Source organism: Vibrio sp. YT-19(2023) (genome assembly GCF_033337395.1).
In genome coordinates, this window is sequence record NZ_JAWOQN010000040.1 from 1 (window position 1) to 41,107 (window position 41,107).

Genomic DNA, 41,107 nt, shown 5'->3' on the forward strand with positions numbered 1-41,107 from the left:
GGCGCTGGACTAAACAAAGGCCCCCTTTTAGGGGGCTCACACAAAGCCACCTTCTTTAGAAGGTGGTAATTTACTTTTTCACTCTATTACTCTCTTATTCAAAACCTCCATTTATCTGTCTTGCGCCTCAAAAGCACGAGTTTCACACTCACGTCCCGTCCCGAAGAAGTTTGACAATCTGACCTTGTGTTACTAGATATATCAGTAGCGATATGCTTTTTGTTGATTATCGCAACCACAAAGCAAGGAGCGCAAGTATGGTTGATCAAATCCTTTTTTATGAGCCCGATGAGCCCCACGGTTTTCTCTCAAATTTTTGCCATGCCCCAGTCAATATCTCCTCCCAAACTTGGCCCACCAGCGAACATTATTACCAAGCCCAAAAGTTTCTCGATGCTCAGTTGCAAAGTAAAATTCAGCACGCAAGCACCCCTGATGAAGCGTTTGCTTTAAGCCGTAAATACGAACACTTTGTCAGAAGCGATTGGGACGATATAAAGTTGGCTGTTATGGCTTTCATCGTTAGGGAAAAGTTTCTACAAAATCCACCATTAGCGCAGCAATTAATGAGAACGGGTAACGCTTGCCTAACAGAGCATTCTCATAAAGATGCCTTTTGGGGAGACGGGGGAGATGGTAAAGGAGAAAATCATCTAGGAGAGATTCTGATGAATGTGCGGGCAGAGCTGAGACATGTTGAGCCTTACAATCTCGTGAAGTTTATCGATAAAGCCAAATTGCCCACCCAGTGGGGCACATTTATGATGTACGGCTTTATTGAAGCCGCGACAAATAAAGAGCATCTTGCTCTGGTCTATGGTGAGCCAACAAAAAGTGCAGCTCCACTTATTCGGTTGCATTCGGAGTGTCTTACCGGAGATGCTCTATTTAGCACGCGTTGTGACTGTGGTTTTCAGCTTAATAGAGCGCTACAAAACATCGTCAAAGAGGGATGTGGCGTGCTGCTTTATTTACGTCAAGAAGGGCGTGGAATCGGCTTGATTAATAAAATTCGTGCCTATCACTTACAAGATGATGGCGCAGATACCGTGGAAGCAAATGAGCGTTTAGGTTTTGCCGCTGATATGCGTGATTACGCGTTCTGTAAAGGAATGCTAGAGCATTTGGGGATTGACGCTGTGCGTCTAATGACGAATAACCCACGCAAGCTCGCCGCCTTAAAAGCGGTTGATATTAACGTCATTGAACGAGTGCCATTACAAGAAGGGAATAACCCAAGTAATCAACATTACCTGCAAACTAAGGCGAGTAAATTGGGGCACATGTTTGATCCTAAGTTTGTTAACCACATTAAGTAAGTGCTACAGATTTCCCAGAAACAAAAACGCCAACGTATCATCGTTGGCGTTTTTGTTAATGAGTTGATTCATTGATACTTTTGAATGATTTCATCAATTTCCCCTGAGGTTTTTAATTCAACGAGTCGTGTATTGATGTAATTTTGAGTTTCTGGTTGCATTTGAGGTGAAAAAGCCAGGTAGATTGAGTAGTCAGGAATAACCGAGCTGAAAGGCTGTATCTGAAAATTCTCTAACGGCAAATTGAGTCGCTTTAAGTTGTAAAGGACTCGGGATTCCATCTCGACAAAAGCTGTATCTCCAGGGGTTCGGCTTATCACTCGGTATGCGGCGTTGTAGTCTTTCACACGCATTTCATTGACACTGCCATTTTCAAAGAACGGTGTTAAATTTGGATAATCAAACCCCAGCAGTAATACAATAGAACGACCATGCATGGTATCCATATTTTTGAATTCTAAAGGCTTCTCGCTACTCGACACCAGTACATGTTTTACAGTGTAAATGGGCTCCTCAGATAAATTTTCCGACTGCACCTTGCCCCAGTTCGGGCTGCCATAAGTTAACCAGTTTGGCTCAGCGCCTTCTTCCAATATGGAAATCATACGTTTAAATGGATAAGTATGATAATTCACTTGGTAATCCGACTCCGCGAAGATAGCGCTGACGATATCGGTCACAATTCCGGAGTGCATTTGTCCCTGTTGTTCAATTTGAAATGGTCGAGCTTGTTCAGCAATGACGTAATAGTTCACTTGATTTGCGGTCACATGAGAACTTACAACAATTAAGCTAAAAGCCAATCTAAGTAGAAGTCTTTTCATCGTATCCTCGATTATTATTTGTGCGTAGCTATATTTAGAGTAGCGCAAGTTTATCGGAGCGGTTTCATATGGATGAAAAAGAGCGATCTCAACGTCGTTTTAGTATCGGCAACCAACTTATGTTGGCGGTATTAACGTTGAGTTTAATCTTTACGGTCATCATTTCTACAGTGAGCTTATATCGAGTTTTTCACGAAGATTTAGCCCATTTAGATGTTGAATTAAAGCAGGTTGAGTCTAGCTATTTATCGAGCTTTTCTGCGAGTTTGTGGGTAGAGGATAGGGAGCTGTTGCTGACACAAGCTCAAGGTGCAATGCGTATGCCCTCGGTGGACTACTTACGTATTGCTAGTGAAGACGAAGTTATCATTGAATTAGGTTCGGCGCTTTCTGAGGATGTTGTCGAGAGAAGCTGGCCGATGCAGTATCGGGTCGGCGATAAAACGTATGATCTCGCGATATTAACGGTTCAATCGGATCTTAGCGCGATATATGAAGATCTTTGGCAGCAGTTCTTTTTTCTACTTACGACAGAAGCGATCAAAATTCTTGTCCTCATCATTGGTGTTCTTTGGGTGGCGTTTCGCTTGTTGGTCAATCCGTTACAATTGCTGTCTGGTGCGGTGAGCGATTTTCGTGGCGGTACAGTGCCGAGTAAAGTGACTCTCCCTAAACGATGGTGCTTTGATGAAGTGAGTGTTTTGGCAGAGAAATACAACCGAAGTGTTGAGAAAGTGAAAGAGCACCAGACTGAGTTAGAGGCTGAACGCGATAGGGCAGAAGTCGCTAATCGTAAGAAAAGTGAGTTTCTTGCCACTATGAGTCATGAGATCCGCACACCGATGAATGGCATTATTGGTGTGTCGTCGTTGCTCAATGACACCGACCTCGATCCCCAGCAAAAAGAGTTTGTAGAGATCATTGACAGTTCTTCTCACTCACTAATGACGATCATCGACGACATTTTGGACTTCTCTAAAGTTGAAGCTGGCAAAGTAGAGCTAGAATACACGAGCTATGATCTTCGCGAGCTACTTGACGATGTCATCAGTTTACATAGTGTCAAAGCCAAGCAGAAAAACTTACAGCTGCTCAGCGATATTGATCCTCACTTGCCAACGGAAGTGCAAGGTGATGCCACACGATTGAAACAAGTTCTGAACAATTTGTTGAGCAACGCGATTAAATTTACCGAGCGCGGCCATGTGAAGCTTCTTGTAGCGTTATCTCGACTTGATGGAGAGACCGCTCATATCCGGTTTCGAGTTGTGGATTCTGGTATTGGTATTGCGAAAGAGCACCAACAAGCAATCTTCGAACGCTTCCAACAAGCTGATGGTAGTACCACCAGAAAGTATGGTGGGACAGGGCTTGGTTTGGCGATAGCTGCACAGTTGGTTAACTTGATGGGAGGGGAAATACAACTAACAAGTGAGCTTGGGCTGGGAAGCTGTTTTGAATTTTCGATTCCTGTTGCTGTAATAAATGCGCAATCGACCTATACCGACCAACTTAATGTATTAGATTTCCGGAAAGCGGAAGACAACGAAATCAGCCCTCAAGATAATGATAAACCTTGGGTATTGGTTGTTGAAGATACCATCGTCAATCAGAAGGTAGTTCGCATCATGTTAGAAAAACTGGGTGTGCGAGTGAGTGTCGCCAACCATGGCGAAGAAGCATTGCAGCTGTGTGATCAGCAGCCTTTCGATTTGATTTTTATGGACTGCCAAATGCCTGTGATGGATGGGTTTATTGCTACGGAGCGAATTCGAAAAATGGGAGAGTGGGGGAAACACGTTCCAATTATTGCGCTAAGTGCCAATGTCATTAAAGAGGATCAGCAACATTGCTTCGATGTCGGGATGAACGAGTTCGTGGCTAAACCCGTTACCAAGACTCGATTACAACAAATATTCGAACAGCATTTACCAAAAGCACTGAAAATCAGCGCTGTGCCTAAATAGTTAAATTGAAATCGATCAAGTTAAGTGCGTTTCTATTCTGTAATTGTAACTCTGTGTGATATAGTGCCCGGCTAGTATTTAAAGTACCTTGAGGCTGTGAATGTCGTTTAATCTATCCCTATTGCCGCCTGACGAAAAAAACAAAATCGAACTGGATAAGCAGGCGTCGTTTTTGGTTTGGAAGCTCAGAGAGGCCAAATCTGGTCCTGAAGCAATAGAAGAACAGTTGTCCAAGATTAACGATGCTGATGAAAAGGCGTTTTTCCAGCAATCGGTCGAAAAGTACAAACGAGTAATGGGTGTCGCTTAACGCGAACCGTGGCAATGGTTCAATCCAATGCGACGAATGAGGTAACCTCCCTATTCCTTTGCTAAGCGAAATTGAAAAGGTTTCGCTTTTTGCTAAAATCCTTCGCATTAAATTTGAATTTAGAGAGACATCCCGATGGGAAGAAGTTTTGAAGTGCGCAAAGCCTCTATGGCGAAAACTGCAGGCGCGAAAATTAAAGTTTATTCCAAATACGGTAAAGAAATTTACATGTGCGCGAAAAACGGTGGTGGTGATCCAGACATGAACTTGTCTTTGAAACACCTGATCGCAAAAGCGAAAAAAGACCAAGTTCCTGCGCACGTTATCGATAAAGCGATCGACAAAGCGAACGGTGGCGGTGGTGAAGACTACACTCCAGCACGTTACGAAGGCTTCGGCCCTGGCGGTACTAGCGTTATCGTTGACTGTCTAACAGACAACGGCAACCGTACTTTCCAAGATGTACGCCAATGCTTTGTGAAAGTCGGTGCGAAAATTGGTGTTGAGGGCTCGGTTTCTCACATGTTCGATCACCAAGCGGTATTCCAGTTCAAAGGCGACGATGATGAAATCATCCTAGAAACGCTAATGATGGAAGACGTAGACGTTACTGACGTTGAGCTAGAAGAAGGTGTTATCACTGTATTCGCACCTCACACAGAATTCTTCAAAACAAAAACTGCGCTTAACGGTGCATTCCCAGATCTAACGATCGATGTTGAAGAAATCACATTCGTTCCGCAAACTCATACGCCTGTATCGGGTGAAGATGCTGAGAAATTCCAGAAATTCCTAGATCTTCTAGATGACTGTGATGATGTTCAGCAGGTTTACCACAACGCAGAGCTGTAATTAATTCGCTCATATCGTTGTAAAAAGGCTTCCTTAGGGAAGCCTTTTTTGATCGCTTTTTCTCAAGCAACGCTATGCGTTACGATATTTGGAATAACACAGCGACATGATTACACCAAAACAGATACCTTGAGTTAGCATCGCCGTGCCGCCATAGCTAAAGAAGGGAAGTGGGCTACCCATTACTGGCAACAAGCCACTCACCATGCCCGTATTGATAAAAGCATACAGAAAAAAGCTCATCGCTAATGCGCCACTTACCAGCCGACTAAAAAAGTGGTCAGACTGACATGCAAGCAACATAACGCGTGCAGTAATAAACAAGTACAATGCGAGTAAGACTAAACTGCCAACAAAGCCCCATTCTTCCGCATAGGTCGAAAAAATAAAGTCCGTATGACTTTCTGGAATAAAGCCAAGTGTTCCCTGCGTTGCATTCATCCAACCTTTGCCTTTCATACCGCCTGAGCCAATCGCAATCAAAGATTGGATGATTTGGTAGCCCGAACCCAGTGGATCGGACTCAGGGTGCAAGAACTGTGTTACACGGCTCTTTTGATAGGTTTCCATAACGAAGAACCATAAAATAGGTGCTAACGTTAAAATGCTCGCAATAAACCCGCATATTATTTTCCAGCTCATGCCAGCCAAAAACAAAACGAACAATGCATAAATGACGGTAAAAACTGCACCGTCTAAATCCGGTTGTAGCGCGATTAACCCGGCAGGAATCATTGTAATAAGTAAGCAAAACGCAATTTTCCGACTGTCTGGTCGACCTCCTTCAATATGCAGCATCCAGGCGATCATGATTGGAATGGAAAGTTTGATTAGCTCAGACGGTTGAAAGCGGAAGAAGCCGATATCGAGCCAACGTTGAGAGCCATTGGTGCTATCACCAAATAAAGCGACAGCAAGTAGCAGAGCAACCGCAATAATGTAGAGATATGGAGCTGAGCGCTGATAGCTGGACGCTGGAATCGAGGACATGACCAAGATACAAACTAATGTCAGTCCGCAGCGCGCCAAATGTTTGAAGAGCATCGCCTCATTAAAGCTACTGGCACTCCAGAGAGTGAGCGAACTTAACAGCATGATCGGAATGATCGCCATTAGCAGTGGCAAATCAACTCTTGGGAAATAACGCTTATTCATTTTCAACGACCTAATAACGCACCTATTTTGAGTGCGAAAACAACTAAAACTCGAAGAGTTCAAACTATTCCGATGCTAAGAATCTCGATTTCGAAACAACAGACACCATGCAAAGGTGTGTAAGAAAGGAGAGTGCGACACTGTCTGTTATGGGTAGCTGTGGGATGGATAAATACACTAGCCTCAGATTTTAAGCCAGTGTTTTTATTGTGACTGCCGTAAAAATGTAGAGTTACGAATGAGCGGAATTGTATTTTCTGTTTAAGTGAATGTCATTCATCCTCTCTCAATACCATTCACTCTGCATAACTGCCATTGGTCGCATGCAAAAGCAGCGTGCGATCTTCTCCCTTAATCTGAAACCATCAAATCACGTTCAACTAAGGACAGTACATGATGGTTTCTCAATCTCGCTCAATCAAAGCTCTTAAACTGGCAAGTACGTTTATCGCCGCATTTGCACTTAGCAGCAATCTGGCTCTGGCTAACCCAAGCGAGCGCACACTCAGTCAATTCAACCAAGCAGCACAGGGTGACTCTGGCTTAGTTGATACTGTTTATGGCGAACTATCCAAACAACTGGAAGAGCAGGGCGCAACGCCGGTGACCTTGGTTTACTTGGGCAGTGCGGAGACGTTGCAAGGTCGTGAGGCGTTTATGCCTTGGAACAAGATGAAGTTCACCGAGCGCGGTCTTGCCACAATCCAAAAAGGCTTGGATTTAATGGCGAATCAGCCAGTACCACTGCAAGAGCAACAACGCTTACAAGGCTTGCCGGAATACCAGCTAGCTACCGCCATGGCAGCTACTACGTTTACCTCTCTGCCTGACATGTTCAATCACTTTGAGCGTGGCTACGAGCTGTACCTTTCTCTGCTCGATGAACCGAGTTTTAGCCAACAACCTTTCGCGGCAACGTCTTGGATTTATCGCTACGCCATTGAAGCTGCATTGCGTGCTGAAGATGTTCAACAAGCCAAAATATGGTTAGCGCAAATGGAGCAGTTAGGTGATAGCAATCTAGAAACGCAAACCGCGAAAGCGTTGCTAGCCAAGTATTAGGGAGGCGTCATGATCGTTTTTAATCAACTTAGCCGCGATTACGCCCTTGGTAGCCAAACCGTGCGTGCATTGCGAGACGTGTCTGGTGAAGTGTTTGCCGGCGAAATGGTGGCATTATGCGGGCCGTCTGGCTCAGGCAAAAGCACCTTACTTAATGTGCTTGGCATGCTGGATACTCAATACCAAGGTCAGGTGACATTTGCAGGCAGCCCATACCCAACCGGACAAATGCAGGCGGCGAAAATGCGCCGTGAAAAGCTTGGCTTTGTGTTCCAAAAATTCAATCTTGTGCCTGTGATGACAGCGTTGGAGAACGTGGCGTATCCGCTGCATCTCAACGGTTTTTCAAAAGCGGAACAAACCGAGCTCGCCACACAAATGCTAGAGCACGTTGGCTTGGGCGAGTTTATTCATCATATGCCCGATAACTTGTCGGGCGGTCAGCAGCAGCGTGTGGCAATTGCACGCGCCTTAGTGCACAAACCAGCACTGGTGATTGCTGATGAGCCAACCGCAAGTCTTGATAGCCAAACTGCCAACAAGGTCATCGACATTGTGAAAGGGCTCGGACACGAGCTAGGCACCACTTTTATTGTCGCCACACACGACCCTCGTATGGCATCCCGTTGTGACCGCACCATTGAGTTGGTGGATGGCAAAATCACCCAAACGCACGCAAGTGTGGAGGAGGTTTCATGGGCAAGCTAATTCCAGTTTCCGTTCGCCTTGCTTGGTTGAACCTGCAACGCAATCGCCGTCGCAGTTTGTTGTCGATGCTGATCATTGCCATTGCCGTGTTTGCGTTAACCAGTGCGGGCGGTTTTGGTCTATACACCTACGACAGTTTGAAAGAGTCGACAGCGCGTGACACGGGGCATCTGACGTTAACCACGCCGGGTTATTTCGCTAAAGAAGAAGAGATGCCGCTGAGTAACGGGTTAACTCATGCCGACGACATCACCAAGCAATTGATTGGGTTGAATGAAGTGCGAGGCGTGCAGCCACGAGTTGAGTTCAGCGGTTTGATTTCCAACGGCAACAAGTCATCGATCTTTATCGGCATTGGTGTTAACGAGCGCGAATTCGATATGAAAGGACCGTTTTTGGATGTGCGCGAAGGGCAGACGTTGTCCAACATTCATGCATCGCGTTATGACTCAACAGAGCCAGAAGTGATGCTTGGCGTTGATTTGGCGAACAACCTAAGCGTGCACGTTGGCGATTGGATTACCTTGCTGGCGACCACAACCGACGGTGCATTGAATGCGTATGACTTCAAAGTTCGTGGCATCTATTCAACCGGCGTGCCTGAGCTTGATAAACGCCAGTTGTACGTGCACATCAACAGCGCGCAATCGCTGCTCGGTTCAGACAAAGTCAGTGCGTTATCTGTCTTCCTATTCGATACCAGTTTAACTAACCAAGTCGAGCAACAAGTGGCTTCGGTTTTGAGTAAGCAAAAGCAGAACTTTGGTGACCAAGATATTGAGATTACGCCTTGGCAAGAACGTGCGTTCTTCTACCTCAAAGTGAAAGATTTGTACGACCGTATCTTCGGCATCATGGGCGCAGTAATGGCGTTGGTGGTCTTTGTTGCGCTGTTCAACACCATGACCATGTCGGTCACCGAGCGTACACGTGAAATCGGCACCTTGTCAGCACTTGGTAGCTACCCTCGCGAAATCATTGCTGGGTTCTTGCGCGAAGCAGGGTTGCTTGCGGTTATTGGCAGCTTAATTGGCGCTTTGTTTACTGGGTTAGTTACCGTCTTACTGATGGTCGTGGATGTGCAAATGCCGCCACCGCCAGGACGCACAGAAGGTTACCCATTAACGATTTACTTCTCTTGGGAGCTAGTAGCTATAGCAGGATTTGCAGTATTGATGATTTGTTTGGTTGCGGCGTTTTTCTCGGCACGCAAAGGGGTGAACAAGCCAATTACGGAGGCACTGATTTATGTTTAATTTCAAATCACTATTACCAATTGCATTGCTGACGGTAACTGGCGTTGCAAGCATGAATGTCAGTGCGAATGAAACAGCACTAGATGCACAGCAAGTTGCGCAATTGATTGAAAAAGCCGACAGCTACCGCTTGCAAGATGTTTCCTCCAAAGTGGTGTCACTGGTGCGCTTATATCAAGACCAAGAGTTAGATAAAACCCGTCTTTACCACGTGTACACGCGTCCAAATCGTGAATCGCTGGTGGTGTTCAAATCGGCGGTTGAAGCAGGGCAAAAGATGCTGATGATGGGCGACAACTACTGGCTGCAAATGCCAAAGAGCCGCCGTCCGATTCGCATTACGCCAATGCAGAAGCTGCTTGGTGAAGCGTCTATCGGCGACATCTCAACCCTGACGTGGAGTCAAGATTATCAAGGTGAATGGAAAGCGACAGAAACCGTTTCGGTGAACGGAGAGAGTGTTGCGGCTTATCACCTTGCCTTAACCGCGAAAACCAAAGGGGCAAGCTATCAGAAGATCGATTTGTGGTTGTCTGAGCAAGATGCGTTTCCAATTAAAGCTGATCTTTACTTGCGCTCTGGCAAACTCGCCAAGCAAGCGCAATACGGACGTGCAAGCGATAACGGTGAAGACTACGTCAGTGAGATGACCTTGCTTGATAGCATTCAGCCGAGCAAAAAGACCGTTATCGAGTATCAAGAAATCGTGCCTTGGCAGCTGGATAACAAGTTCTACAACCCAAGTTATTTGCCAAAAGCTAACACGACTCAGCTTTAGTCTGAGCTTCGTAAATAGAACCATAAAAACGAGCAAGGAAGTCACATGAAACCGCACCAGCCTAACCTTAACAAAAGCACCAGTTTGTTGATTGCTGCGTCGTTGTGTGTGGGCGCAGCAGCCCCAGTTTTTGCCAATGATGAGCTGAGTTTTGAGTGGGATTGGGCTGTCAGCTACGAAACTGCCAAGCAGCGTGATAGCGCATTTATGCAAGCGCAGGGCAGTTCTCGTGATTCACTTAATGCACTGTTGGATGTACAGGTGAATTATCACAACTTCAGTGGCTTGTTTGCTCTGTACAGCCAAGGTTTGTACCTCAATCAACAAGGAAAGAGTGATTGGTGGAGTGAAGCTGATAACCAATTGCTGATTCGAGAGCTGGCTTGGCTAGGGGAGTGGCAAGTCGGTGATACCACTCTTGATGTGAGCTTAGGTAAGTTGCGCGTGGATTGGGGCGTGGGTTATGGCTACCGACCTTTGGATCTGTTTAAGCCTTATCGACAAAATCCTGTTGGCATAGTCGCAGAAGAGGGTGCGGGTGTGTTTTCACTCTCTCGCTACGATATGGCAGGCGAGTGGACGGTGATTGCAACGGATTCAAGCTGGGGGCAACAAGACCAGAGTGCTCTTGATCAAGCCGCAGAGCAGCAAGGTGTTGGTATTCGTCGTTATGCACTGGTGGGTGACACCGAGTATCAACTTATTGGTTATTACGATGATGTGCGCCGAGGTTTACTCGGAGCCAGTGCCATTGCCGTGTGGGATGAATCCATCGCTATGCACGGTTCCATGCTGTGGCAAAACCAAAGTGTCGGCTATCAGTTTCAGCAGGATGATCTTTACCAACCCGTTTCGGTTGAGGAGCTGGGCAGCGCATTCCAAGCCTTAATTGGGTTGAATTGGGCAAACCAAGCCGGGCACAACGTGATTGCTGAATATTGGTACGACAGCCGTGCATGGTCGAAAAGCGAATGGCAACAAGCAATAGAGCGTGGCGAATTACTCTCTCAGATCCCTGATCCTAACAACTCTCTGTTGGCTAGCAGCGCTCTACTTGCGACAAGCTACGCCCAAGGGTTTCAGCATGCCAATATCGTTCAGCATAACGTAATGTTGCACTGGAGTTGGGATTTGGAAGCATGGGCTGCATGGAACGGCAAAGCGGATATGGGCTGGCTAAGTGATGTAACCCCCACGTTGGATGTGATGCTGTCGCCACAAGATGGTGGTGTGATTGTCACGCAGTGGCTTAACTACCAATGGATTGATACTGGCGATCAAAGTGTAGAAGTGGAAGTTGCCGCACGCTTTTTAACCGGAGACGACCAATCTGCTTACGCACAAATCAATGATAAGCATATGATTGTATTTAACATCAAAGGGAAATTCTAAATGTGTTCAGCAAAATCAGTGGTGAAAAGTGGATGGCCGCGTAGCTTATTAGTGACCACGGCATTTTGTCTCTTTATCGCAGCAATGACGCTCTCGGTTTGGGGCGGTCCATTTTACATTCATGTAGCGGTTAGCTTTGGATTTGGCTATTCGGCTATCTTCTTCTCATGGTTGATTGACCGTTTGTTTCCAACCATCCCGCGTATGATAGAAGTGGTGTGTTCGCTTGTTGCCTGTTTATTGTTTGGGGTGATTAATGCGCAATTTTGGCTCGGAGAGTATTTTGGTATCTCCGATATGATCCCTGTTGGCTTAATGGGATTACTGTTTAGCGGTATGTGTTATTTCTATTTTTACTCGCGTGAGAAAGAGGCGGTTGCTCAACGAGAGTTGGAAGCCATCAAGCGCGAGAAAGCAGAGCAAGATCGTGCGCTGTTGCTGAGTCAGCTTAAGCAGATGCAAAGCCAGATTGAACCGCATTTCTTATTCAATACCTTGGCAAATATCAGTGCGCTCATGTCGCAAGATGTCGATAAAGCCAAGCTAATGCTAGAACAGTTAACCGCGCTGCTGCGTGCGACGCTCAAAAGCTCACGCGAAGAACACACCACCATAGACAATGAAACGGCGTTACTTGAGGCTTACTTAGGCATCCAACAAACTCGTTTGGGTGATCGACTCAGTTACAAGATTGAGGTGGAAGAAGGGCTAGGCAGAACCGAATTACCGCCGATGATGCTCCAACCTTTAATCGAAAACGCCATCATCCATGGTATTGAGCCGAAGCGAGAAGGCGGCGAAATCAGTTTGCTCATCAAGCGTGAACGACAGAACTTGAAGATTGAAGTCAGAGACACGGGTGTTGGCTTGAATCATGTTAGTGGGCACATGGGCTCTGGCGTCGGTTTAAGTAACCTCAAGCAGCGAGTTGAAGCTTTGTTCGCAGGGCAAGGAGAGGTTTCTATCAGTGAGTCTGCTCAGGGTGGTGTTTGTGTTCGCCTGAGTTGGCCAATGGAATCGTAATCAAGGAAGAAAGGAATGAATACAGGGTTTACTGCCATTATTGCTGATGATGAACCGCTATTGAGGCATCATCTTGATAAAAGCCTAGCTGAAGTGTGGCCAGAGCTAGAGGTGATAGCCAAAGTCGCCGATGGTGAACAAGCGTTGCAAGCGTTGCAAGCCATTGAGCAAAGCCAACCTGATATTGCGTTTCTCGATATTCGTATGCCAGTTTTGGATGGCATGACATTGGCGCAAAAACTCAATCAACTCGCCAATCCACCTTTGATTGTGTTTGTTACTGCGTACGATGATTACGCCATCAAAGCCTTTGAACAAAATGCCGCCGATTATTTGCTTAAGCCTATCTCGGATGAGCGCCTCCTGACGACGTGTGAAAGAGTGAAAGCACGCCTTGCTAAGCGAGAGCAACAAAGCAGTAATGTGCAGATGAGCAGCCTGTTAGAACAGTTGCAGCAATTATCCGCGCCACAAACGCCGCAATATCTTCAGTGGATCAAAGCGACGCAAGGGGAAGATATTCATCTGATTGCTACGTCTGATGTATTGTATTTCAAAGCGGAAGAAAAATACGTTTCTGTGTATGCCCAACAAGGACAAGGCAAAGTGCAGGAGTATTTGATTCGCACCTCGTTGAAAGAGTTGATAGGGCAGCTTAACCCAGAACAGTTCTGGCAAGTACACCGTTCAAGCGTTGTGCAAGTGTGCAAAATTAGCAAAGTAAACAAAGACTTTGCTGGAAGAATGTTTGTTCACGTTGGAGAAACTAAGCTCGCTGTGAGCCGTGCATCTCAAAGTTTGTTCAAAGGGATGTAATCGCTAGAACTGCTCACTCTTTACACTGTAAACTCGCTGCTCATTTGTTTCAGCAACAAAAACAAAAAGCGCCTAAGTCATATAACGTTAGGCGCTTTTATTGTTTTATAGCGACGATTTCTCCGAAGAGATGAATGGGCTTATTCGCTGACCGTCACTTTCTCGATAATGATTGGATCGCATGGAACATCATCATGACCAAGTTTAGAGGTCGTTTTCACTTTCGCGATGCGGTTTACGACATCCATACCCGCGGTCACTTTACCAAACACGGCGTAGCCCCAGCCTAGGTTGGTAGTAGCGGTGTGGTCTAGGAAATCATTGTCTTCCAAGTTAATGAAGAACTGTGCCGTTGCAGAGTGCGGTGCATCGGTACGCGCCATTGCGATAGTGCCAACAAGGTTCTTTAGACCACGGTTTGCTTCGTTCGCGATAGGGGCGCGTGTTGGCTTTTCTGCCATGTCTTCGGTGTGACCGCCACCTTGGATCATAAAGCCGTCGATAACGCGGTGGAAAATGGTGCCGTTGTAGAAGCCATCTTCACAGTATTTTTTGAAGTTCTTTGAGCTAACTGGTGCTCGTTCTAGGTTCAGTTCAATCTCGATGTCACCGAAATTGGTGGTCATAATAATCATCTGGTTTTGCCCTTGTAGGTGCTAAGTTGGCGGCATTATAGCTAAGTCGTATGAGGATAGCAGAAATAAAAACAGCGACGTTTTGGCGTCGCTGTTTGCAAGATGTAAGGGGGAGGAAAGCGTTAAACCGTAAAGCGACCGACCAAGTCGTACAGTTCGTTGGCTTTGTGGTTAAGGTTGCCACTGCCTGCTCGGTTTTGGTTGGCAAGGTGTGCCGATTGGCTGCTTTGTTGAGAGATGACTTCGATACGTTGTGAAATCTCTTGGCCAACTTGGCTTTGCTCTTCAGTTGCCGTTGCGATAAGCGTGTTCATGTCCATGATGTTAGCAATTGCGGCTTGGATTTCTTGCAGTGCGGCAGAGGCTGCTCGTGCTTCCTCAACCGTTGCTTCACCACGCGCTTGGCTTGAGCCCATGGCTTTCACTGCCGCATCCGAGCCAGACTTCAATTGCTCAATCATTTGGTGAATTTCGCCTGTGCTGTCTTGAGTGCGACTCGCCAGTTTACGAACCTCATCGGCAACGACTGCGAAGCCGCGACCTTGTTCGCCTGCACGGGCTGCTTCAATGGCTGCGTTCAGTGCCAATAGGTTAGTTTGCTCGGCTATATCCTGAATCACTTCCAGAGAAGAAGAAATGTTTTTTACGTCGCTCTCTAAACGAGAAATCACCGTGCTGGCTTCCGACACCTCTAGCGCGAGTGCTTCGACAGAGTTCGCTGCTGAATCAACAATGTGTTTTGCTTGTTGTGAGTTTTCATCGGCGTCTCTGGCTGATTGCGCTGCTTGGTTAGCGTTGTTTGAAATCTCGTGCGCCGTTGCTGTCATCTCGGTCATTGCCGCTGCGACTTGTTCGGTCTCTTCACGTTGACCAGAAGCTAATTCATCCACTTGCGATGCACGCTGTGACATCTCGTTGGTCTCTGAAACCACTTCTTGTCCTACGTGGCTAACGCTCTTAATGATGCCTTGCAGGCTTTCAACGAAGATATTGAAGTTACGGCTAAGTTGGGTGAACTCCGGCACGCTCGATTCTTCCATGCGCGCGGTTAAATCTGCATCGCCTTGCGCGAAAGAGTGAATTGAAGCATCAAACTGCTCAATAGGCTTCATGATGCTGCGGTTAACAAACACGGCAAAGACTGCAACTATCGCTGTAATCGAGGCACAAAACAGGGCTATCGCAGTTAGTGTGGTGTTGAGATCTTCGTGTGCGGCTTTTTCCATGTCTGCCACAATGGCGTCGATATCGTCCGTGTAGAAACCCGTTCCCAACATCAAGTCCCATTCAGGAATAAAGACTGAGTAGCTCAGTTTCGGTAGTGCTTCACTCTGACCGAGTTTCGGGAAGTAATAAGTCGTGAACTCACCAGTTTTGGCATTTTTTAGCAAATCCTGAATCAGGTAATTGCCTTTCTTGTCCTGCAAGTTATAGAAGTTTTCCCCGATGCCTTTGGTGTTTTTACCCACCACGACGCGAACGCCTTTTGAATCATAACCAAAGATGTAGCCGGATTGACCAAACTCTAGTTGTTTCAAAATAGGCAGAGCCTCTTCCAGTGGGGCATTTTGTGCGAGTAGCGGCTCGACAGCGGAACGCGCCATTTGTACGTAACTTTTGAGTTCGGCTTTTTTCATCTCCATCATTCGACTTCGAGTTTGCTCAATCTCGTGCTCGTTGTAGGCCGTGGTTTGTACGTAGGTGAACCACATCATGCCTATTGCCATAGTTAGAATTGGAATTATTGAAAGGATATATAGTCGTTTTCTGATCGTCAGATTCATAGAGACGTCCTTCTCTCGGCGCAGCGTTACAAGTGACAAGCTGAATAAGCTTGCCTGATAAAAGTGTTAATACTTATTGTTGTAATGCTTAGAGATTAACCGAGTTACTCAATCAGAAGTACTGGAAATTTGTAAATCTAGACGAAGGTCGTAGCATTTTTAAGCGGGATCACAATTAACGTGAACACGACCCACTATTGCAACGAGAAGTCCCCGTTAACCAATATGAGACGCGATACCTATTCTTTGCGAATTTCAGGTAAAGCCAGTCAGCAACAGGTTTAACGAGGCGCCAACGCAGTGGAGCGTAGAGCCAACCGCGACCAACTAATTGCCACGCACGATGAGTCACGTCCAACCCAAGCAGAAGCTCCCCCTTTTCGTTGAGGGCGTGCAAAATGGTGTTGGCTTGTTCAGGATCGATCTGAGGATAATCTGCGAATGCATCACTATAGATATCGACGGTTTTGATTTGCTGCTTGGCATCGCGTTGTTTTAGCGCCTTCATCTCTTTGGCACAAAGCGGGCAGGTTCCGTCATAAAATATGGTGAGTTTTGTCATTGCGGTTTTCTTGTTTGAGATTTTCTAATCGCTTTTACGTGGCGAATTTTCTTTTGGTTCATTGTTTTGCAAGTAATGCAGCCAATTGTCGCGAATGTTGCCGTAATTGAATTGGCAGAACTCTTTGCGATCACGCAGGTAGTCTTTTTCTACTTCATCGAGTAAGGCTTTGTATTGCTCAGGATCACTACCGTACACCAGACATAACGTTGAAAAGTAACGCTGCAAATCAAAGCTGTGTTCGTCAATGTACTCGCCAAAATCGTAGTAGTCCGGTCTGTCGTCGGATTCGAATGCGAACATGTCGGCGGCGCTAATGGCCATATCTGCGCCATCTTCTAGGAAGTCAATTATTAAAATGGTGGCAAAATTATCGACCGCATCTTCTTCTTTTCCGAGAACAGGGATGCTTTGATCTTCGATGTAAGCATGCCCAGCTTCATGAAGTAAAGTGTGCAATAACGTATCTAGCGCCCCTGTTTTTGGGGATTTTCCGAAGCGTTCTTCATACTGATTATTGGAGAAGTAATTGAGCGACTCCAAATAAAAAGTGTAAGGAACGTATATTGTGTGTGTATCAGGATCATACATTGGACCATCTTCTCCGGCGTAAACCAGCGTGAGAGCTTTATCAAATGGAAAGTAGACCTGAGATAGCTCAACAAAGATGGTGTTTACATCGCTGCTTTGAATCGATTGTTGGGCGATTTTTTCATGAGTTGTCTCTACGGGAGAATATTGAATACGAATGCTTTCAGCTGCTGTAGCTGATGAGACGACGCTGAGTAATAGCGCAGGGCAAAGCGAATGAATGTTCATGTGGGACTCTTGTTATTGAATAACTTGTATAAAAAATTATACATGTTTTTGCCTGATGCATAGTTGGGGTTGTACTCATCAGCCAAAGTCGGGGCATCGGTCTCGAAAAGCAATCATGATAACATCGCATATTTCGGCGGCTTGGTTCTCTAGGGCGTTTATCAAGACCTCTTGGATAAGAACGGCGGTGAAGTTATTGGCTATGCATCGTTTTCTAAGAAGCTTACTGAGTAACTGTGCTTCGATCTTTATCTGTGAAAATGATAATAGGCAGTTAATCATTGCAAGGTTTAACCATGGGGTTGGTGAATGTCACTGAATTGAAGAAAATTATCAGCGATATGTTATAATCCTGCTCCGTTGTGACGAAAACGTTTGTTGCAGCCTGAGAGTTTCCTTGGATTCGGCTCGTTTATACACCATGAGCCAGAGTTGAAAAGCTACGACAGGAACAGGCAAACCCAATTGTTTTGAACGCGCTCTCGGCGTTTAGCGGTTACAACGGGAAGGAACTTTGTTTGATAGTAATTGACACATTCTGTTTAAGTAAGGGAGCCCGAAGTGGTTCAGAAAGTGTCACCCAGAATTTACTCACAACACAACACCCCAAGCGATAACGCACAGGTATTGCGAGGGGCCATTTGAAGGAGCTGTATCAGCTCCTTTCACATTTAAGGGCTTGCTAACAGCGTAAAAACTGACACATCGCTTAAGGAGCGCCCCTTAAACTAGCCTAAGGCGCATCTACACCAACTTTTTGAGTATTTTCGAAACAATAAAGCGAGAAAATTTGCTATTGAACGAAGGTTAAACTAACACTCATTCATTACGGAGAATGAAGAGAACAATAATAAGAGGCGATATGAATCATTTAATATCTGTAGGTGCACTGGAGTCCTTCTTGGTCGCAATTAGTGTGCTTTTCCTGGGGCATTTTATTAATGCTAAGCTACCGATTTTAAAGAAATTCAACATACCTGAGCCGATTGTAGGTGGCCTTATTGTGGCCTGCATGATTACTGCTCTTCATTTCAACGGCATCGATTTAGAGTTCGACTTGCCATTACAAAATACGTTTATGTTAATGTTTTTTGCGACAGTTGGTTTGGCCGCAAATTACACTCAGTTGATGAAAGGAGGTGCGAAGGTTTTTATCTTCTTAGCTGTCGCATCGTTTTACATCATCATACAAAACGGCGTTGGCGTTTCACTTGCGGCGGCGCTCGGTTTAGATCCTTTGATGGGGTTAATTGCTGGCTCGATTACTCTGTCTGGTGGTCATGGTACAGGTGCTGCGTGGTCACAAACCTTTCAAGACGTGTATGGATTGGATAACGTCTTAGAAATTGCAATGGCATCAGCGACTTTTGGTTTGATCATCGGCGGTATCATTGGTAGCCCTGTAGCGCAGCGTCTGGTGGAAAAGAACAGCATAGAGTCTGAGTATGGTCGTGGTGGTCGAGATGCCAAAACTCACGAGAAATTCCCGGAGTTGGTGACTTACAATGAATACGAAGAAGATAAAGTAACGGCGAAAAAAGTGGTGGAGAAACTCTTCTTCCTACTGATCTGTGTTACTGGGGCCAAGTATGTCGAGCAATGGGTAAGCACGTATGAAATCTCATGGCTGATGATTCCAGACTTCGTATATGCGCTATTCATTGGTGTGATCATTACGAATTTCTTGGAAGTGACCAAGATTCGTAAGTTAGATGCCGAAACGGTCGATATGTTAGGTACGGTATCGCTATCTCTGTTCTTAGCGATGGCTCTGATGAGCTTGAAGTTATGGAATATCTTCGATCTAGCGATTCCATTCTTGGTTATTTTAGCTGTGCAGTCTGTCGTCTTAGCTATCTTTACGTACTATGTTACGTTCAAAGTGATGGGAAGCAACTACGATGCTGCGGTTATTGCAGGGGGGCACTGCGGTTTTGGCTTGGGTGCAACCCCAACAGCCGTAATGAACATGGGTTCGATCGTTAACCGATTTGGCCCGTCGCCGCAGGCATTTATGGTGGTGCCAATTGTGGGGGCTTTCTTTATCGACATCGTTAACTTAATCATTTTACAAGGTTACATTTCATTCCTTGGTTAAATTTAAGTTCATGATCTCCTAAGGTCGAAATAAAAACGGTCACAACACAGGTTGTGACCGTTTTTTTATGGCTCGATTTTGGCCGTTTATCGGACGACGGATTATTGAATGGTTCGGCTGAACTTGAGGCTAGCTGTCCAACCAAGAATACCAATGAAGGCGTAAATGCCAACGTTTAACCAACCCGCTTGAGGAATGGTATTGAATGGGTTTGGTGTAATAATGGCGTGCAGCGGAAGGTAAAGCACTTCGGAGAAAAAGTGATCTAGCCCGTAGTAACCAAAAAGTGCGATAGGCATCCAACGTAGCGCATAAATGGCGATAAACAAAATGACCAGTGGTGAGTTCACTTTTTGTGAAATAGCCATCGCAGTTAATGCCAGCGGTAACAGCAGAATACCGGCGAACAACATTCTGATTAAAAACTCTCCCCAATGCAGCAGCACGTAACCTAACGAGGCTTGGCGGTACAATAAAGCCAATTGGTGATCAGTAGAGATGTTCAGCAACCACAACATTAAATTTGCAGCGAGTACGAGCACCGAGCAGACGAGCGGAATCACCAATAAGCCAAACCCTAGCTTCACTAAATGGGTTTTTATGTCACTGACAGGCATACTGCGCCAAAACATAATGCTGCCTTCCGCCCGTTCTTTGCGTAGCGTTCTTGGGAAGTACTGAACGGCTAACAAGATAGACAGCAGCCCTGCTCCTCCGGTAATCAACATATTGACGTCATCACCAAGCTCTCTGTGAATGTCACTGACATCGCCACCAAAGCTCATTTGGAAAAACATATTGTGTTGTAGAGTATCGTTACTCATTAAACTCACAAAGAGAATAACTCCACACGCCAACACAAACAGTGGTATACGTAAAACAAGAGGGTTTTCTAACCACTCTTTTTGCAACATCGCGACAACTGAACGCATTACGCTGCCTCCTTCTGCAATGCTAAAAATAGATCCGCTAACTTCACCCCATGGATGGAACCCATTGTTTCTGCTTGTTGGGCATACTGGGCTTTGAGTAACCATTTCGTTGAACCGAGGCCTTTTTGTGACGAGAGTGGGTTCATCGCTTCAATTTGTGTGCGGTGCTCGTCGTTGGCTTCAAGAATGAAATAGTCTTCACTGATACTGTCCATCGAGGTTTGCAGAACGGGGCGACCATGCTTAAGAATCAGAACATCTGTCAGCAAGTGCTCAATCTCTGATACTTCATGACTGGCGATGATCAACACGCGCTCGCCGTCGTGAAACCATTCCAATAAGTGACGATAAAACGTCTCGCGATACACGAGATCTAACCCGAGTGTCGGTTCATCCAATATGAGGATTTGGGTGTTGGTCGCGATCACAATCGCGAGGTGTAATTGCACCTTCATCCCTTTGGATAAAGATTTGATACGCGCACGAGGTTTGATGTCCGTTTGACGAAGTAGCGTATCTGCTTGGGCGCGATTGAACCCTGGGTGCACGCCCTCGGTATAGTTAAGCAGTTGAGCAACGGTCATCCAATCTGGCAGAACGTTGACATCCGAGATGTAGGATAAGCTCTGCATTATCTTGTCGCGTTGCATAATGGGTTCAAATCCGTTGATACGAATAGTGCCCTGATATTCATGTGCACCGAGTAGGGCATTAATAAGCGTTGATTTACCTGCGCCATTATGGCCGAGTAAGCCAAGTACTTGTCCTACATGTAGGTCGAAACTCACTTCATGCAGTGCTTCTCCTTGTTGCTGATATTGCTTGGAGACGTTGTTTACACTGACTAATGCGCTCATTGGTCACCTTTCAAGTGTGGTTTTAGTTGTTGAATGAATTCGTCGAGTGACATATCCAGACGCTGTATTGTGTCGGCTATCTGTGGAATTTGTTGCTGAAGAAAACGTGCCTTCTCGTCTGCGAGTAATTTGAGCTTTGCTCCTGAAGCGACAAACATACCTTGACCGCGTTTTTTCTCCACTAGCCCGTCATCAACAAGCAATTGATAGCCTTTCATAACTGTGAGGTGGTTAATTTTCATATCTGCAGAGATGCTACGGACGGAGGGCAGAGCATCGCCTTCTTGCCAGACACCTTGCAGTATTTGCTGTGTGATCTGGTCTGCCAACTGTCGAAATATCGGTTGGCGATCATGCCAATTAGTCATGAGTGAATCTCTTGGTTGATATGGTGTTATATATATGTATAACACCTAGTGCATTAGAGAGAAAGTAATAATTTAAAACCTAGTGTATCCGCCTGTCTCATTCGCTCTAAATATCCACCTATGTGGTCGTTGTTTTGAGGTTTTGTTTTATATGGAAATTAATTGCTTCTCATAAGTTGAGAAGTGTTGTTTTTCTCGTCCCATCAATACACTTATCGCCTGTTCTAAATGAATATTCTCACTGAATGATAATTAGCATAATTTTAGTTCTGCCTATTTCTTACTTGATGAGAATTGATGGTCAAAGAGGCCTAGAAAACAAAAGTTTCGAGAGGCAATCTGACTGGCTTAGGCACCTATCTCACGTTGAGCTCGTGCTCAATGAATGAGAAAGAGTAGAGTTAAGAGGTCTCATGAATCAGGTAATATCTATCGGCCCACAGGAGTCGTTCCTCGTCGCAATCTGCGTGTTGTTTTTAGGGCAGTTCATCAATACCAAGTTACCAACCTTAAAAAAATTTAATATTCCAGAGCCAATTGTTGGTGGTCTAGTGGTCGCTTGCGTCATCACGACGATGCACTTAAACGGTGTGGATGTTTCCTTTGATTTACCACTGCAAAACGTCTTTATGCTGATGTTTTTTGCAACCGTTGGCTTAGCGGCAAATTACACCCAACTGATTAAAGGCGGTGCGAAGGTTTTCATCTTCCTAGTTGTGGCATCGGTCTACATTCTTATCCAAAATGCGGTCGGCGTGTCCTTAGCAACAGCGTTGGGGTTAGATCCACTCATGGGGTTGATCGCCGGATCCATTACGCTTTCTGGCGGACATGGAACTGGAGCTGCGTGGTCGCAAACTTTTCAAGAAATGTATGGTTTGCATAATGTTCTAGAGGTGGCAATGGCTTCTGCTACATTTGGCTTGGTGATGGGCGGGATTATTGGCAGCCCTGTTGCACAAAAGCTACTAAACAAACACAACTTGGAATCGGAATACGGACGCACCAATCAAAGTCATCAGAGTTTCCCTGAACTGGTGACGTACAACGAACATGAGGAAGATCGTGTCACAGCGAAAAGAGTCGTTGAAAGCTTGTCCATCATTCTACTTTGCGTGACAGGCGCGAAGTATCTCGAGAGTTGGGTAAGCAGTTTTGACATCAAGTGGTTAATGATTCCCGATTTTGTGTATGCGCTGTTTATTGGTGTTGTTATCACTAACATCATGGAAGTGACGAAGGCGCGCAAGGTTGATTTAGAAACCGTTGATATTCTTGGCACGGTTGCACTATCTCTATTTCTTGCCATGGCCTTGATGAGTTTGAAATTGTGGAATATTTTCGATCTTGCGATCCCATTCCTTATTATTCTTGCTATTCAGTCGGCAGTGTTGGCGATGTTCACTTACTACGTAACATTCCGCATGATGGGAGGCAACTACGATGCGGCGGTGATCGCTAGCGGACACTGCGGTTTTGGGTTAGGTGCTACACCGACTGCGGTCATGAATATGGGCTCCATCGTGAGTCGATATGGTCCATCACCACAAGCATTTATGGTGGTTCCAATTGTCGGTGCATTCTTCATCGACATTGTGAATTTAGTGATTTTGCAAGGATGCATCGCTTTTATTAAATAACATTCGCTTTTTTACCGAAATAACAAAGCCAGCACCTATACGCTGGCTTTGCTATTTGTAACACGAAATCTTGTTTGCCTGACTTCAAGCCGTGAAATCAATGCGTTACTATGACGACATAGTGTTCAATTTTGCAGCAGCATGAGGTACCCACATGTCTGAAAAAATATCGACGTCGGCATTAGCGAAAATGCGCAAGGTAGAAGCTAAGCTGCTGTTTGCCGATCTCAAACGTGCAGGCTACATCGTTCGCCAAGATGAAAAGTGGATTTTGACCGAAGAAGGGGCAAAGTTTGGCGGTGAGTATGTGGATCACCCTAAATTTGGCCAGTTCATCGTCTGGCCGACCAACTTACATATTGAGCTGACTCCCAGCTCAGGGAAAACATTGAGCGCGACACAACTGGGTGAAAAGCTGAAATTGAATGCGAAGCGCATGAACCAGCTTTTGAGTGAACTGGGTTGGTTGACCAAATCCGAAGAGGGATGGAGTGTCACAGAAGCTGGTGTGCGCGCTGGTGGGCAGCAAAGAACCGATAAAGAAACACAAAATACCTTTGTCGTATGGCACGATGTGGTGCTGCGTAACAAGCGTCTTAAGCAGTCTGTCATTGAGTTTTTAGGGCAAGACGCGGAGTCACATTCTACGGATAAATCGTACTCAAGCTTTCGCCAAAAATTTGAAGCCAAGCACCGAACATTAGATGGGCATTACGTACGCTCTAAGGGTGAGTTGCTCATTGACAACTGGCTGTACTTGGCTGGTGTAGTGCACGCTTATGAGCGTCAGCTGCCGATTGACCAAGATGTCACTAGCGATTTTTACTTACCAGGCGGTAAAGTCTATTTGCAATTTTGGGGAAGTGACGATGGGGAGATGGCTCAGGCCGACCGTGAGACCATTCGTACTGTTTATAAGCAGCATCATTTCAACCTTATCGAAGTCGAACCGAGTGAACTAGACAAGTTGGATGAAGTGCTTCCTAAGCGTCTTCGTCAGTTTGGTATTAAAGCTTATTAACGACTTAAGCCCCGCTGTTCAGATAAGAAAAAACCCGTGTTCAACACGGGTTTTGTATTTTTAGTGTGTTTCTAGGCTGCCATCCTATGGGTTAAAAGCCTTTGATGTTTTCTGCTTCTAGCTCAGAGAAGTACTTCACTGTCTTCACTTTCAGTTCTTGTTGAGCTGGTTCGTCGCATACGATCACCGCTTTAGGGTGAAGCTGAAGTGCAGAAACTGTCCATAGATGGTTTACACAACCTTCCACGGCTGCTTCAAGTGCCTGAGCTTTGTTATGACCAGTGACCAAGATCATCACTTCTTCTGAGTCTAGAAGCGTACCAACACCGATAGTCAGCGCGTATTTAGGCACTTGGTTGATATCGCCGTCAAAGAAGCGAGAGTTCGCAATGCGAGTGTCTTCAGTGAGGGTCTTGATGCGAGTACGAGAAGAAAGAGATGACGCTGGCTCGTTGAACGCGATGTGACCGTCGTTACCCACGCCGCCCATGAACAGGTTGATCTTGCCGTAAGACTTAATTTTGTCTTCGTAACGCTTACATTCTGCGTCGTGATCGTCTGTGTTACCGTTCAGTAGGTTGATATTTTCTTCTTGAATATCAATGTGATTAAAGAAGTTGTTGTACATGAACGAGCGGTAAGATTCTGGGTGATCCGCAGGGATGCCAATGTACTCATCCATGTTAAAAGTCACGACGTTTTTGAAGCTGACTTCGCCGGCTTGGTAAAGCTCGATTAGGGCTTTGTAGGTTGCTAGAGGAGTGCCACCAGTTGGTAGACCCAGAACGAATGGACGCTCAGCAGTAGGTTTAAAGTCGTTGATACGCTTAGCGATATGCGCAGCTGCCCACTTACCTACTTGTGCTGCTCGAGTTAACGGGATAAGTCTCATTTTGTGCCCCTAGTTATTGGAATTGACGATGTACTGAAACATTAATTCGCATTATAAAATAAGTAATGGCGAACTGCTATTGTTTTAGGTCAAAATTTTGCTTTTTCTTTAACCAATGTTGGTTTTGTCGACGATTTTTATATCTAAATGCTTTTATAAGACGATTTTTTACAAAGAAATTGCATTATGAAACTGACGAATCAATAGATAAAATTTATGATCTAAATTAAGTTCTGCCTTCGTACTTAACCTTGTTTTTTAACAACCTTACTTAACCTTGTTTTTTAACAACCTACAGAGTGCGAAATCGCACACGAACTTCAAATATTATGGGTTAGATATGGCATGGCGCTCATTCTTTAACCATAATTGAAATGTGTAAACCAGTGAGGAATTCGGTATGAAAAATGAGTTAGATCCGAGCAAAGTACTACAGGCTTACGAATGTGTGATGAACAACGGTACGCCAACCGAATTTGGTAAAATGTATGAAGGTGTAGAAGCGTTTTCTGACTACGATGGGTACAACGTTTTCTTGAGAGGGAATGGTGTTGAGCTAAAAATTGGCTTCCACAACACCTATCACTTGGAATATGACCAAGAGCATTTGAAAGAGAGCTTTCTGAAAAAGATTGCGACGCTCGCCAAGTAAACGGTCATCACCCAAATATTAAAAAAGCCCTTGGGAGAACGCCCCCTTGGGCTTTAGGAGAAGAAATGAACTTGTCTTGCTCGCTCAGTAAAGTCAAACGAGCTTTCGCCTACTACTAGAAAAAGGCGAGAACTAGGTTATTGGTTATTAATCGTCTTCAACCAAACTCTCTTCAATGTATTCTTCTGTGGCGTCAGGCTTGTTACGACCATTTAGCGTATGGAAGCGCTTGCGACCACGAGCAAGTTGGGTGTACTTTAGCCACGTACGCTCAAGTTTTGTTTTTGCTTTGCCCGGGTTTTCTAACACCTTGATGAAGTGTTTCTCTTCGCTGTTTTCAGGTGTTAATTCGCCTGACTCTAAGCCAAGCATTGTATCCCCATAAATTGTTAGGATTTCCTCTTCTGAAAGAGTAAAATCGCCAGACTTTGCAAAGCCGCGTGGGAATTTTACGTTATCGTAAAAACGTTTTTTGCCATGACGGAATTCAGTGTCAGACATGTCAACAGCCTCTGTAACCGTTATTGATGAATGTAGTGAACTTACGGCGAAAATTAGGCTTAAATCTAACAAAAGAAAAACAAAACTTTTTTGTCGTCATGATTTTAATTAGTTGTTAATCTGGTTTTATATTAACCAGGAGATGGTTTATGGATGTAAAAGTCTTTCGAACATTTTTAGAGCTGGCAAGAGTTCGTCACTTCGGACGTGCTGCTGAGAACCTTTATATTACCCAAGCCGCTGTGAGCGCACGTATCAAACAATTGGAAAGTTACTTCGATACGCAATTGTTTATTCGTGATCGAAATAACATAAAGTTGACCTCTGCAGGTGAGCGCTTAATCAGCTATGCCGAGGTAATGGTCACTACATTGCAACAAGCGAAGCTAGAATTATCGCTTGAAGATGGCAAAGCGCTGCAACTAACGTTAGGTGGCACGCCAAACATTTGGGACGCTTATTTACAGAATTGTTTAAGTGTCGTCACAGATTCGTTTGGTGGTTATGGCTTCATGGCAGAAGTGATGGGACGTGAGATGCTCAGTCGTAGCTTGCTAGAGCGCACGTTAGATATGGCATTTGCGTTCGATCAGATCAAAGCTGATGAGCTTAACTGTAAAAAAGTGGCAGATGTTGTTCTCGTTCTGGTATCAACTGAGAAAGATTCTTTAGATACCGTTTTCGAAAACAAATATGTGTACGTTGACTGGGGGACGCGTTTCTCCTCGGAGCATTCTGAACGTCACCCTAAGATTCCGGCTCCATATTTACGCACTTCAACAGCGCGTATCGCATTGGACTTTATTTTAGAGAAGGGTGGAGCCGCGTACTTACCAATCTCTCTCGTGGAGCCATTTATCGCTAATGGGCAGCTTCACAAGGTGTCTGGAGTAGAAGATTGGTGTCGCCCTATCTATTTGAGCTATCGTAAAGCTAGCTCGTCTGTAGACGCAATTAAGCAAGTGGAAGAAATTGTCAAAGAGATCGATCCACTGACCGCTTACAGTTTTCAGCAAATTGGTTCTGGCACTTCCGACGAATAGCGTTGAATGAAAAGTCAGAAAAACGAAAAAGCCGCCTTGAGAAATCAAGGCGGCTTTGTTTTTATCTCGATGAATCGATAGTTATGGTAAGTCAAACAACAGGGCTGTTGTGCTTTCGTTTGATGTATTGCGCAAAACAACCTTACTCTGGTGTTCAATCTTCGCGCCGTCGCCAGCCGTCAAAGTGGTATTGTCGACACTAAGGCTCCCAGTCACTTGATGGATGAATAGATTTCGGCCCGACTCAATCTCAAAGTTTAGTTCGCTACTTGGCTCAAGAATTAACTGATGCAAAGTCGCATCTTGCTTAATAAGTAGCGTGCCGTTTTCTCCAGTTGGAGTTGCGATAGTCGTTAACCCAGGATTGCGACCAAAATCTTTTTGCTGATAACCTGGTTTGGTTCCAAATGTGTTCGGTTGAATCCAAATCTGTAGAAACCGCAGCGTATCTTGGTTCGATGCATTGTACTCACTGTGGTAAATCCCTTTCCCTGCCGACATGAGTTGGAATTCACCTGCAGGTAGTGTTTTGACGTTACCTTCACTGTCTTTGTGTGCGATAACACCTTCCAACACATAGCTGATGATCTCCATATCACGGTGGCCATGTGTATCAAAACCCGCGCCAGGCTTGACTACATCGTCATTAATGACTCTCAGCTCAGAAAAGCCCATATGTTGAGGATCGTAGTAGCTACCAAAAGAAAACGTATGTTTGCTATCAAGCCAGCCAAAGTTTGCTCGACCTCGGTCTGCTGCATGTCTTACCGTAATCATAAGGCCTCCTTAAGAGAGCTTTTTGTTTAAAAAGTTATCTAACGCTGCTTTACCTGCGCCAGAGAACGCCAGAGAAACGCTTGCTGCCAGTAATGCTAAGCCAAACTCGTAACCGTTGTTTGCCATGAATAGGCCATTTTCAAAGTGGACAGAGAATATCGCTACCACCATCGTGAACGCCAAAGCAACCGCTGCTGGTCGAGTTAGCAGACCAAGTAAAATGAACAAGCCGCCAAAGAACTCTGCGCTGCCCGCAAGTAACGCCATGAGCACGCCAGGACCTAAACCGATAGATGCCATCCACTGACCTGTGCCTTCTAGCCCGTAGCCACCAAACCAGCCAAATAGTTTTTGTGCGCCGTGCGCCATAAAGATAATGCCGATTGGAACGCGAAGTGATAGTGCGCTGTAACCTGCGTTTGACGTGGTAATTTTCTGTAATAGTGCTTTCATGATTCTGTCCTCTGACTCTTTTCAATGAGTGGGAAGCGTGTGCTCCCGTGCTGTTGAGAACAGTTTAGGTAGAGGCGAACATAAAAATAACGGGAGGATTTTGATAAACTCGTTCTAAAAAATTGAATGATTGGTTTTTATTTATTTAAATCAATGTCTTGATTTTTATATTCGGGTGTTTATTTGCCGATTATTGTCTGTTTTAAATCAAGGTCTGTCATTATTTTCGATAAACATTTTTGCTGTTAAACAAAAAAAGAGCACATGTACTGTGATCTATTGCTTTCGCTTTTAACAAGGGAGAAAGGTGTGTTAAAGAAAACCGTCAGAGGTTCATTAAGCTCTCTAATGACTCCTCTACATTGTTGTAGTGATAAGTTCGAATATTACGTCCATCCGTCGCATTAATCTGAATTTCTGAGATCTCGTTATCTGAGTCTCGTTCGATAATTCCAATAGAATGATCTACGGATTTACTGGTAATAACCTTTTGGTTTCTTAATACAATTACGCAAGTATGTAAGTCCATGCCAATTCCCTTTAGCCGACGTTGTTGTGATGTTCTGGATCTAACTTTAGTGTACAAAAGCGCTAATGCCAATAAATCTCAATATTGAGTTCCGAAAATGGCTAATTGTGGGCGCTTAAGCAAGCTACAATAACACTATATTGAACGATGCCTATGAACAATAAATGACAAAAGGCATGAGCAAGGAAAGCACTATGTTTATTCACCCCCATACCTCACTGACCTTCGAGCAGTGTCACAAGGCGCGAGTCGCGCGAGACAGTCGTTTTGATGGGCGATTTTATGTGGCGGTAAAAACAACGGGAATCTTTTGTCGTCCGATTTGCCCGGCAAATTTGCCTAAAGAAGAAAATGTTGAGTATTTCGCTGATAAGACGCAAGCCCTTCAAGCAGGGTACCGCCCGTGTTTACGCTGTCGACCTGATAGCGCGCCTGGATCTTGGGCATGGAAAGGTGTCGAGACGACCTTTCAACGAGCGATTTCGTTAATTGATAGAGGGGAGTTGCATCACCATTCGGTGTCTGAGTTGGCTGAGCGTGTTGGGATTTCTGACCGTTACTTACGTATGTTGTTTGAGCAGTATCTAGGTATGTCACCCAAGCAGTATGCGCAATATCAGCAACTAATGTTCGCCAAACAGTTGCTTCACTCCAGCTCTATGTCGGTCACCGACGTGGGGTTTGCATCAGGTTTTAACAGTACGCGCCGCTTTAACGATGCTTTTCAAAAGTTTCTCAAACTAACGCCTTCTCAAGTACGCCGTAAAGAGTTTGATGGTGCGGGTTGCAATCGAGTTGCCTTACCTTATCGAGGTGAGTTGAATTGGTCGCACATGTTGGACTTCTATCGTTTGCGAGCGGTTGAGGGGGTTGAGCTAGTGAGTGATGAGAGTTATCAGCGCAACGTTTTTTTGGATAACAGCAAAGCCTGGTTTAAAGCGACAAAAGGTGAAGGATACTTAGAACTGGCGTTTGAAATTGAAGACGTAACGAAGCTGCAAAACTTGGTGTCTGACATTCGTCGTATGTTCGATCTTGACGCTGATATTTGTACTGTTGAGCAGCATTTGGAGTATGTCGCGCCTGGGCTCGTGTCGAGTAAAGGTATTCGTATTCCTGGTGTATGGAATGCATGGGAAGCAGGGGTTAGAGCGATTTTAGGCCAGCAGGTGTCGGTTAAAGCTGCGATTGGTCAACTTAACTTATTGGTGGCCACACTTAGTGGAGAGTCAGAAAAACGTTTTTTCCCGACTCCCAGTGATATTGCGAACGCCGACGTGAGCTTTTTGCGCATGCCGCAAAGCCGTAAAGAGACGCTAGTGCGCTTCGCCCAGTTTATGCAGGACAACTCAGAAGCTGACCCCCAGCACTGGCTAGCTTTGAAAGGCATTGGACCTTGGACCGTCAGTTATGCTCAACTGCGAGGGCAATCTCAACCCGATTGCTTTCTAGATAAAGACTTAGTGGTGAAAAAGGCGATGCAGCGTTACCCATCACTGAATACGCACACTACGGCCCCTTGGGGAAGCTACGCGACGTTTCACTTATGGAATCAATCATGAAAACATTTTATACCGAAATGCCGAGTCCACTAGGAACGGTGACTATCCAATCGAACGCTGAGGGCTTACTTGGCATTTGGTTTGAAACATGCACCACTAAGCCGAGTGAGCTGGGGGTGCGAGACGAGCAGCATCCGGTCTTGCGCCAAGCTGTCACCCAACTGGATGAATACTTTGCTGGTCTGCGCAACGAATTCGATTTGCCCCTTGCAGCGACAGGCACTGATTTTCAAAATCAAGTTTGGCAGGCACTAACGACCATTCCATATGGGGAAACGTGGAGCTATCAAGATCTCGCGAATGCGATAGGTAACCCTAAAGCTGTGCGTGCTGTTGGGTTAGCAAACGGGAAGAATCCGATTTCTATCGTGGTGCCTTGTCATCGCGTTATTGGCAAAAGCGGAAAACTGACTGGGTATGCAGGTGGAGTGGAGCGCAAGCAACGTTTGCTCGCGTTGGAGCAAGGTACACCGCTTTAAGTGAGGCGATTCTCGTATTGGGATTAAGCGTGCTACACAGGGGTAACGATAGTGTAGAGTTTCATAATCGTTATACGAATAGAAGAAGGACAATAAGGACATGCCTTTCAAAACGGATTTTGATGCCTTCATAAGTGAGTGTTGGCAGCATCACGAGGAAAATCCCGAACAAATTTATGCTCAGCTAGAAACGGCTCTGAGCGAGGTGGAAGACGTTACCCAAATCGAGCGAATATTCGCATTGATGCTGCATACCGCTATTGGGCATCTCCAGTGCCCAGAACAGTTTCTTACTTGTTTAGATCACTTTGATGAACGCAAGGTTGCCGAGAGTTTGGCATTTCAACGCAGTATTGCCGTTGCGCGCTACTTCGTAGATGGCACTGACAATATGGAATTATTGGAAGAGCAAGAACAACGCCGAGTTTACGCTTTGATTTCGAATGAACTTTCTGCACTTGTTCAGCTTGAACTGGCGAGTCAATGGTTGGTGAAGGCAGCGTTAGGAATGACGCCGAACGATGCAGAAGGGCCATTAGCGCGCGCTATCGCGATCACTGCAAACAACTTAGCATGTCAGTACGAAGCGCTGGCTGAGCGCACGTGCATGGAAAAATCGAAGATGTTAGAAGCAGCGACACTCGCGCTAGACTATTGGAAAGTGGCAGGGGGTTGGATGCAAGAAGAGCGCGCAGAGTATCGCTTAGCGATGAGCTTGCTTAAAGCGGATAAACCGCAAGAAGCCAAAGTGCATGCTGAGCGCTGTGAGGCTATTTGTCAGCAAAATGGTAGCGACGCGTTTGAGCTGTTCCACGCACATGACTTGTTGATGCAAGTACACTTCCATCTTAGCCAGAAATATAAAGCTAAATTGGATGAAGAGATGCAGCAGCACTGCAAAACGAGCTCGTTGACGTGATCTTAGCGTTGAATGAAAAAGCCCCGAGCGACTGGCTGGGGGCTTTAGGGGTGTTGACTATGCAGCGATGATTATGCTGCTTGCGCTTTTGCTTGGTATCGTCCTGGTTTATGGTTCATCGCCAAAATCAAGTTCGTTGCGATGGCACCTAGAACAGATAGAGCGATAAGGTGCACATCTACAATGAACAGTGACATCACCACGATGGCACAATCTAACGCCATTTGAACTTTACCCGCTCGAACTCCAAAACGTTCCTGAAGGTACAACGCTAGAATGTTAAAGCCACCCAAACTCATTTTGTGACGGAAAATTACCAACATACCGATTCCAATCAGCCCACCACCCAAAAGTGCCGCATAGAAAGGTTCGATTCGTGAAATCTCAATCACATGATGCAGATGATCGACCGCAAAAGAGACAATCGAAACTGCAATAAAGGTATTGATAGTGAAGCGCCAACCCATGCGCATCACAGATAAAATATAAAAAGGGAGGTTAAGAGCGAAAAATATCTGACCAAAACTGAAGTCACTCACTTTGGTTAGGAAGATCGCCAAGCCAGCCGTACCGCCAGTGATCAATCCTACTTTGCTAAAAAATATCACCCCAAGTGACACTAACGCACTGCCGAGCGTCAGAGCCAAGAGGTTCTCTCTTAGGCTATGATCTTTGTCCATAAATTAATTTCCTTGGTTTAAAAACCGCGCCGGAGATAACACGTCTCACGGACGCGATAGACAGTCGCCAAAATAGCAACTAACAAATCGGCCAATAAAATGTCGCGAAAAGTGATGGATGTCGAGTTTTTGGACGAGATTATGATGATATTAACCTATTTAACATAATGTACACAGATAGAAAAACAACAAGGAAAAGTTATGATTAAGAAAGTTGGCAACACCCAAATCAACAGATTACATCGACTGAGTTGTCACTGTGGAAAAGTTGAGTTGGAACTGGCGTTACCCAATGGTATTGAGAAACCGAGACGGTGTGACTGTTCTATGTGTCGACGTCGTGGCGCGATTGTAGCATCTGTACCTTTGAACGGTATTCGTACTGTGCAAGGCGAAGACGTCTTGAAGCAGTATCAATTTAATACACACACTGCGAAGCACTTTTTTTGTGGCGAGTGCGGTATTTATACGCACCATCAGCGTCGTTCTGACCCGAGTGAGTATGGCTATAATGTCGGCTGCTTAGAGGGCGTCAACCCATATGAGTTGGGAGCGATTGAAGTGATGGATGGCGTTAACCATCCATCCGACCGTTAGGTTACATTGCAAGTTAAGTGACTAATTCTAGGTGTTTTTAAGTAAATAAACCGCTATTCATCCACAAGTGTACCGCAATACTGGCGGCATAACCCAAGGCGATGACGGGAGCCCACTTTAGGTGGCCAAAGAAGGTGTATTGTCCACGCGCGGCTCCCATTAAAGCGACGCCTGCCGCGGAGCCAATGGAAAGCAAACTGCCACCGACACCTGCGGTTAATGTGACCAGTAGCCAGTTGCCCATCGACATGCTTGGTTCCATGGTCAGTACAGCAAACATAACCGGAATGTTATCGACGATTGCAGATAGGACACCAACCATTACGTTTGCCCAGACTGGGTTCCATTGCGTGTACATGACATTTGAAACCAGTTCGAGGTAGCCAAGTAAACTTAAACCGCCAACACACATTACAACACCGTAGAAGAACAACAAGGTGTCCCATTCGGCTCGAGACACACGATGAAACACATCAAACGGAACCACTGAGCCTAAGCGCTTCAATGCCTGATCATCGCCATTGGCAATTGCCATAGCTGCTTTTTTTGCGAGTGAGTGTTTAAGAGTTTGACGCAAAAAATATCCGAAAAACTGTAAGTACGCCAAGCCCATCATCATGCCCATAACGGGTGGGAAGTGCAGCATAGCATGGAAAGAGACTGCGGTGGCAATCGTCAAAATGAACAACGCGACAATACGCCTTGCCCCGCGTTTTAGCTCAACGTGTTGGTGAATCGTATTCGGTTTTGTGTTTGGAACAAAAAGTGACATCAAAAATGCGGGAACCAAGTAGTTCACCAATGACGGTACAAACAACGGAATGAACTCAGCAAAGCTGACATGACCGGCCTGCCACACCATCAGGGTTGTAATATCTCCAAATGGGCTGAATGCACCGCCAGCGTTGGCTGCGATAACAATGTTGATACAAGCAAGATTGACGAACTTAGGATTATCACCAGAGACTTTCATCACTACAGCGCACATCAAAAGGGCTGTAGTTAAGTTATCGGCAATCGGTGAAATGACAAAAGCGAGAAACCCCGTCAGCCAGAACAACTTTTTGAATCCAAAACCTTTACCAACCATCCACGCCTGTAAGGCATCGAAGAGTTTGCGTTCTTCCATTGCGTTGATGTAAGTCATCGCCACGAGCAAAAACAGCAGCAACTCGGCATATTCCAACAAGTTGTGTTCTAGTGCGGATTTGGCGATTTCAGGCTGGTTGTGCTGAGCAAAGGTGTAGCCAATCAGAATCCAAATTAACCCTGCAGCGAGCAGCACTGGCTTGGATTTTCTCATTTTCAGATACTCTTCCAACATAACCAGTATGTAAGCGATCGAAAAGATAATCAGAGCCGCGTAACCGACACCAGAATTAACGAGGTTCAGTTCATTGGTTGATGCAGCAAAGGTGGCGCTAGAGAACAACAAACAGCAGAAAGCCACAATTGGATAGATTGGCATAGACATTTCTCCTTTGTCTGGTTGGAGAAATATTAGCCACAAATGAATGAGTTAGTTGTGAGAGAGCTCGAATTAACAGTAGGAGTTAGGAAATGATAGTGTGCGCCACTATTTTCTGAGTGACGCAATGCTTGCTGCGCCGAATAAAACCGCAGCGGCATATAAACCGTAAGTTAACCAGTGACTAATCTCTAAAAAAGGAACGAGTCCTTGACCTGCCCACATACAGCCTCCGTTTAATGAGCAATGTTGTAATAGTCGAGCCAATTTAAAGGAAATGAACAATGTTTTTTGTGAGTGAAAGCAAATTCTGAAGGATTAGAAAGTCAAAAATTGGTCAGTGAGAGAGAAATCTCATTTTTAACTGGCTAGCTCTAACCCTTTTGAGTTAAAGCTAGCTATATCTAGAGCTGAATGCATTTAGCGTAGGAGCCATTTTTTCAACGGTGAAGTGTCAATTGCTTTCACAAGCAGTATGGTTGCAACAATCGTTGCAGGATAAATAAACACATCTTTCGCGAGGTGTTGCAGCCCGATAAATCCAGCGACATTCATCATGACAATTATGATAAGCAGATGGCTAACATATATTCCTAACACGCTAGGAGATAGTTTGAAGACCCAAGGCATGTCGCCAAAATGAGGGTGAGCCAAAAGCCACATAAAGACACCTACAGTCCAGATAACGGTACCGAATAGGAAGTCGTGCGAGTTGAAAGCGATGTCATGTTGCATCAGCCAGTAAGCTTCACCAAAATGCAGTGCCATGCCAAGAATAATGCATCGAACCGTATTGTTTCTCGACCACCGCCACTGCGCTTCTCGTGCGAAATAACCTAGAGCAACTAGCAACGTGCTGAAAAAAGGCCCGTTACGAGTAAAGAAAGGCGCTGGCAGGTCGGTAATGGTCGCGTAACTGCCAGCAAAGACCCCGTATATGTATAGCAATACTGCGGTTGGCAGTATCAGTTGCGCCATATTGATATGCACGAGAAAGGCAATTAACGCTACGGCAATGACCAGAGCCGGAATAAACCACAGATGAACGAGTCCGCCTTCGATGAGTGAATTGATCGGGGTTGACATTAAGTACCCCCAATAACCTTGCCTTTCGGCGAGATACCCAGCCTCAGCGACCGTCTGCCATTGGAATGGCATCAGTAAACTGATCATGCTCCAAATGAGCCAAACCTTCATTAACGGTTTGGCGTAGTTCTTAAGAGTATCAATAGGTGAGTGACTCAACTTCGGCTGGATTAGATAACCCGAGATGAGAAAGAACAACGGAACAGCAAAACGAGCCAGTTGGTTGAGCATATAGCCAACCCATGGTATCCCATCCCACTGCCAGTACGTCAGTGCCATCTGGCAATGCAAACCCACAATCGCAAGCATCGCAATGATACGTGCAAACTCTAAGCTGGCTATTTTTTGTTTCTTTGCCATTACATTGTTTACCTAAATAAAAAACTTAGGTGAAAATAGCAGGTTGTTACTGAAGTAATACGTGAAAAAGTCAACAGACTTGCGCTTACATTGAAGCTGTTTTGAAAATTAAGACTTACTTCAAACTTCTTAATTATTAACCTATTAACGCAATCAATACCTGATTCGTGAGTCGAAAATAGCACTGAATAATGGTTAGACCAGTTAACTCGAGATTGCAAAAAAGAACGATCGTGCTAAAAATAAGACTATGCAAAAAGGAAAAGTGACAAAAGAGTTTATTCTGCAGCGGGCTTTTGAGATCGCCAGCGAAGACGGATTAGAAAGTCTTACGATTGGAGAGTTAGCCAAGCAATGCGGTATGTCGAAAAGTGGTCTGTTTGCCCACTTTAATTCGAAGTTGAATTTACAGCTATCGGTGCTTGATCACGCCAATAAAGTGTTCGCTGATCGGGTTATTGAGCCTGCTCGAGAACTCGGGGATGGCAATATCGAGCGTAAAATTCGAGGGTTGCTCGACTCTTGGATGACTTGGAATCACGCATTCCAAGGAAGTTGTATGTTTCTTGACGCTTGGAATGATACGGCAGATAAAGATTGCCCGCTTCAGGCCGGACTGCGTAAATCCATAGACACTTGGCTGAGCTATTTGGAGATCCAAATAGCGAAAGGCAAAGAGAAGCAAGAATTTGCAGCAGACTTAGATACACGCCAAGCAACGTTTGATTTGTACGGTCTTTATTTGAGTGCGCATGTTTTTTACTCAATTAAAGGTGAGCAAGAAAGCTTGCGTCTGTTTTGGCAAGGGATCGACAACTTATTTTCTCGCTGGAAAGGCTAATATCGGTTATTCGCTTCCCAGATTCGTAGACATAAAATCACAAAGAGCGGCTGAGTTCGCTCTTTCTTATCAGCGTAAAAAAGCACGACCGTTCTATTTTGTGCAAAGCTGATAGTTAAGGACATGATTATGAGTGAAAAAATTTACTTTAATACATCGCAACGTTTCAGTATTAAGCGCAGTTTGGTGAACATTAGTACTCGGTTACACCATACACTGGCCCCGTCACATGCAAAGAAGACCGCGCGCAAGCTTCTTCTGACACCTGCTCGTACGCAACCTAAAAATATTGAACCTCAAGGGCTTATCAAAGGTGAAATTAAAGGGCATGCAGGCATCATCAAAACCTATACTTTGGGCTCTGGACCTATTTGGGTGCTAACTCATGGTTGGTCTGGCACGGCAAGTCAGTTTTATCCACTGATGGAACATATTGCGTCGAAAGGGTTTACTGCTTTGGCGTACGATCATCCGGCACATGGTGAGAGTGAGGGGCAGTATGGGCACATTCCGGGGTTTGTCAGAGGATTAGAAGATGTGTTGGATACGGTCGAGGATGTTGTTGGCCTAGTTGGGCACAGCATGGGCACCGCTTCTGCTCTTGAGTGCCGACACAGCAAATTAGAAAACAAGCCTTTGCTGCTTATTGCTCCGGTATTAAATTACGTAGAGAACTTATTCGGTAGCATTGCGCGTTCCGGTTACTCGATGAAGCTTTTTAATGCTGTGGTTTCAGAAGTTGAAGACCAATTTGGCTATCCGTTACAGTCCATTGATCCGATGAAGCGTTTGTCTGAGCGTCCGTCTCACACCATTATTATTCATGATGAGCAAGATAAGTTCACCAAATACAGTGTCTCGGCAAAAGCGGCTGAAGAGATTAAAAACGTTGAGTTAGTGACAACACAAGGTCAGGGGCATGGTCGAGTGATGAAGTGTGAGCAAGTCTTCAGTAGTTTTGACCGTTTGCTCGATAGTGCTTGGTAACCCTTACTTTTACTGATTGACTCGCTCCGTTTTGGGCTAAGTCGATTTGAAAGTAACACCTCAGATTTTTTCGTCTCTGGTGTTGCTCTCCTCGTTAAGAGGTTAAATCCAAAAAGGACAGCCGAAGCTGTCCTTTGTTTATTTAGCAGAACGTCTGCAAGGCTGAAATTAGTTACAGTTAGCTACGCCAACTTCTTTCCAAACGCCCCATTCGCCAGATTGGCTAGGATCGTCACCCTGAGTCCACCATTTCGCTTCCCACGTTTTACCTGCGTGAGTCACTTGGTTACCACCTGTGTACACTGCGCTCGCATCCCATGCGTTGTCACAAGTACCAGGGTTCGGATCGGTTGTGTGCTGTGCAACAACCACTGTCGCGTTTGCCGATGAAGACGCTTTACCGTCGCTCACACTTACAGTGAAGCTTAAGCTTGTGTCTTGCGGGTATTCCGCAGCAGTGAACGTGACTTTAGAGCCTTCAACCGTTGCATTCAGACCTTGAGGTAGAGTCCAGTTGAATGTCAGGGTATCGTTGTCAGCATCGCTAGACGCAGATGCATCTACAACCACAACGTCACCAGCGTTTGCTGTTGCTGGAGCAACAACTTGTGCTACTGGTGCGCTGTTCACTGGGTCAACAACACCTGCTGGTTTCACTGTTACTACAACGAGGTCAGATGCCGTTGCACCCTCGTTATCAGTCACCGTCAGCTTGAAAGTTAATTGCTCTTCAACAGTAACTTCTGCTGCATCAAAGCTTGCTTTCGCTGTGTTTGCACCTGTTAGTACCACTGCTGTGCCAGATACTTGTTCCCAAGCGTAGCTTGCGATGGTGCCGTCAGAGTCTTTTGACAGGCTGCCATCTAGAACCACATTTGCAGGACCTGTTACCGATTGATCTGCGCCAGCTGCGGCTGTTGGTTTACGGTTTGGTTGAGGAACCACACCACCAGCCATACCTTCGTGCATCGCGTTTAGAATGTCACCGTTATCCGCGTCAATTTCCCAAGAGAATAGACCAGCAAGACCAAGAGACTTCGCGTAGCTACCTTTTGCTAGCACTGAACGGTGGTCATCAAATGTGATCAACTCGCCCGTAGTACGGTTCCATACCCATGGTGCTTCTGCTTGTGCATCGTAGCCGTACTCGAAGCCGTTAATACCAGTGTTGTTTGCACCTAGCATGAATGACTTAATGCCTTTGTAGTCAATTACGCCATCTTCCCAAACACCTTGCGCTGTGCTGCCCTTCAGTTTACCTGTAGCAGTACCTGTCATTGGGTCGTTTGGATCGGTTAGCGTATCTGGAGTTACGCCTTCCCAGCCACGACCGTACATTGCTGTACCAAGTACTAGCTTGTTCGCAGGAACGCCTTGAGCAAGAAGAAGTTGGATGCCGTTATCTGCTGTGTAAGCAGGACCTTTGTACGGTTCGCCGTTCTCATCAACGCCACTACCGTCACACTGACCAGGACGCATGAATGAACCACAGTAAAGCGCAGTCTGGTGACCAGGAACGTTGTTCCAGCCGCCGTAGAAGTCGTAAGTCATTGCGAAGATGTAATCCATGTACTGAACCGCATCTGCGTAGTCTACGTCTTCAATCTTGTCGTAACCGACACCGATAGCGGACGTTAGCTCGTAAGTACGGCCTGTCTCAGCTTCTAATTCATCAAGCATTACGCGCAGTTCACGCATCAGTGCGATGTATGCTGGGCCATCGTTTACAGGGTCGCCCTTATCGGCTGCTGCACCGCCGCCGCCAGGGAATTCCCAGTCGATATCAACACCATCGTAGAATTTCCAAGTTTTCAGGAACTTCTTAACTGATGCGACGAATGTGTCTCGGTTTTTCTTGTCCACGAAATCGAAGAATGGGTCAGACAGTGTCCAACCACCGATCGATGGGATGATTTTTAGATCAGGGTTACGTTGTTTCAATGCCATTAGCATTGCGTAGTTACCCTTGATAGGCGTGCTGTATTCATGACCAGCTTGTGGGAAGCTCTTCTGATAAGCAGCCCAAGGGTCATGGATAACGACTTCATAATCAGGCACACCTGTACAAGCAGTTTGTAGCGCGTTGAAACTGTTGCCGCCAACAGACTTCACAGACTCATTTGGGCCACAAATTGGGATAAAACCGTAAAGGATGTGAGTCAAGTTGTCGACCGGCATATTATCGACGGTGTAGTCACGGCCATAGATGCCCCATTCAACAAAATACGTACCCATCACGACGCTTGGATCGGTATTGTAGGTTTTGTTGTTTGGATCAACATTCATCGTTAGTGGCTTCAGGTGAGAACCATCGGTATCTGCAATTGTGATTTCAGCTGGTGCGCTTTTCGCACAACCTGTCGCATCACATGCTTCGATTTCCATTTGGTATAAGCCACCTTGGCCGTATTCAAACGAAGCTGTTGTTTGGCTACCAGTGATAGGGCCGCTTGCTACTTTTACATCATCAAAATAGACGTTGTAAGTGTCACCAGGTGTGCCACTCCACTGGTTAAATTTAACAGTGATCTTCGCTTGCTCATGGTATTTCACCATGTCGTAGTAGCCTGACGTGGTTTCCATCGCGAGTTCAATTTTAGAAAACTGAAGGTTGTTGGAACCGTACATATCGATACTTGGTGCGGTTGGAGCCGCAACTGCAGCACCTGATAGCGCTAAAGCAACTCCAGCTGCACATAGGTTAAATCGAATCATAACTTCTCTCTCAATCCTTGGATTCATGTTCTACCTAGAACATAGGCTGCTCTTGCACCAGATAAGATGATTGGATTTACTCCACGTGCAAAAGCATCACACTCAGCATTTCAGAGAGTTTTTTTTCGTCAAAAAAAATTAAGACGGTTTTCGAGGCACTTGAGAGAACTTAACTAAAACTCGCACTCTGTTACACAGAAAGTGTCAGACTGAGTCAATAATTTATAAAATCTCAGCAGAAACTAAAATTATTGTTTACTCAGTAACGAGTTAGTTAAATGCGATGAAGGCCTTATTTTGTTGTTTATTAAGGCTTTGTTGCGTAATTCGATGGAACTAAATCAAGAAACTACGATCTGAGCGGCTACGCCCATCAATCGTCGTAGCC

Annotated in this window: 40 protein-coding genes; 22 read left to right on the forward strand and 18 right to left on the reverse strand. The window is 45.4% G+C overall.

Going from position 1 to position 41,107, the window contains the following annotated elements; all coding sequences use genetic code 11:
- Positions 1 to 257: 257 nt before the first annotated feature.
- Positions 258 to 1,319 carry a GTP cyclohydrolase II gene (gene ribA / locus R7E78_RS21110; protein WP_005374492.1) on the forward strand — a complete coding sequence of 354 codons (1,062 nt, stop codon included), beginning with the start codon at positions 258 to 260 and terminating at the stop codon, positions 1,317 to 1,319.
- 68 nt (positions 1,320 to 1,387) lie between these two features.
- Here the strand turns inward: ribA and R7E78_RS21115 are convergent, their stop codons facing one another.
- Positions 1,388 to 2,143 (reverse strand): substrate-binding periplasmic protein, encoded by a 756-nt coding sequence (locus R7E78_RS21115; RefSeq protein ID WP_005383196.1) that lies wholly within the window; start codon positions 2,141 to 2,143, stop codon positions 1,388 to 1,390.
- A 68-nt stretch (positions 2,144 to 2,211) separates the two neighbouring features.
- Between R7E78_RS21115 and R7E78_RS21120 the strand changes: the two genes are divergently transcribed.
- From R7E78_RS21120 to R7E78_RS21130, 3 genes are all read left to right on the forward strand, one after another.
- Positions 2,212 to 4,110, forward strand: a complete 1,899-nt coding sequence (locus R7E78_RS21120) for an ATP-binding protein (RefSeq protein WP_042522309.1) — start codon at positions 2,212 to 2,214, stop codon at positions 4,108 to 4,110.
- Positions 4,111 to 4,210: 100 nt separating this feature from the next.
- On the forward strand, positions 4,211 to 4,420 hold the full coding sequence (locus R7E78_RS21125) for a DUF3283 family protein (protein ID WP_005374484.1): 210 nt from the start codon (positions 4,211 to 4,213) through the stop codon (positions 4,418 to 4,420).
- A gap of 135 nt (positions 4,421 to 4,555) precedes the next feature.
- Positions 4,556 to 5,272, forward strand: a complete 717-nt coding sequence (locus tag R7E78_RS21130) for a YebC/PmpR family DNA-binding transcriptional regulator (protein WP_318058207.1) — start codon at positions 4,556 to 4,558, stop codon at positions 5,270 to 5,272.
- A gap of 72 nt (positions 5,273 to 5,344) precedes the next feature.
- Here R7E78_RS21130 and rodA read toward each other — a convergent pair whose 3' ends face one another.
- Positions 5,345 to 6,427 carry a rod shape-determining protein RodA gene (gene rodA, locus R7E78_RS21135; protein ID WP_017821057.1) on the reverse strand — a complete coding sequence of 361 codons (1,083 nt, stop codon included), beginning with the start codon at positions 6,425 to 6,427 and terminating at the stop codon, positions 5,345 to 5,347.
- A 393-nt stretch (positions 6,428 to 6,820) separates the two neighbouring features.
- On the opposite strand from rodA, the gene R7E78_RS21140 reads away from it, so the two are divergent.
- The 7 genes from R7E78_RS21140 to R7E78_RS21170 are packed head-to-tail and all read left to right on the forward strand — an operon-like array spanning position 6,821 to position 13,462.
- Positions 6,821 to 7,489 (forward strand): hypothetical protein, encoded by a 669-nt coding sequence (locus tag R7E78_RS21140; protein WP_005383200.1) that lies wholly within the window; start codon positions 6,821 to 6,823, stop codon positions 7,487 to 7,489.
- A 9-nt stretch (positions 7,490 to 7,498) separates the two neighbouring features.
- Positions 7,499 to 8,197 (forward strand): ABC transporter ATP-binding protein, encoded by a 699-nt coding sequence (locus R7E78_RS21145; protein ID WP_318058208.1) that lies wholly within the window; start codon positions 7,499 to 7,501, stop codon positions 8,195 to 8,197.
- Positions 8,185 to 9,453, forward strand: coding sequence for an ABC transporter permease (locus R7E78_RS21150; RefSeq protein WP_017821056.1), 1,269 nt, complete (start codon positions 8,185 to 8,187; stop codon positions 9,451 to 9,453). The genes R7E78_RS21145 and R7E78_RS21150 overlap by 13 nt, the downstream gene beginning before the upstream one ends.
- Complete coding sequence (locus R7E78_RS21155) at positions 9,446 to 10,231, forward strand: outer membrane lipoprotein-sorting protein (protein WP_318058209.1); 786 nt, start codon at positions 9,446 to 9,448, stop codon at positions 10,229 to 10,231. Before R7E78_RS21150 ends, R7E78_RS21155 begins: the two co-directional genes overlap by 8 nt.
- Positions 10,232 to 10,276: 45 nt before the next feature.
- Positions 10,277 to 11,623, forward strand: a complete 1,347-nt coding sequence (locus R7E78_RS21160; RefSeq protein WP_017821054.1) for a hypothetical protein — start codon at positions 10,277 to 10,279, stop codon at positions 11,621 to 11,623.
- Positions 11,624 to 12,646, forward strand: a complete 1,023-nt coding sequence (locus R7E78_RS21165; RefSeq protein WP_017821053.1) for a sensor histidine kinase — start codon at positions 11,624 to 11,626, stop codon at positions 12,644 to 12,646.
- 15 nt (positions 12,647 to 12,661) lie between these two features.
- A complete protein-coding gene (locus R7E78_RS21170) occupies positions 12,662 to 13,462 on the forward strand; it encodes a LytTR family DNA-binding domain-containing protein (RefSeq protein WP_318058210.1) in 801 nt (266 codons plus the stop codon).
- 140 nt (positions 13,463 to 13,602) lie between these two features.
- On the opposite strand, the gene R7E78_RS21175 is transcribed toward R7E78_RS21170, so the two are convergent.
- The 4 genes from R7E78_RS21175 to R7E78_RS21190 all read right to left on the reverse strand — a co-directional run bounded on the left by R7E78_RS21175 (position 13,603) and on the right by R7E78_RS21190 (position 17,262).
- Positions 13,603 to 14,097, reverse strand: a complete 495-nt coding sequence (locus R7E78_RS21175; RefSeq protein ID WP_005448882.1) for a peptidylprolyl isomerase — start codon at positions 14,095 to 14,097, stop codon at positions 13,603 to 13,605.
- A 122-nt stretch (positions 14,098 to 14,219) separates the two neighbouring features.
- Positions 14,220 to 15,881, reverse strand: coding sequence for a methyl-accepting chemotaxis protein (locus R7E78_RS21180; protein WP_025768726.1), 1,662 nt, complete (start codon positions 15,879 to 15,881; stop codon positions 14,220 to 14,222).
- 175 nt (positions 15,882 to 16,056) lie between these two features.
- Complete coding sequence (locus R7E78_RS21185) at positions 16,057 to 16,443, reverse strand: thiol-disulfide oxidoreductase DCC family protein (protein WP_031780806.1); 387 nt, start codon at positions 16,441 to 16,443, stop codon at positions 16,057 to 16,059.
- Positions 16,444 to 16,467: 24 nt separating this feature from the next.
- Entirely contained in the window at positions 16,468 to 17,262 is a 795-nt protein-coding gene (locus R7E78_RS21190; RefSeq protein ID WP_318058211.1) for a DUF4344 domain-containing metallopeptidase, read from the reverse strand.
- Between the two features lie 862 nt (positions 17,263 to 18,124).
- Between R7E78_RS21190 and gltS (R7E78_RS21195) the strand changes: the two genes are divergently transcribed.
- Positions 18,125 to 19,360 carry a sodium/glutamate symporter gene (gene gltS / locus R7E78_RS21195; protein WP_005374448.1) on the forward strand — a complete coding sequence of 412 codons (1,236 nt, stop codon included), beginning with the start codon at positions 18,125 to 18,127 and terminating at the stop codon, positions 19,358 to 19,360.
- A gap of 101 nt (positions 19,361 to 19,461) precedes the next feature.
- Here the strand turns inward: gltS (R7E78_RS21195) and R7E78_RS21200 are convergent, their stop codons facing one another.
- From R7E78_RS21200 to R7E78_RS21210, 3 genes are read right to left on the reverse strand one after another with little or no spacing between them, the layout of a single operon-like run.
- Entirely contained in the window at positions 19,462 to 20,292 is an 831-nt protein-coding gene (locus R7E78_RS21200) for a membrane protein (RefSeq protein WP_017633815.1), read from the reverse strand.
- Complete coding sequence (locus R7E78_RS21205; RefSeq protein ID WP_318058212.1) at positions 20,292 to 21,149, reverse strand: ABC transporter ATP-binding protein; 858 nt, start codon at positions 21,147 to 21,149, stop codon at positions 20,292 to 20,294. Before R7E78_RS21205 ends, R7E78_RS21200 begins: the two co-directional genes overlap by 1 nt.
- Complete coding sequence (locus R7E78_RS21210) at positions 21,146 to 21,517, reverse strand: GntR family transcriptional regulator (RefSeq protein WP_005374444.1); 372 nt, start codon at positions 21,515 to 21,517, stop codon at positions 21,146 to 21,148. Before R7E78_RS21210 ends, R7E78_RS21205 begins: the two co-directional genes overlap by 4 nt.
- A gap of 413 nt (positions 21,518 to 21,930) precedes the next feature.
- On the opposite strand from R7E78_RS21210, the gene gltS (R7E78_RS21215) reads away from it, so the two are divergent.
- Entirely contained in the window at positions 21,931 to 23,157 is a 1,227-nt protein-coding gene (gltS, locus tag R7E78_RS21215; RefSeq protein ID WP_025768732.1) for a sodium/glutamate symporter, read from the forward strand.
- Positions 23,158 to 23,311: 154 nt separating this feature from the next.
- The gene (locus R7E78_RS21220; protein WP_025768733.1) at positions 23,312 to 24,178 is read left to right on the forward strand and encodes a hypothetical protein; all 867 of its coding nucleotides are present in this window, start codon (positions 23,312 to 23,314) and stop codon (positions 24,176 to 24,178) included.
- Between the two features lie 91 nt (positions 24,179 to 24,269).
- Here R7E78_RS21220 and nagB read toward each other — a convergent pair whose 3' ends face one another.
- Positions 24,270 to 25,070, reverse strand: coding sequence for a glucosamine-6-phosphate deaminase (gene nagB / locus R7E78_RS21225; protein WP_005374441.1), 801 nt, complete (start codon positions 25,068 to 25,070; stop codon positions 24,270 to 24,272).
- A 400-nt stretch (positions 25,071 to 25,470) separates the two neighbouring features.
- Here nagB and R7E78_RS21230 point away from each other — a divergent pair, with 400 nt between their 5' ends.
- Positions 25,471 to 25,722, forward strand: coding sequence for a DUF3081 domain-containing protein (locus R7E78_RS21230; protein ID WP_005374440.1), 252 nt, complete (start codon positions 25,471 to 25,473; stop codon positions 25,720 to 25,722).
- Between the two features lie 147 nt (positions 25,723 to 25,869).
- Here the strand turns inward: R7E78_RS21230 and R7E78_RS21235 are convergent, their stop codons facing one another.
- Positions 25,870 to 26,223 carry a DUF413 domain-containing protein gene (locus R7E78_RS21235; RefSeq protein WP_005374439.1) on the reverse strand — a complete coding sequence of 118 codons (354 nt, stop codon included), beginning with the start codon at positions 26,221 to 26,223 and terminating at the stop codon, positions 25,870 to 25,872.
- A 149-nt stretch (positions 26,224 to 26,372) separates the two neighbouring features.
- Between R7E78_RS21235 and R7E78_RS21240 the strand changes: the two genes are divergently transcribed.
- Complete coding sequence (locus tag R7E78_RS21240) at positions 26,373 to 27,266, forward strand: LysR family transcriptional regulator (RefSeq protein ID WP_005374436.1); 894 nt, start codon at positions 26,373 to 26,375, stop codon at positions 27,264 to 27,266.
- Positions 27,267 to 27,347: 81 nt separating this feature from the next.
- Here R7E78_RS21240 and R7E78_RS21245 read toward each other — a convergent pair whose 3' ends face one another.
- From R7E78_RS21245 to R7E78_RS21255, 3 genes are all read right to left on the reverse strand, one after another.
- Positions 27,348 to 28,043, reverse strand: coding sequence for a pirin family protein (locus R7E78_RS21245; RefSeq protein ID WP_005383228.1), 696 nt, complete (start codon positions 28,041 to 28,043; stop codon positions 27,348 to 27,350).
- 9 nt (positions 28,044 to 28,052) lie between these two features.
- Complete coding sequence (locus R7E78_RS21250; protein ID WP_005374434.1) at positions 28,053 to 28,496, reverse strand: DoxX family protein; 444 nt, start codon at positions 28,494 to 28,496, stop codon at positions 28,053 to 28,055.
- 325 nt (positions 28,497 to 28,821) lie between these two features.
- Positions 28,822 to 29,025, reverse strand: a complete 204-nt coding sequence (locus tag R7E78_RS21255) for a hypothetical protein (protein ID WP_017633816.1) — start codon at positions 29,023 to 29,025, stop codon at positions 28,822 to 28,824.
- 194 nt (positions 29,026 to 29,219) lie between these two features.
- On the opposite strand from R7E78_RS21255, the gene R7E78_RS21260 reads away from it, so the two are divergent.
- The 3 genes from R7E78_RS21260 to R7E78_RS21270 all read left to right on the forward strand — a co-directional run bounded on the left by R7E78_RS21260 (position 29,220) and on the right by R7E78_RS21270 (position 31,985).
- Entirely contained in the window at positions 29,220 to 30,587 is a 1,368-nt protein-coding gene (locus tag R7E78_RS21260; protein WP_318058213.1) for an AlkA N-terminal domain-containing protein, read from the forward strand.
- Complete coding sequence (locus R7E78_RS21265) at positions 30,584 to 31,066, forward strand: methylated-DNA--[protein]-cysteine S-methyltransferase (protein ID WP_005374431.1); 483 nt, start codon at positions 30,584 to 30,586, stop codon at positions 31,064 to 31,066. The genes R7E78_RS21260 and R7E78_RS21265 overlap by 4 nt, the downstream gene beginning before the upstream one ends.
- A gap of 100 nt (positions 31,067 to 31,166) precedes the next feature.
- Complete coding sequence (locus tag R7E78_RS21270) at positions 31,167 to 31,985, forward strand: hypothetical protein (RefSeq protein WP_318058214.1); 819 nt, start codon at positions 31,167 to 31,169, stop codon at positions 31,983 to 31,985.
- Positions 31,986 to 32,056: 71 nt separating this feature from the next.
- Here the strand turns inward: R7E78_RS21270 and R7E78_RS21275 are convergent, their stop codons facing one another.
- Positions 32,057 to 32,665: a YitT family protein gene (locus R7E78_RS21275; RefSeq protein WP_318058215.1), complete on the reverse strand. Its 609-nt coding sequence runs from the start codon at positions 32,663 to 32,665 to the stop codon at positions 32,057 to 32,059.
- A 201-nt stretch (positions 32,666 to 32,866) separates the two neighbouring features.
- Here R7E78_RS21275 and R7E78_RS21280 point away from each other — a divergent pair, with 201 nt between their 5' ends.
- Positions 32,867 to 33,262, forward strand: a complete 396-nt coding sequence (locus tag R7E78_RS21280) for a GFA family protein (RefSeq protein ID WP_017633820.1) — start codon at positions 32,867 to 32,869, stop codon at positions 33,260 to 33,262.
- Positions 33,263 to 33,299: 37 nt separating this feature from the next.
- Here the strand turns inward: R7E78_RS21280 and nhaD are convergent, their stop codons facing one another.
- Complete coding sequence (gene nhaD / locus R7E78_RS21285; RefSeq protein WP_005383238.1) at positions 33,300 to 34,730, reverse strand: sodium:proton antiporter NhaD; 1,431 nt, start codon at positions 34,728 to 34,730, stop codon at positions 33,300 to 33,302.
- 420 nt (positions 34,731 to 35,150) lie between these two features.
- On the reverse strand, positions 35,151 to 36,176 hold the full coding sequence (locus tag R7E78_RS21290; protein ID WP_053303987.1) for an acyltransferase: 1,026 nt from the start codon (positions 36,174 to 36,176) through the stop codon (positions 35,151 to 35,153).
- Positions 36,177 to 36,426: 250 nt separating this feature from the next.
- Between R7E78_RS21290 and R7E78_RS21295 the strand changes: the two genes are divergently transcribed.
- Positions 36,427 to 37,017: a TetR/AcrR family transcriptional regulator gene (locus R7E78_RS21295; RefSeq protein ID WP_005374416.1), complete on the forward strand. Its 591-nt coding sequence runs from the start codon at positions 36,427 to 36,429 to the stop codon at positions 37,015 to 37,017.
- A gap of 129 nt (positions 37,018 to 37,146) precedes the next feature.
- Positions 37,147 to 38,004: an alpha/beta fold hydrolase gene (locus R7E78_RS21300; protein ID WP_065275584.1), complete on the forward strand. Its 858-nt coding sequence runs from the start codon at positions 37,147 to 37,149 to the stop codon at positions 38,002 to 38,004.
- Between the two features lie 168 nt (positions 38,005 to 38,172).
- On the opposite strand, the gene R7E78_RS21305 is transcribed toward R7E78_RS21300, so the two are convergent.
- Positions 38,173 to 40,719, reverse strand: a complete 2,547-nt coding sequence (locus R7E78_RS21305; RefSeq protein ID WP_318058216.1) for a glycosyl hydrolase family 18 protein — start codon at positions 40,717 to 40,719, stop codon at positions 38,173 to 38,175.
- Between the last annotated feature and the right edge of the window lie 388 nt (positions 40,720 to 41,107).

What these genes read in the sequence shown, in the direction of transcription:
- ribA (WP_005374492.1), top strand. Translation starts at nt 258, where the DNA reads ATGGTTGATCAAATCCTTTTTTATGAGCCCGATGAGCCCCACGGTTTT.
- R7E78_RS21115 (WP_005383196.1), bottom strand. Translation starts at nt 2,143, where the DNA reads ATGAAAAGACTTCTACTTAGATTGGCTTTTAGCTTAATTGTTGTAAGT.
- R7E78_RS21120 (WP_042522309.1), top strand. Translation starts at nt 2,212, where the DNA reads ATGGATGAAAAAGAGCGATCTCAACGTCGTTTTAGTATCGGCAACCAA.
- R7E78_RS21125 (WP_005374484.1), top strand. Translation starts at nt 4,211, where the DNA reads ATGTCGTTTAATCTATCCCTATTGCCGCCTGACGAAAAAAACAAAATC.
- R7E78_RS21130 (WP_318058207.1), top strand. Translation starts at nt 4,556, where the DNA reads ATGGGAAGAAGTTTTGAAGTGCGCAAAGCCTCTATGGCGAAAACTGCA.
- rodA (WP_017821057.1), bottom strand. Translation starts at nt 6,427, where the DNA reads ATGAATAAGCGTTATTTCCCAAGAGTTGATTTGCCACTGCTAATGGCG.
- R7E78_RS21140 (WP_005383200.1), top strand. Translation starts at nt 6,821, where the DNA reads ATGATGGTTTCTCAATCTCGCTCAATCAAAGCTCTTAAACTGGCAAGT.
- R7E78_RS21145 (WP_318058208.1), top strand. Translation starts at nt 7,499, where the DNA reads ATGATCGTTTTTAATCAACTTAGCCGCGATTACGCCCTTGGTAGCCAA.
- R7E78_RS21150 (WP_017821056.1), top strand. Translation starts at nt 8,185, where the DNA reads ATGGGCAAGCTAATTCCAGTTTCCGTTCGCCTTGCTTGGTTGAACCTG.
- R7E78_RS21155 (WP_318058209.1), top strand. Translation starts at nt 9,446, where the DNA reads ATGTTTAATTTCAAATCACTATTACCAATTGCATTGCTGACGGTAACT.
- R7E78_RS21160 (WP_017821054.1), top strand. Translation starts at nt 10,277, where the DNA reads ATGAAACCGCACCAGCCTAACCTTAACAAAAGCACCAGTTTGTTGATT.
- R7E78_RS21165 (WP_017821053.1), top strand. Translation starts at nt 11,624, where the DNA reads ATGTGTTCAGCAAAATCAGTGGTGAAAAGTGGATGGCCGCGTAGCTTA.
- R7E78_RS21170 (WP_318058210.1), top strand. Translation starts at nt 12,662, where the DNA reads ATGAATACAGGGTTTACTGCCATTATTGCTGATGATGAACCGCTATTG.
- R7E78_RS21175 (WP_005448882.1), bottom strand. Translation starts at nt 14,097, where the DNA reads ATGATTATTATGACCACCAATTTCGGTGACATCGAGATTGAACTGAAC.
- R7E78_RS21180 (WP_025768726.1), bottom strand. Translation starts at nt 15,881, where the DNA reads ATGAATCTGACGATCAGAAAACGACTATATATCCTTTCAATAATTCCA.
- R7E78_RS21185 (WP_031780806.1), bottom strand. Translation starts at nt 16,443, where the DNA reads ATGACAAAACTCACCATATTTTATGACGGAACCTGCCCGCTTTGTGCC.
- R7E78_RS21190 (WP_318058211.1), bottom strand. Translation starts at nt 17,262, where the DNA reads ATGAACATTCATTCGCTTTGCCCTGCGCTATTACTCAGCGTCGTCTCA.
- gltS (WP_005374448.1), top strand. Translation starts at nt 18,125, where the DNA reads ATGAATCATTTAATATCTGTAGGTGCACTGGAGTCCTTCTTGGTCGCA.
- R7E78_RS21200 (WP_017633815.1), bottom strand. Translation starts at nt 20,292, where the DNA reads ATGCGTTCAGTTGTCGCGATGTTGCAAAAAGAGTGGTTAGAAAACCCT.
- R7E78_RS21205 (WP_318058212.1), bottom strand. Translation starts at nt 21,149, where the DNA reads ATGAGCGCATTAGTCAGTGTAAACAACGTCTCCAAGCAATATCAGCAA.
- R7E78_RS21210 (WP_005374444.1), bottom strand. Translation starts at nt 21,517, where the DNA reads ATGACTAATTGGCATGATCGCCAACCGATATTTCGACAGTTGGCAGAC.
- gltS (WP_025768732.1), top strand. Translation starts at nt 21,931, where the DNA reads ATGAATCAGGTAATATCTATCGGCCCACAGGAGTCGTTCCTCGTCGCA.
- R7E78_RS21220 (WP_025768733.1), top strand. Translation starts at nt 23,312, where the DNA reads ATGTCTGAAAAAATATCGACGTCGGCATTAGCGAAAATGCGCAAGGTA.
- nagB (WP_005374441.1), bottom strand. Translation starts at nt 25,070, where the DNA reads ATGAGACTTATCCCGTTAACTCGAGCAGCACAAGTAGGTAAGTGGGCA.
- R7E78_RS21230 (WP_005374440.1), top strand. Translation starts at nt 25,471, where the DNA reads ATGAAAAATGAGTTAGATCCGAGCAAAGTACTACAGGCTTACGAATGT.
- R7E78_RS21235 (WP_005374439.1), bottom strand. Translation starts at nt 26,223, where the DNA reads ATGTCTGACACTGAATTCCGTCATGGCAAAAAACGTTTTTACGATAAC.
- R7E78_RS21240 (WP_005374436.1), top strand. Translation starts at nt 26,373, where the DNA reads ATGGATGTAAAAGTCTTTCGAACATTTTTAGAGCTGGCAAGAGTTCGT.
- R7E78_RS21245 (WP_005383228.1), bottom strand. Translation starts at nt 28,043, where the DNA reads ATGATTACGGTAAGACATGCAGCAGACCGAGGTCGAGCAAACTTTGGC.
- R7E78_RS21250 (WP_005374434.1), bottom strand. Translation starts at nt 28,496, where the DNA reads ATGAAAGCACTATTACAGAAAATTACCACGTCAAACGCAGGTTACAGC.
- R7E78_RS21255 (WP_017633816.1), bottom strand. Translation starts at nt 29,025, where the DNA reads ATGGACTTACATACTTGCGTAATTGTATTAAGAAACCAAAAGGTTATT.
- R7E78_RS21260 (WP_318058213.1), top strand. Translation starts at nt 29,220, where the DNA reads ATGTTTATTCACCCCCATACCTCACTGACCTTCGAGCAGTGTCACAAG.
- R7E78_RS21265 (WP_005374431.1), top strand. Translation starts at nt 30,584, where the DNA reads ATGAAAACATTTTATACCGAAATGCCGAGTCCACTAGGAACGGTGACT.
- R7E78_RS21270 (WP_318058214.1), top strand. Translation starts at nt 31,167, where the DNA reads ATGCCTTTCAAAACGGATTTTGATGCCTTCATAAGTGAGTGTTGGCAG.
- R7E78_RS21275 (WP_318058215.1), bottom strand. Translation starts at nt 32,665, where the DNA reads ATGGACAAAGATCATAGCCTAAGAGAGAACCTCTTGGCTCTGACGCTC.
- R7E78_RS21280 (WP_017633820.1), top strand. Translation starts at nt 32,867, where the DNA reads ATGATTAAGAAAGTTGGCAACACCCAAATCAACAGATTACATCGACTG.
- nhaD (WP_005383238.1), bottom strand. Translation starts at nt 34,730, where the DNA reads ATGCCAATCTATCCAATTGTGGCTTTCTGCTGTTTGTTGTTCTCTAGC.
- R7E78_RS21290 (WP_053303987.1), bottom strand. Translation starts at nt 36,176, where the DNA reads ATGGCAAAGAAACAAAAAATAGCCAGCTTAGAGTTTGCACGTATCATT.
- R7E78_RS21295 (WP_005374416.1), top strand. Translation starts at nt 36,427, where the DNA reads ATGCAAAAAGGAAAAGTGACAAAAGAGTTTATTCTGCAGCGGGCTTTT.
- R7E78_RS21300 (WP_065275584.1), top strand. Translation starts at nt 37,147, where the DNA reads ATGAGTGAAAAAATTTACTTTAATACATCGCAACGTTTCAGTATTAAG.
- R7E78_RS21305 (WP_318058216.1), bottom strand. Translation starts at nt 40,719, where the DNA reads ATGATTCGATTTAACCTATGTGCAGCTGGAGTTGCTTTAGCGCTATCA.